A 50,497-nucleotide genomic window follows, 5' to 3' on the forward strand; every position below is an offset into this window, starting at 1 on the left:
TTCGAGGGTGCTTTCGTCAGTGAGAGCAGGAGTTGTAGATAATGAAGATGGGGTAGAGGTCATGGCTAACTTTCAATGCTTCTAGCCTGACCCTATCCTTTTCTTGAGAAATTTTCGCTCTACTGAGCTTAGCCCTGATAGTACTTGCATTACCAATTTCAAGCTTGGTTTGTTCTCCAGCCAAGTTATTTAGAATTAGATAAGCGCCCGCCGAACCAGGAACAATACGTCGGCTGGGTAATTTAGCTCTGTTTGACCAATCGTTAGATGCTTCTTCTATGTGGGTTTTTAGAGCTTCTGCACTCCCTAAAGCATCAATATGGCTTAAGAATACAAAGAGCTTATCTGCGATCGCTCTGCTCGGCTACCGGGAAAGAGATCGTAGAGGCGATGCTTGTCGTGTAAATAGGGAGTAATGCGATCGGAAGCGCTAAGTTGACCAAAGAACAAAAACGGAGGCAAAGAATAAGCTAACTTTTTTCTCAAGTTGCAAGACCTCTCCCCAAACCCTTCTCCAGTGCGGAGAGAGACTTTGAATCTGGCTCCCCTTGCCTGCTAGGGAAGGGGCTGGGGGTTAGGTCTTATATGACTAATGCTCACTAAGCCATTTGTGGATATCCAATCATTGCCCTTGAAAAAAGACTATAAGTGGAATATCCTCTCAGCCATTAGTAACGGAACACAGCCGCTAGTGGAGCTTCCTCAGGCACTTGATCGGGTTCGACTGCATAGACTGTACCCCCATTGAGCAGCGTTTGAATCGCCGCAGAGTCTAGCAAATCTTCATCCCCAGGTTGGGCATCAGTATGCACCTGGATCTGGTTGGCATCGGGGTCAAAGGTGCCCCACTGTTGCACACCCACAGCGACAAACAGTTGCTCCACTCGCCCGTAGTAAGCCGCTGAAACCGCCTCTTTCAGGTCGTGAGAATTCTTGCCAGTGCCATTAAGCTCCCGGTAGTGCTCCACGGCTTGTTGTTGGGCTTGCTGGAAGAGAGGTTCTACAATCTGCCAAGTGGCGGCATGGAGTTCTTCTGGCTGGGAGATTTTTTGGTTGCCAGTAATCCCCTCATCCAGCAAGTGAGGGTAGGTATTGGCTTCGCGATAGAGCGGAAGGAGATATTCCACCCCTGCCAAAACCAAGGGCGCTTTTTGATTCCGCAGCGTTTCATGCAAGCTGGCATCTAAGGCATGGAAAAATTGCAGAATATCATTTTGCTTGGCACCATCATTGCCTTGACCGTGGAAAGAACCCGGTTGCTGGAATGAATTGTTGGTACCGCCGCGAGAAGTTGCGATCCGCTGCTCAATTCCCTGATCTGGCCCATCGTAGTGCAGTGCTGCATTCAGGGTTTTGGGCATATTTCCCACCTCAAGCTCTCGAATGCTGAAACGGCTGCCCTCAAAGAATTTCACTTCATCTTCTTGACTCAGGGTCAACAGATAGAATTTGCCGTCGCCCGTCAAGAGGGGCAGGAGGGGTTTAATGTGGAAGCGATCGCTAACCACAACCAGTTCATCAAAGCTAGTGGGCACACAATAGTAGTGAAACACGCCATTGGCAATAAAAATAGCCAAACCGTCGCTTTGGTGCTGCCAGAAGTCCTCATGATCCAGATCATGGGCGGGCTGCAGCAGTTCTACAGCTTCGGTAGAGCGCATGCCCTGATTAGCCAGTTGTTCTTCCGCTTGCCGAATTAAGTTCTTAAAACGAATTGGGTTTTGCTGAGTTTCAGAACCCAGTCGCACCATCGGCATATAAAGAGATACACAGACTCCTTGAGTTTGGTCTACTAAATTTTTTAGCTCTTCAATGGATAATATGCTCATAGCAAGTTGGCTCCCATATGGTACTTCCGCTAGAGTGCTTAACGTTAGCTCAACGATCGCCCTTAGCTCGTCTCTCTCCTGGTTGATGTCTGCTCTTTCGATAGGATTGGCATGCAAGATTTCGCTAGACCTAACTTTGATGTCATCGTGGTGGGTAGCGGCATTGGTGGCCTCACTGCTGGGGCACTGCTCGCTCGCTATGGCAAACAAGTGCTCGTGTGCGAAAGCCACAACCTACCAGGTGGTGCGGCTCAGAGCTTTACTTATCAGGGCTTTCATTTTGATGCAGGGCCGTCTTTCTATGCAGGCTTAAGCGATCCGCACAGTCTGAATCCATTAAGACAAGTTTTGACTGTGTTGGGAGAAAGCGTAGAGGCGATCGCCTACGATCCGCTGGGTCACTACCACTTCCCCGAAGGCACCTTTCCGGTTTATTGCCAGCTAGAGCGCTACCGAACAGCTGTAGCTCAAGTTTCCCCTCAAGGTGCTCAGGAACTTGTTCAGTTTGAGCAAAGATTATTAGCTCTCTACGAGGCGTTGCGCGGGATTCCTGCGATCGCGCTCCGGGCTGATTGGCAAATCGGGCCAATCTTAGCGACCCGCTATCTACCTGCTTTGATCAAGCTATTGCCCCAACTAGGCATGATTCAAAGCTCAATCGGCAAAATTATGGATCAGACAGTGCGCGATCCTTGGGTGCGACGGTTGATCGATTTGGAATGTTTTTTACTATCAGGACTAAAAGCAGCAGGTACAATCGCTCCCGAAGTCGCATTTATGTTAGGAGAGCGATCGCGCTCGGTCATTGATTATCCAGTCGGAGGCAGCGGGGCGATCGTACAAGCACTAATTCGAGGCTTGGAGCGTTGGGGTGGCAAACTGCGCCTCAAAACTCACGTGGAGCAAATTCTGGTAAAAAACGGCAGAGCAGTAGGTGTACAACTGCGTAACGGCGATCGCGTAACAGCTCCAGTCGTGATCTCTAATGCCACGCTTTGGGATACTTACACCAAACTTCTCAAACCTGAAGATCTACCTGCCCAATATCGAGAAAAGGCGATCGCCACACCAGCGGTAGACAGCTTTATGCACTTACACCTCGGTATCCGAGCGGATGGTCTAGAGGATTTGACTGGACATCATGTGGTAGTGCATAGCTCTGAGCAAGATATCACCACTCCGGGCAACACCTGCATGATCTCCATTCCGTCTGTGTGGGATGCAAATCTGGCTCCAGCAGGTCATCATGTGGTTCATGCCTATACTTTGGAACCTTATGCAGGTTGGCAGCGTGATAAAAACTATGAGGAACGCAAACGAGAGCGATCGCAATCTCTTTTTCGAGCTTTGGAGCGAATTATCCCGGATCTGCACGATCGCATTGTGGTTGAACTCATTGGCACTCCCCTCACTCACGCTCACTATTTGCGCCGCCATCAAGGCACCTATGGCCCTGCGATCGCCGCTGGAGAAGGGATGTTTCCTGGCCCTCAAACTCCGATTGCAGGCTTATATCGGGTAGGAGACAGTACCAGCCCTGGCATTGGTGTGCCTGCTGTAGCAGCCTCAGGGATTTTATGTGCTAATACTCTCGCTTCCCCCGAACAAGTCAAGACATTGCTGGATCAACTGCAACTCTAGGGTTTATGAGAGCAGACCACCGTTCGCCCCTACAGGCATTTACAGCACTCTTTGGGGCCAAGAGGCGATCGCATGACCACCTCCTGACCTGCAAAATTAACCAAACAAGCTAGAACTATCCGTTGGTGCTAGAGGTAGCTCAAAGGTAGACGGTTGGTGCAACTGATTGAACAAGTCACCGGAGGTAGCATTTCCATGAGAACTTTTACTGCCCCCAGGAAGTGCTTTCGCGGTTAGTTGCACATCGTCAAAATCAACCTCAATTCCTGGCCCTTGCAATAAGTTGATCAGGCGAATTTCCAAGGGTTGTCCTACAACTGAATCAGTCGCGGAGCTAGTGTAAGTTATTTTAGAGGTCTTAAATTTCCCTTCCGGAATGTTGAGAGAATTGTCATCTACAGCTAGAACTTGCCCGCCAGCCAGCAGTTCAACTCGGTAGCCTGAAAAGCCTGGAAAGGAAATTCCGGGCACTGGGTCATCCCCTGTCGGATTACCAACCGCCACCGAAAGAGTATAGCGGGTGTTAGGAGCTAGCAGCGTATCCAGGGTTTGACTTAAACCTGCCTCTCCACTGCCAGGGGCTTGTACTAAGAAGCTGTAGCCGACGTTGTTGCCCTCTGGAACTCCACCAGGATAGTTATCAAGGGATGGATTGAATACCCCAGTCGCAGATGAATCTTCAGTCGTGACCTCAGGAATGATGTTGTTGGGGTCGTATACTTGCCAGCCCGGAGGTGGCTCAACAGTAAAGGTAAAGTCTTCCTGAGCGGGGTCTTCAAAGCCAGCGTTTTGGATCGCAATAGAAACCTTAGAGTTAGCCTTCTCTTTGACGTTCAACAAATCAGTGATTTTGTTTAGGTCAACTCCATCACCAACAAAAGACTGAAGTGCGCTTACAATCTCATCCACTTCAAGCTGTCCTGCAAGCGATGCAGTTGCGGCACCCTTCTGATAAATAGCAGCACGTACTAACCGAGAAATGTTGCTGGTGCTAGTGAGCCCAGATGGAAAGGCAATCCCACTAAAGGCGTTGTCAGAATCAATCAGGTTGAAGAACTCATTAGCTTTAGCAGCGATTCCTTGGCTCTCAGTTAAGCCATCAATCGATGAAGTTTTCTCTGGCATGGTTGGAAGTTTCTCCCTATGGGTCTTAAATTGGCGAACCTGACGTAAGGGGGCAACTTAGTGCTACTAAAGTACCCAAACATGCGATTTTTCTTTCACTTACTCCTATATGCGCTCAAATTCTGCGATCGCCTCTGATCCACTAAAACAGGACTTATCCCATTCGCAAGCTCAGCAGTAACTCAGGTTAGATTAAAGTTGCCGCTGCTGTAGTACCAGGCTGCGCTCATGACTATTGACACTTACCATGCTGAATTTTTTACGGTTGTTACTCACCCTAGCCTTACTGGGGGTCGGAATCGGTCGGTTTGGCAAACAAGCGATCGCTCAAGAGCATGAAGGCTGCTGGATGCTGAACTCCGCAGGAGCAGTGGTTGACTTAAATGGCTCAGTTTGTCCGCGATCGTCTGCTGTGCCTAGACTCACACCCCTAGTTTTCTCTAACTTAAAGGTTGAGCCTATCGCCAATGGCAAGGTTGCCGTGTCAGGGAGTGTGGTGAATCGCGACAGTCAACCCATTCCTCTAGTTTTGGTGGAATATAAACTGGTGGATCAGCAAAGTCAGGAGATTCTTTATGAAGGAATTGTGCCCCTAGAAACTCCCGGAGCGCTGCAAGCTGGAGCATCAATCAACTTTAGCCGTGTCTTGAATGCTAATCGATTACCGCAGAAACCATTGAGCGAGATGACAGTCCAAGTTGCTCGTTATCTTTGAGGGACTTTGGAGAAGTAGGCACCTTCTGGGCGATCGCCTTGGCTACTCTACTCACAGCTTGTGGCTATCAAGTTGCATTTTCTCCACTTGGTCAACCCAAACCGAATCCATCATCAACTGTACGTGCAGGAAATGCTTCACTGGTTCAATTGTTGTTGAAGCACTCGTGAAACTTTTGTGGAACCTCATCGGTTGAGATATGGCTATGACTCTGTCCTGGATCACGCGATCGCCACAAACCACCTTGAGATTGCCGCTTTGTTAAAGCAAAAAGACGCTAAACCATATGCACAGAAATAACCTCACGCTGAGGTTCTTAGCATGAGAATTATTTGTTCTTCCAGGATGACAGTAGCTTCAGTTTTTGGCTAACGTGTAGCAGATCTAACAAACTTCAGTTGGGGGATATTTCCCTCACTTGCTGTAAGAAAACTGCTGTTAAGGAAGCTTATGAGTCACTCCCCTCTCTTCAACAATTTGGCGCGGGCTATCCGGGTTGCTTTATTTTGCGAACGGCAGCGAATTTCGACTAGTCAAGGTTTAGAGTGGCTCGCCGCGATTGAGGAAGCTGCCGATCGCCAACGGTTACGCCGTCGGGAGTTGTTAGCGTTAGGCGGTTTGGGAATTGCAGGCGCGATCGCAGGGCATGCCAGAGGGACTAATGCTGCACCCAAACCAAAGGCGAGTGCCAACGTAGGAATTGTGGGAGCAGGGTTTGCAGGGTTAACTTGTGCCTACGAACTCCAGCGTAATGGGATTCTTGCCACCATTCATGAGGCGAGCGATCGCGTCGGGGGCCGTTGCTATTCTTTGGGTAACAACTTCTTTCCCGGACAGGTAGCAGAGCGGGGAGGTGAGTTTATTGATAACTTACACAAAACCCTAATCGGCTATGCTCGCGAGTTTGGTTTAACGCTGGAAGATGTCACCAAACAACCGGGAGAAATCTTTTACTATTTCAATGCTCAGCGCTACCCAGAATCAGTGGTGGTAGATGAGTTTCGGGCTTTGGTGTCAGCCATGCAAGCAGATCTACGCACCCTCTCTGGTGAGCCTAGCGCCAATAGCCACAATGAAGCGGATGTTAGGCTCGATCGCACCAGCTTACAGGAATATTTGGACAGTCGCCGAGCAGGCAATGTGGTCAAGGTAGCCATCAAAGCCGCTTATGAGGCGGAATATGGCCTACCGATCGCTCAACAAAGCTGCTTAAACTTCCTGCTGTTTATCCATGCCGATCGCCGCTCAAAATTTACGCCGTTTGGGGTCTTTAGTGATGAGCGCTATCACGTCGTAGAGGGTAACGACAAAATCACTCAAGGATTGCGCGATCGCCTGCAAGCCCCAGTCAAGCTAGGCATGAAGCTGTTGCGAGTACGACAGACAGGCACCAAGCAAATTGAACTCACTTTTCAGGCTGGCTCCCGCACCACAAGCGCTACCTATGATGCTGTCGTTTTGGCAATTCCCTTTACAACGTTGCGTCAAGTTGAGTTAGATGCCAGCCTGGGTCTGCCTGCCTGGAAGGTTCAAGCGATCCAACAACTCGGCTATGGCAACAATGCCAAGATGATGCTCGGTTTCAAGGGTCGGCCTTGGCTCCCTGGCAGCAATGGCAGCTCTTACTCCGATTTGCCCAACCACCAAACCACCTGGGAAACCAATCCCGCTAAAGCCACCACTACCCAGGCGATTCTGACCGATTACTCTAGTGGCGATCGCGCTCTGCGTCTCAAAGCCAATACTGTACAAACAGAAGCCGATCGCTTTCTCACCGATTTCAATCGGGTGTATCCAGGGTCAAAAGCAGTCGCCACTAAAATCAATGGTCAATACCGCGTTCACTTAGAACCTTGGCCCGCAAACCCTCTAACCAAAGGTAGCTATACCTGCTACACCCCCGGACAATTTACCACCATTGCAGGCAACGAAGGCAAACCAGTTGGCAACCTACATTTCGCCGGAGAACATGCCAACTCTTTCTACGAATGGCAAGGCTTTATGGAAGGAGCCGTTCTTTCTGGCATCCAAGCTGCTAATGAAATTCTCCAAGATCTCAAAGTTGGTAACCTCTAGCCATTAACCATTTAAAGGTCCTACAGGCTGAAGCCTGGGACTATTGGAACTAAGCCTGCCTACGCAGGCTACAACCACCTTGACAGAAGTTAGACCGCGAAGGCGGTCTTCGTTCTTGTAGCTGCGACTTTAGTCGTTAGGCATGCATGTAGGAGCTAGCACCCTTACAGTGGGGTATTGTGCAATCAATCCTCTACTGTTAAATGCTAATTTGGCTCACCCAATTTAAGGGAGAACTAGCCGCGTTAAGTGCGGCATTTTTATGGGCAATCGCGTCCGTGATCTACACTCGCATCGGACAGCGGGTGCCTCCCTTAGTTTTGAACTCGGTTAAAGGCGTGATCGCGATCGCCTTCCTTGTGATTACGCTTTGGCTCCAAGGCAGTGGTCTGCCCAACATTAACGGTACGGCTTTGGGACTGTTGATCCTGAGTGGAGTAGTAGGCATTGGTTTTGGTGATACCTATTACTTTGCCGCGCTCAACTTGCTGGGGCCAAGACGAACTCTACTATTAGAAGCCTTAGCACCACCGCTATCTGCTTTTCTCGCCTTGCTGTTTTTGCAAGAAACTCTAGAGCTGAGCAATTGGCTAGGGATTTTCCTCACTATTATCGGCGTGACCTGGGTTGTAAGTGAGCGAGTGCCTACCGGGGATACCAATGCAGCAACAGAAAAATCAACTCATCCTTTGCAGGGAATGGGCTACGGCTTACTGGCAGCGTTGGGCCAAGCAGGAGGAGCGGTGCTATCGCGTGCCGCTTTAACTCAGAGCACCATTAGCCCTTTGTGGAGCACCTTAGTCCGCCTAGCCGCTGGTGTATTGGTGTTGTTGGTTTGGCTATTAGTACGACGACAAGCGGGATTAGTGGTGAAAACCTTAGACTTCGAGCGCGATCGCCGCCGGAGTTTGTCTTGGTTAGGGGCGATCGCCATTACTTCTTTTTTCAGCACCTATTTAGGCATTTGGCTGCAACAAACTTCGCTCAAATTTACGGCAGTTGGAGTCGCCCAAGCCCTCAGTTCCACCAGTCCCCTGTTCATTCTGCCGATCGCGATCGCCCTAGGAGAGGTGGTCAGTAGACAGGCAATCTTGGGGGTGCTTGTCGCCTGGGCAGGAGTCTGGCTTTTGTTTAGCTAAGGTTTTTCCCTGCACCAGATGTCTGTAGCCTGCGCAGGCAGGCTTAGTTCCGATAGCTTCAGGCTTCAGCCTGCGGGATTTTTACCGTTTCAGAGCCAAGGTTAAACCATCCGCGATCGGCACCAAACTCAGCGTGATGCGTTGGTCTTGATGCAGTTTGGCATTAAAAGCGCGAATCGATTCTGTGCGGTTGTCTTGCACTTGCGGATCTGCCACCCGCCCAGACCAAAGCACATTATCGATCGCGATCAACCCACCCGGGCGCACCAGTTGCAGCGATCGCTCGTAATAATTCCAGTAGTTGCTCTTATCCGCATCAATAAAGGCAAAATCAAAGCTTTCTGCCTCACCAGTAGCTAAAAGCTGGTCTAGAGTGTCTACCGCTGGGCCAATTCGCAAATCTATTTTGTCGGCCACGCCTGCGGTTTGCCAATAGCGGCGGGCGATCGCGGTGTAGTCTTCGCTCACGTCGCAAGCAATCACTTTGCCATCCGCAGGTAAGGCCAGAGCCACCACCAAGGAACTGTAGCCTGTGAATACCCCCACTTCCAGCGTCTTCTTAGCTCCCATTAGCTGCACTAACAGCGCCATAAACTGCCCTTGCTCTGGAGCAATCTGCATCTGGGCCATCGGATGTTGAGCGGTTTCCTGCCGCAGTTGCACTAGAAGCTCAGGTTCCCGCAAGCAGTTAGACAATAGATAGTCATACAGTTGGTTAGTCAGATCAAGTGTTTTATTAGCCATAGGAGTATTTTGCTTAAAAATGCAGCCACAAAATTACTATATTGAGGTATTAAGGAGACTCGCTGTAATTGGGAACGAAGAGGAGAGTAGGTGTTTATGATCCGAGCGATTTTGGCAGTAGTATTGGTGGGACTGTTAACGGCTTGTGGCAACAATATTCCGGGGCTGAGCAATCGGGTGGTGCAGCAGGCGATCGCCCTCCAAGTTGGCCAAACTCAACAAACCCTCGCCACCCAACTCCGCCTGAAGAAGCCACCCAAAGTAGAAGTAAAGCAAGTTGCGATCGCCAACCAAGAGTCGTTAAAAATCCAGGGTTTACCTGCTTACCATCTCCAAGGAACTTACGACCTGACACTGAAGCTACCCAGCCGCCAAGTGACTCAAGAGCAAAATCCGTTTGAAGTCTATTTGCAACAGCAACCCGACCAGAAAACCTGGAAGCTAGCTCAACTCAGCAAATCAGATACAGCAGCAGAACCAGTTTGGGTCACAGAACCTATTCAGTGAACCTCTTGCATACTAGGTAAGGCAAGGGCAAAGCTTACACCTCAACTAATCCAAAGGCCCATGCAAGAAGTCCAAGAATCCCAAAGGGAGATTGATTATGGTTGGGCAAGTTGCGCGACCGCCACTGACCTTTGATCAGTTTGTGGATCAGTACCCAGAAGATGGAGGACGATATGAATTGCGCTGGGGCGAGGTTGTAGAGATGCGCCCGACTGGCCCACACGAAAAGGTAGCAGCTTTAGTAGCCCGCAAACTAGATGTTGAGATCGAACGGTTAGCATTGCCGTGGTTTATTCCTCGCACCTGTTTAGTCAAAGTCGCAGGGTCAGAGATTAACGGCTATCTCCCTGACTTGATTGTGCTAGATGAGGTAGCACTAGAGTCTGATTCTTACTGGCAGCGGCAATCCAGCATCTCTCTAGGTAGTTCGGCCAAGCTTGCAGTTGAAGTGGTGAGTACGAATTGGCAGGATGACTATGCTCACAAACTGGCGGACTATGAGCAGTTAGGCATTCCAGAATATTGGATTGTAGATTATCTGGGTTTGGGAGGTGTGCGCTACATTGGTTCGCCTAAGCAACCCACAATTACGGTGTATACGCTAGTCGATGGGGAATATATCGGCACCCTATTTCGAGCGGGCGATCGCGTTGTCTCCCCGCTCCTTCCAGAGTTAAATTTGCTGACAGATCAAGTATTCGCAGCAGGACAATCGCTGTGATTGCCCAATCAATTTGCGTGGGCGATCGCTGGCTGACGGTTATTAGGCTGTTGGTTCGGCTGCTGAATGGGAATTTCGATCACGAATTCAGTGCCTTCGCCTGGAGCCGAAACACACTGCAATGAGCCGCCATGCTTCTCTACAACAAGTTGATAACTGATCGACATCCCCAGCCCCGTTCCTTTACCGACAGGTTTGGTAGTGAAAAAAGGATCTAGCAAGCGTTGCTGGACTGCCGCAGACATGCCAGGGCCATTATCAGCAATGTGGACTGCAATGCGATCGCGACCCACTCTGAGAGTGCGAATTGTAATCGTCGCTGCGAGTTTCGTGCCTGTGTCTGCTAACTTGGTTTGATGCTCATCCAAGGCATCGAGCGCATTGGTGAGAATGTTCATAAACACCTGGTTGAGTTGGCCGCTATAGCACTCGACCCGGGGCAAGTTGCCGTATGCTTTAACCACCTGAATGGCTGGATGCTCTGGTTTAGCCTTGAGGCGATTTTGCAGAATCATCAGAGTGCTATCGATGCCCTCATGGATGTCCACATCTTTGACCTCTGCTTCGTCCAGGCGTGAAAAGTTCCGCAGAGACTGCACAATATCACGAATGCGATCGGCCCCTACCTTCATAGAACCCAGTAATTTAGGCAAGTCTTCCTGTAAAAATTCCAAGTCAATTTCTTCAGCTTGGGCTTGGAGGTCTGGAGGAGCATCCGGAAACTGCGTTTGGTAGGAGGCCAACAAGTCCAATAAATCCTGGCTGTATTGGCTGGCATGAACCAGATTGCCATGAATGAAATTAACCGGATTATTGATTTCGTGAGCCACTCCAGCCACCAGTTGACCCAAGCTAGACATTTTTTCGCTGTGAACCAGTTGGCTCTGAGCTTGGCGCAACTCAAGCAACGTGGCCTGGAGATGATCATTGTTTTGGTGCAACTCTTCGGTGCGTTGTGCTACCCGAGACTCTAACTCTTCGTTGGTTTTCTCTAGAGCGGCAAACGAATCCCGCAACTGTTGGGCCATTTGGTGAAAGGACAGCGACAGAATAGAGATCTCATCTAAGCCAGCCAGTGGTATGTCAGTCCCCAAAAGATGCAGCGCTTCGCCTGTGGTTTCCTGGCTCCCAGCATCGGTTTTCTCAGCTTCGATCGCCCTAAGCTTATGACATTCTTCTAAAATTGGTCGCAAGCGATCGTTGAGCCGCCGCACAAACAAAGCTACCACCAAGGCCAGGATTGCCCCTGCACCTAGAGCCCCTGAGATCGTGATGCTTAAGACTGGCCCTAAAACTAAGGACTGCGGTACGACTGCTAGCATCAACCAGTTAGTATTAGATACTCTGCGATAAGCCCAAAACTGGCCCTTTGCTTGAATGATTCCAGCCTGTCCGTTTTGCAACTGGGGCCAAATGTCCTTGAGGGTTGGTATCTGTTGGTAGCGAGCTCGAATTTTTGCTTTTTTCGGATCAGGAGGATAAGCTAACAAATTGCCTTGTTCACTCAAAATGACAAAATAGCCCCCCCCACGAGTTACAGGCGCTTTAACTTGTTCACCGAGGGCTGTAACGTTGACATCTTCTCCCACAATGCCAAGCAGCTTGCCACTGTCACTATAAAAGGGACTCGAAAGGCTAGTCATGGTAATACCGTACCAATCAAACGGTTCTAGCCAGACCGTTTTTCCTTTTGCTACAGGTACTTTGTAATATTCTCGATCTGGATAGTTATCATCAGAAAATAACTCTGAGTACCGAATATTACTATAGGGGGGCGGTAACTGTTGGCCTACAGCTCCTGATGCACCTTGGTCTACATAAAAGTAGGGATAGAACCATTGCCGACTTGAGACAATTTGGCCAGAAGCTTGGCCAAAACCAACTCCCATTGTTAGTTTCGGACGCTTTTGGAAAACTTCAAAGACTATTTTCTTATAGGCTTCTGGATCTTTAATCTCAAGAGCCTGCATGGTTTTAACTCCGGCTGCTAAACCAATAATCGATTCCTCAGCCTGGGTAAGCTGCCCTTCAATCGACTTTACCTGAGTGTCAAGTGTGACTTGAATTTGTTCCTTAGCTCTACTTTCAGAAGCTTGATAGAATAAATAAGACATTCCCCCCAAACCCACAAAGGCTCCGGTTAAAACATACAAAAACAAGCGAGAGCCAATAGAACGTGCCCAAATAGACTTGAACCAATAGAAGGGCCTAGAGTGAAAAGTAGCTTTAGACTCGGACAAAGGCTCGTACAGTGGTTGTTGGGATGAAGGGGGCATAGGCTGTTATCTAAAAGGTATCTAAGCCGAACTAAAAGCAACCCTTTGATGTAAAGCTCCAATTCAACCCGCTAGTTGATACCGAGCTATGGCTCCATCGTGAGCCAACTAGAATCAGAACTACAACAGCGATCGCGCTGATTGATCTCCGCCATTCTTACGTTCTTAGCCTTCAACCCTAGGTTTGCCTCTAGCGATCGCGTTGTCTCCCCTCTTGTTTCCGCTTTAAGTACTAGGCTCAGGAATATCCTCAGGTAGAATGGTCATCATCAATTCTTTGCTAACTTTGTCAAGTTTGACCAGTCGGTTTGCTTGTCTTTCAACAGTTTTTTCAAATAGGTTTCTGACCAATCTGGCATTGCCAAAGTTTCTATTTTTATGGGCATACAAATGCATGAGTTTTTGCAGTAAACTCTCTTTAGCTAAATCATTTAATTGAAAATGATGCTGCTGGCAAACTGATTCAAAAATACTGAGCAATTCTTCAGGGATATAATCAGCAAAATAGAGATATTTGTTAAATCTTGAACTTAAGCCAGGATTGGCATCGATAAACCTAGACATTTCATCGCCATAACCAGCCACAATCACGACCAATCTCTCGCGATAGTCTTCCATGCGCTTCAGCAAGGTATCGATCGCTTCTTGACCAAAATCGTTAGTCGCTCCTTCTGGCTTCAGAGTGTAGGCTTCATCAATGAAAAGTACACCATCTAGGGCTGACTCAATCAATTGATCCGTCTTAATGGAAGTTTGGCCAATGTAGCCAGCGACTAGCCCTGCTCTATCGGTTTCAATCAAATGCCCCTTCGCAAGTATCCCTAAGTTTTTATAGATTTCACCTATAAGCCGAGCTACCGTGGTTTTTCCAGTTCCAGGAGGCCCACAGAATACTGAATGAAGGGTCACTGAAATATTGGGCAGTTCCTGTTCTTGACGTAATTTCTGAATTTTTAGAAAGTTAATCAGATTGTTGATTTCATCCTTGACGTTGCTCATGCCTACCAGCTGATGCAGCTGTCTCAGGACAAGCTCTAAATCTGTAGAATCTGCCTTGACTTCAGCACTAGAGCTATTGCCGCCACGACTCAGCTTTGCCTTCATCTATTGCAGTTCAGCTTCGATCTCATAATCCCGCCAATTCATACTTTTCACCTTTCAAGTTCTGGCTATAGCTAGAGAGATATAGAGCCGTTGCTAGCACCCACTCATTGATGCCAGAGCAGAGCCTGAGGTTTGCTACATGCATGGGTCGTCGAGATTACAATAAACCTGCTGTTTCGTAGAGCCGTCTGAGGGTAGCGGTAATCTTAATGCCGTACTGTAAATCTGCTGTCCAGCGACCACTTAGTTGCTCAACTAAAGGTGCGATGCCACGAGTGACAAAGCGGAATCGGGGGTCTACTACATCCTGAACCAAAGGCTCAGTGCTGGCGTAAGCTTTGAGATGCTGAATATGGGCTCGAACCCCAATCCGAGCGCTGGGGAAAGACGCACCCACCTCAGCGCCGCCGACCGTGCCCAAACCTGCAAAGTTGTTTTGCGAAGGCTTGAGATCACCACCAAAACGCAAAAAGCCTGTCTCTACACACATTTGGCAAAAGGCAATATCATAATTCACGCCTTCTATGCTGGCTTCCTCGCGGTAGAGCTTCGGCAAATCGGGGAACTGAGTCAAGGCATTTTCGTTATTAGATTTGAGGAACATCATCAGCTGGACTTCGGAAGTATTGCCGTTGCTGATGATGCGGTCTAGTTGACCCGGGCAAATTGAGAGGATCGATCGCAGGATCACCGTCCGGCTAGCGCTATCCCAACCGACAGAAATGTTCAACTCCCGCAAATCTACGGCTCGGATGTAAACAATATTGCGGTAATTAATCCGGCGAATATTAGGAGCCTTAGTCAGATCCACCCGCAAGCGATCGGCTAGATCAACGGGAATGTAAGCGTTGCCATTTACGACAATCCCCTGCTCACCATAGAGAGAGCCGTTGATATTGATGTTGGCGGGCGTATAGGTGCCAGTCGTCGGTACAGGGGTAGGAGTGGGGGTTGGCGTGGGAGTCGGTGTAGGCGTGGGGATGGATGCATCGACCGCTCGGCTCCAAGCGGCTAAGCCGTCAGCAATGCCTAAGGCAATATCGCGGCGACGGTTTTGAATCAAAAAGCGATCGTCTGGATTGGTTAAGAAGCCCACTTCCATTAACAGGGAAGCAGGAACCACTTGACGGCAGAAAGCTAAGCTGCCCACTCCGGTAGTAGTATCGGGTCTGGCTCCCCGGCTCGGTAGTTGGGGCACTCGGCGCAGCAGGGCCAGCAGCAGCAGCTCTGAGTGAGCTTTGCGCTCGTCGTTGTTGGCAATATAAAGAACGCTGGCTCCTCGGATAGAGGGATCAGAAAAGGCATCGGCATGGATTTCTAAGGCAACGTCACCCACACGCCCGCGACTGTTGATCCAGGAGATGGTCCCCGCTAGGCTAAGGTCATCAGGTACGGCCAAAACTTCAAACCCGCGCGATCGCAGTTCGGTTACAATCAAGTCCCGCAGCAGGATCATTTCTCTGGCTTCTGTGGTGCCACCCGCGATCGAGCCTGGGTCGATTCTGCCGCTCTCGTTCCCACCATGACCTGCCGAAATAAAGATCCGTCCCATCTGCGCTGTTTCCTCTAGAGCTAAAAATTATTGATATTTAGTGGCTGTTTAATAAAACTGCTGTAGCTTGGCTTCTATAACGGCCCTCAATCCATGATTTTTAGTCAGTAAAATTACCCTTAACCAGTTGATTATGCCCAACCCAAAGCCAGAATACAGCGTCCACGCTGGATCACCGTGATAATACTCGAACTTCAGCCATTTGCACCAATGGGTTTAGGCGAATGGCGTCACAGCATGGCTTTCCTCGAAATGCAACGGCTTGGCTGAAACTGAGAGAGCGGTGACAATAGTAAGCGAGTTCTACTTCTCGGCACAGGGTTAATGGACATTCCTCGGCTGCATCCTGACACTATTGAGCAAGTCAAGCAAAAAGCTGACATTGTCGATATAGTTTCTGAGCATGTAGTGCTGCGGAAACAGGGCAAAGACTTTGTCGGGCTGTGCCCGTTCCACGATGACAAGTCTCCGAGCTTCAGCGTCAGTCCCAGCAAGCAGTTTTACTATTGCTTTAGCTGTGGAGCGGGAGGCAACACGATCAAGTTTCTGATGGAGTTGGGCAAAAACTCTTTCAGTGATGTGGTGCTGGATCTGGCTCGGCGCTACCAGGTCAATGTCAAAACTTTGGCTCCAGAACAGCGCCAAGAACTGCAACGGCAGCTTTCGGTGCGGGAGCAGTTGTATGAAATTTTGTCCCTGACGGCCAAGTTTTACGAGCACGCCCTGCGACAACCTCAAGGAAAGGTCGCTTTAGACTACTTACAAAATTCTCGGCACTTGAGCCAAGAAACCATTCAACAGTTTCAACTGGGTTATGCTCCGGCGGGTTGGGAGACGCTGTATGGCTATTTGGTAGACCAGAAGCATTATCCGGTGGAATTGGTTGACCAAGCGGGGTTGATTTTGCCGCGCAAGTCAGGAGGTGGCTACTATGACCGCTTCCGCGATCGCCTAATGATCCCGATTTTAGACATTCAGGGTCGCGTGATTGGTTTTGGCGGGCGAACCCTCAGCGATGAGCAGCCCAAGTACCTCAACTCCCCCGATACCGATTTATTTGACAAAGGCAAAACCCTGTATGGGCTAGACAAAGCGCGGGCCGCGATCGCCAAGCAAGACCAAGCAGTAGTCGTAGAAGGCTATTTTGATGTAATTGCCCTCCATGCAGCAGGAATTACCAATGTGGTCGCATCTTTGGGCACTGCCTTGAGTGTGGCCCAAGTAAAACAACTGCTGCGCTACAGCGAGTCGAAGCAGGTCGTATTCAACTTTGACGCAGATGCAGCGGGGGTGAAAGCGGCAGAGCGGGCGATCGGGGAAGTGGCTGATTTGGCTTATCAAGGCCAAGTGCAGTTGCGAGTGCTGAATATTCCAGAGGGCAAAGACCCCGATGAGTTTCTGCACACTCACTCTCCAGAGCATTACCGCAGCTTGTTGGAAAGAGCACCCCTCTGGTTAGATTGGCAAATTCAGCAGGCACTCCAAGGCCAAGACCTCAGGCAAGCCGATCAGTTTCAGCAGTCGATTCTGGCGATCGTCAAGCTATTGGGCAATTTACCCAATACTCCCCTACGGACTCACTACATCCACCAGTGCGCTGGGTTTTTGAGCCAAGGGGATGCCCGACTGGCGCTGCAACTCGAAGAAAATCTTCGTACCCAGGTGCGGGGGCAGCGTTGGCATGGGCGATCGCAAAAATGGGAAAAACCCACCGACTACACCCTACGCGAAGCCGCCGAAGCCCAACTTCTCCGCATCTACATCCACTGTCCTGCCCATCGCCCAGAAGTTCATGCGGCTCTCAAGCAGCGCGAGTTAGAGTTTAGCTTGTCTCATCACCGCTTTTTGTGGCGGCAGATCCTAGATATTGAAGAACCAACTATTGATGAGGAGACCCGTGACTCACTTACTTTGCGCTTTGATAAGGGCGAAGATAAATGGGTGACTGATTGGGAAGAGAATACGGAAATTGATTTACTCACTGCGCTGCAAGACCGTTGTACAGAGTCTCCAGAGGAAATTAAGCGAGTCTTGCACATTCTGCAACTCGACGAAACCGCAAAGCTAGATATTCTGCGTCCTAGCCTAGCGATTCGCACTGCCACTGCTAGCCTAGAGCGGATCATGTGCGAAAAACGTTGCCGTCATCTGCTAAAAATGTGGGAAGAAGCGACGCAAGCAATTCTTGCCGACCCCAACCAAGTACAAATTTTAGATTCTCTAGAACAAAGCTTAGATGAGGCTTTTGATACGGAGGCATTACGGTTTCAAAAGCTGTTCTACGATGAAAGACGCTATCTGCAAGAACTTGATCGCCAACGCTGTGTTACGCCACTCGACTTATTAGAAGTACCCCAGTTGGGCTAGTCGCAGTAAAGCGTATCGCGGGTATCGCGTCCAGTCACGGGGTTGGTGCCTTTAGCTACCTTGCAGAGCAAAGCTTGAGCGTCTTGACGAAACTCTACATCGGTGAAATCTGCGCCATCAATTACGGCTCGCTCAAACTTGGCATTGAAGGCAAAGGCTCCTTCGAGAATAGCATTGGTTAAATTCGCGTCTGACAGGCGGGCTGTATCTAGAGTGGCGTTGCTGAGGTTTGCCCCTTCTAAGTTGGCAGCTTCCAGATTGGCCCCAAAGAAACTCACGCCTCGCAAATCTGTATGGCTAAGATTAATACCGCGCAGGTTGGCTTTAGTAAAGCTGGAGTCTACTAAAACACGGTCCGAAAAGTCAGCTCCCACCAAGAAAGCCTTGGTATAGTCCTCAGCCAAGGCAGGAGTCGCGATCGCCCCCCAAATCATTACCCCAGCCAAGGCCATCAAGAACAAACTGAAACAAGCAGCGGCTAGGCGTTGATACCAGGCTATTTTCACTTCGTTCTGAACTGGGTTCTGCATCAATGGGAAACTGTACCTTCTGTCCATCTCGCGTACTTTGTACTTTTTTGTACTTTACTGAGTGACTATGACGAATCAGTGAGTCTGGAATCACTATCAATCCGCCAGGTTGATTCTAAGCCCAACCCAGAGCGATCGCAGCGACCCCATCCTTGATCCTACCCGAAGCTGTGAGTCTCCCTAGTGAAAAAGCCTATGAGTCGTAACCTAGGTTAAAGTTTCGCTATAGCTGAACTCGGAGCAAATTGGAGCCAAGGTCATGAATCCTGCACCGCCGCAACCCCCGCGATCGCCCCGTTCGTCTCAGTCTAAGAGCGAAATTGGATTACTCGGAGAAGCCTTGATTGCAGAGTGGTTAAAAGCTCAAGGTTGGGCCGTGCTGCATCAGCGTTGGCATTGCCGTTGGGGCGAAATTGACTTAATTGCCCAACAACCTGCAGCACAGCAACCTGCAACACAGCGACCTGCGGAACCCAGTCAAACGCGATCGCCCTCAGCCACGCTTGTATTCGTGGAAGTTAAAACTCGTAGTGGCAATAATTGGGATGCGGACGGATTGCTCGCCATCACTACCCAAAAGCAGGCCAAGCTCTGGCAGACAGCAGAATTATTTTTGTCCAGTCATCCTGAACTAGCAGAATTACCTTGTCGCTTTGATGTAGCGCTTGTGGCATGTCAAGCTCTATCAAAAGCCCAACCGCAGCCTGAAAATATTAGTAAAGACAAGATTCAGGCTGCAAGATTGGCAATGAGCACTGCAATCAGCAATCGTAGAGAGGCGATCGCCCAAGGGCAACCTATTGCGATCGGTAGTTATCAGCTGAGCTTAAAAGACTATATTCAAGCTGTTTTCACTTAATGTGAATGCCAGCGAGCAAGAGTTGTCAGAGAACTGAAGCTTAGGGCAAGCTTAGGCCAAAGTTTCAGGGCAATAGCCGAGTCCAAGCACAAACTGCTTACGGAATTCTTCAATCTCAGCCCGATCAGGACTGCCATGAGACACCACTGCCACTTGATAGCGTCGCATCACATCAATCGCAGACTGACCCGTCTCCAAACTCCACAAAGCCATTTGAATGCGAATTTCTGGCTCGTAGGGAATGCCTAGCTCGTTTAAGAAAGCTCGGAAATCTCCATCTTCCTGTGGACTCAAGTAGCGATTCATCTTGACCTTGACGACCCAGCCATCAATCTGATGAATTACAGTCATGAATCGAACAGGCATTAGCGTGGTGCCGTGTAGGTGTTCGACGACTCTTAGGGTGAGGCTGGCATTGCCAAGGTAGTAGAGATATTCCATGTTTCTTCGGACCCAGCGAATGCTACATTTCTATTCTTACGGGAATATGCTGAACTCAATAGGGGAAAAGCCCCCGACCTCCTATGGGGGGTTCCACCCAATATTGTCCTAAATGTTGCCTCTCATCGCTTGTCGCAGCCCACTCTGGTATGAACTTCACGACCAAACCTCACGATTTCAGTTCTTCATCTCAGCCCATCACCTCGGCGATCGCTCCTGAGTCTACCTCCGACCAATTACTGAGTGCTTACGACTACGAGCTACCCGAAGAGAGAATTGCCCAGAACCCAGTAGAACCGAGAGATCAAGCTCGTTTGCTCGTCCTCAATTCCTCGACTCAGCATAGCCACCGCATCTTTCGGGACTTGCCAGATCTCCTGCAACCGGGGGATTTACTAGTGCTCAATAATACCCGTGTGATTCCAGCCAGATTGTACGGTCGTAAGCCAGGGGGCGCTGCAATCGAAGTCTTGCTCCTAGAACCCCAACCCCAACCTAACTGCTGGCTGGCCTTAGTCAAACCCGGTCGGCGGCTGAAACCAGGAGCAGAAATTGAGTTTAGCCCAGACCCAACTGCGCCACCTCGCTTGAAAGCCACGGTGTTAGCCACAGATGCCCCGACGGGGGGGAGAATCTTGCAGTTTGAGGTGCCCGATGGAGAGACTTTGCAGACACGGCTTTCCGAACTCGGTCAAGTGCCTCTACCGCCCTACATTACCCAATCTCATGCAGAGCCAGAACGCTACCAAACCGTTTATGCAGCTCAGCCTGGGGCGGTAGCAGCCCCAACCGCAGGATTGCACTTTACCCCTGAGCTATTGGCACGGCTACAAGCTCAAGGCATTGACCAAGCTTTTGTCACCTTACATGTCGGAGTTGGTACATTTCGGCCCGTAGAAGCGGAGGATATTACCCAACACGCCATGCATAGCGAGTGGGTGGAAGTTCCAGCCGATACGGTTGCTAAGATTCAGCAGACCAAAGCCCAAGGAGGGCGCGTGATTGCTGTGGGTACAACGGTCGTTCGCACCTTGGAAGGAGTGGCACAGCAAGCTGAGCAGAATGGCAACCAGCCTGGGGAATTGCAGCCTTACCAAGGCAAAGTGAATTTGTTTATTTATCCTGGCTATCGCTGGCGCGTGGTAGAAGGATTAATTACCAACTTCCATTTACCCTGCTCTAGTTTGCTGATGTTAGTGAGTGCGTTGGTGGGGCGTCCACGCTTGATGGCGTTGTACCAGGAAGCGATCGCGGAACAGTATCGTTTCTACTCGTTTGGAGATGCGATGCTGGTATTGCCAGAGGCCAGAATTCAATTGTAGGTATGGATATGGATATGGGTATGGGGCGATCGCTCGTCTTCAAGTTACTTAGACGCTGGATTGCTTGGCAATACCCCCAAGTCCGTTGGGTCACGACTGTAGAATTGGCTAAATGGCGCAAAAATCCTGCTCGAACCCAACCGCTTTTATTAGATGCCCGAACTGCGGCTGAGTATGAGGTCAGCCACTTGAAAACGGCTCAACGGATCGATCCAGCTACCCCTGATTTGACGGCTCTGAGCCAGATTAATCAGAATAAGCCCGTAGTCGTCTACTGCTCAATTGGGTATCGCAGCGCTAAAGTCGCGGCCCAATTACAACAGGTCGGATTCACGCAGGTTTATGACCTAGAGGGCAGCATTTTTCAGTGGGCCAATGAAGCACGGCCTCTCTTTCAAGCCGAGCAACCTACAACCAAAGTGCATCCCTACAACGCGCAGTGGGGCTTATTGCTCAAACCTGAGTATCGAGCAGAATGCCAAGGAAGCTCATCCCCAGACTCATCGCCAACATCTCCAAATTGAAGGCAAGACCCTAACCTTCGTACTCTTCAACCTGCTGGATCAATTTAGCGATCAAAGCAGTCCAGCCAGTTTGGTGGCTAGCGCCTATCCCAGCCCCATTGTCTCCGTGGAAGTATTCATAGAACAAAATCAGATCTTGCCAATGGGGGTGGGTTTGGAATTTCTCGGTGTCTCCGTAGACGGGGCGACGACCGGAGGCATCTTTGGCAAAAATCCGCATGAGTCGTTGAGAGATCTCGCTGGCGACTTCCCACAAGTTCATCCACTGTCCCGAACCTGTAGGACATTCCACCTTGAAGTCATCGCCCAGGTAGTGGTGAAACTTTTGCAGCGATTCGATTAGCAAGAAATTGATGGGAAACCAAATTGGGCCGCGCCAATTGGAATTTCCCCCAAACAAGGCACTGGTAGATTCAGCAGGCTCATAATCGACACGGTGTTGCTGACCATGCGCCTCAAAAATATAAGGATGCTCCGCATGATAACGGGAGAGCGCCCGAATGCCATAGGGGCTGAGGAATTCATTTTCGTCCAGCATTTTCTCTAGAATCCGCCGCAGTTTATCGCGATAGACGATCGCTAACAGTCTGCGATCGCCGACTCCTTGGCGTTTCATACAGGCAATATTTTGTGTCAGATCGGGACGATTGCGAATAAACCACTCCGTCCGCTTCCAAAAATCAGGAAACTGCTCAAATATCTCAGCTTCGATCGGCTCTACCGCAAACAGAGGAATCAAACCGACAATAGAGCGAACTTTTAAGCGCACTTGATGTCCATCTGGGAAATGGAGCACGTCATAGTAAAAGCCGTCTGCTTCATCCCACAGCGAGGCTCCCTCTTTGCCTAGGCGGTTCATGGCATCCGCAATGTAGAGGAAGTGCTCAAAGAACTTGCTGGCAATATCTTCGTAGATGGGATTGGATTTTGATAGCTCTAAGGCGATCGCTAACATATGCAAGCTATACATGCCCATCCAACTGGTGCCATCGGATTGGTCAATGCGACCCCCTGTAGGTAGTTCGGAGCTGCGATCGAACACGCCAATGTTGTCTAGACCGAGAAAGCCACCTTGGAAAACATTATTGCCCGCTGCATCTTTGCGGTTCACCCACCAAGTGAAATTGAGCAATAGCTTTTGAAAGACCCGCTCTAGGAAACGTGGGTCAGCTCGACCATAGAGTTTTTGTTCAATCTTATAGATCCGCCACGCTGCCCAAGCATGGACGGGTGGATTCACATCGCCAAGCGCCCATTCATACGCAGGGAGTTGGCCGTTGGGATGCATATACCATTCTCGTGTCAGGCGATCCAGTTGGTATTTAGCTAGTTCTGGATCAATCATGGCGATGGGAATCACATGAAAGGCCAGATCCCAAGCCGCAAACCAGGGATACTCCCACTTGTCGGGCATCGAGAGAATGTCATCATTAAATAAATGAATCCACTCAGAGTTTCTCCCTTTCAGCCGCTCTGGAGATGCAGATGGCTCAGCAGGCGCATTTTTCAGCCATTCATCCACCACGTAGTAGTAGAATTGTTTGCTCCACAGTAGGCCCGCAAAAGCTTGGCGTTGAATGTTTTGTAAGTCGGGCGATCGCGTGAAACAGCAGACATGTTGGTAAAATTCATCGGCTTCCTGCTGGCGATCGCCAAAAACCTGCTCAAACTCAGCTCCCAAGGGAGGGGTGGAGACAAACTCTGGAGCCACTTGATTTAGTCTGAGCTGGATGGTTTGTGTCTCGCCAGCAGGAAGCTGCAAGATATAGTGTGCCGCTGCCTTGGTGCCCACTAATTCAGGATTGACAGCAGTTTGCTCGCCCTGAACTACATAGTTGTTGATGCCATCCTTGAGATAAGCAGAGACATTAGGCGTCCCAAAGATACGCTCTGCATTGGTTTCATTTTCAGTAAACAACAGCTCTGTCGGTGAGTCGCAATATAACCAGTACTCACCCAAGCTAGGATGGGAAGCCGCAATGACGCTGTAGTTGCTCTCAGTCTCCGCTTTAGATAGTAAGGGTTTGTCTGAATTGGGAATAGAAGGACAAGCTTGCTCTTGGCTCCAAGACCCCGTATTCCAAGACCCCGTATTCCAAGACCCCGTATTCCAAGACCAAGTGTTGCGAAACCACAAAGTCGGGAGTAAATGTAAGCTTTGAGCTTCTGGCCCACGATTAGTGATAGTGATGCGAATTAGGATGTCTTCTGGAGCCGCTTTGGCATATTCAATCAAGACATCAAAATAGTGCTCTTCGTCAAAGATGCCTGTCTCCAACAACTCGAACTCTAGTTGATCGCGACCCCGACAAGCGTTCTCTGCCACTAATTGTTCGTAAGGAAATGCCTGGTGCGGATATTTATACAGACACTTCATGTAAGAGTGCGTCGGCGTGTTGTCGAGGTAGAAATAGTATTCTTTCACGTCCTCGCCGTGATTGCCTTCTTTCCCAGTCAGGCCAAACAACCGTTCTTTGAGGATTGCATCCTTGCCATTCCAGAGAGCGATCGCAAAACAGAGCCGTTGATGATTGTCCGAAATGCCTGCAATGCCATCTTCTCCCCAGCGGTAAGCCCGCGATCGCGCTTGGTCATGGGTAAAGTAATCCCAGGCTGCCCCGCTAGCGCTGTAGTCTTCCCGGACAGTTCCCCACTGGCGATCGCTGAGATACGGCCCCCATCTGCGCCAATGTGCTTGTCTTTGACGAGTTGCTTCTAGCCGTTGAGCTTCGGCGGTGGTGTTTTCGGTCATGACTCTCTCAAGCGATCGGGTGCAGCAAAGCAAATCTTGGCTAAATCAGACTTCATCTCCAGACTCAAGCCCCAGAGTTGAACCCTAAAGCTGAGTCATTCTAGCGCACCCCACCTCTGTCGAATTGCAGAGTTCAAGGCTGCACTTATCTTTAGTTAGAGCCGCTTTAGCTTAAAGTTTCTTTACATCAACCCGGAGGAGGGCCTATAGTTTCGCACCCTAGGCAGACTGCGACTTAGAAGCAGCTCGATACTATAGAGACATAACAAGTTTGTTGAGGAATGTAAATTATGGAATCTCGTCCTTCTGCTGATCTACCTACCGTTGCTAACGCTTATAACGGAAAAGACCGTAACGCCTTCTTGTTTGGTTGGAATCCCCAAGCCGAGCTATGGAATGGTCGTCTAGCTATGATCGGTTTTTTGGCCTACCTACTGTGGGATTTGAATGGCTACAGCGTCCTACGTGATGTGCTTCACTTCTTGCCCCAGTACATCGCTCGCTAGTCACACGTTCGTTAGTCACTAACCGATTCGTGAGCATCCAACCTTGTAGTTAGACTGGTGGCCTTAACTTAGCCTTACAGCTGCCAGCCTAACCACAAGGTTTTGCTATGGCTAAATTTCTAATCAGCTATTTTATAGTGGCAAGTTGGTGAATCGACACATCCAACTCCACTTTTTTACCTTGGTTCTGCTGGAATCCTTGGTTTAAGGGGCAGACAGGATTAAAGTAAATATTCTTCCTAGAAGTTGTTCACCTGAAGACTGAGGGGCTACTGCTTGGCCTAACTTAGTCTTTTATCTGCCTGCTTAAGTCAATAGTTACCTGGAGCTGAAGATTTGATTTCCTCTGAGCAAGTACCCCCACCGTCTGCCCCACTAGCCCCATTAACAGAAGAAATAACTATTGCTGACTTCACTGCTGACTTCACTAAAGAAGCAAACCGTAGCCTGCTCACTGCAATTGGCATGCTAAGCCTCTGGGCCGCGAGTTTAGCTTGCTTATTAAGCTTAGACATCTCCACTTGGCCCTTGCTCTGGAAGCTGCCACTGATGCTTTGGCAGATGTTTCTCTACACGGGGCTGTTTATCGTCGCGCATGATGCCATGCATGGGGCGGTTCACCCAAAAAATTCCAGAATTAATGATGGGATCGGGGCGATCGCCTTATTTCTATACGCTCTGTTCTCTTTTGAGCAGCTCAAGCAAAAACATTGGCAACATCATCGCCATCCTGTCAGTGAACTAGACCCAGACTCTCATGATGGCAAGCATCAGAACTTTTTTGCCTGGTATTTCCAGTTCATGAAATCCCACTGGAGTTGGCTCAGAATCGTAGGATTAATTGCCCTTTTTCATACCGTTCGCCTGACGCTGTCTTTACCTGCCGAAAACATGACGCTGTTTTGGGTCATCCCATCGATCGCGAGTTCGATGCAACTGTTTTTCTTTGGCACTTACTTGCCACACCGAGAACCAGAAGCAGGTTACAAGAACCAGCACCGAGCGCAAAGTAACCCGCTTCCAGTCTTCTGGTCTTTCATCACCTGTTATCACTTTGGCTACCACGAGGAACACCATCAGTATCCCCAGGCGGCTTGGTGGCAACTACCAGGTGTCGCTAAAGCCCAGGGAACAATCTGAGAGATTTTCTGAGAGGCTTAATGTAATAACAACTCTTGATGTAATAACAACTGTAGGGGCACCTCTTGTGGGTGCCCTTTTTTGCAGCGGACAGGCTATTTGCCAGACTTCTCGGCCTTAGTGTCACTCGCTTTATCACTCGCCTTAGTGTCACTCGCTTTTTCAGCTTTCGTATCCGGTGCCTTGGTATCTGTTGAAGCTTTAGAGTCCGGTGATTGAAGCGCTTGATCGAGTACCGTCCGCGCATCTTCTGCTTGGGTTCTAGCTTCTCGGTAACGGAGGTTGTTCTGAGCAAAGGTTTTCAAGGTTTTGAAGCCTTCTTTGAGATTGGCGATCGCCTCCTCACTCACAGACTCATCTGTAAACAGAATATCGACCTGCTCTCGCACTTTAATCGCTTCAGAACGCAACTCCTGCACCTTGAGCTTGAGGGTTGCTAGGTTGCTCAGGACTTGAACTGCCTGGGTGACAGCGTCTTCGTCGGCGGATACCGTTGAGTTTGGTTCTTTCACTTCAATAAACTGTTGAGGGCCAAATCCTTCTGCCAAATCGGTCGGTAGCTTGCCTGAATCCATCAGCTCCATCAACTGATCCATCGCCTTCTCACGGGCTTTGACAGAATCTTTGCCAGAGACAGTCAGAATAATTTCAGGGCTTTGTGCCAGCGTATACTGAACCATAAATGTACATTTGTACTAAAGTCTTCTCTTCAATCTTAATGTCCAGAAGCCTGAACCGGGAAAGTGGCTAGACAGACTACTGGGGCTGAGTCCGAGCTTGCCTCACCATTGCAATCAAAGTTTGGTGAGCATCTTCTGAATCTTGCAACTCGTGGTCAAACTCAACTCGGAGCGGTGTTGCGGCTCCCTCAACCTGAGCCATCAAGTTCATCCCTTGGGCATCAATTGAAACCATCTCAGCCGCAGTGGCATTTATCGCTCCAGCATAGGCTTTGGCATAAAGCACGATCGCCTCAGCATGGTCTTCGTTCATGTGTTTGCAAATGCGATCGCTGATGCTAGGGGTGAGTGGATCAGCCATAACCAAATCTCCTTAATCAAATCGTGCTAAATCGTGGCAAATCATGGGTACCTGTTGGGAAGTTTAGCAGAGGCTAGGGCTAGGGATGGTAAGCTCACAAAGGTCTTGGTTCATGCTTTGGAGGAACAACTGTGTTTGCTGGTAAACGACCCACCAATCTCGGAGTTCAAAATGGTAGCTTAACACCCTGCCCTAACACCCCTAACTGTGTCAATAGTCAGAGTACCAACCCCACTTGTCAGATTGCCCCTTTAACTTATAACTCCACAGCCACCCAAGCGATCGCCGACCTCAAAACGGTGATCCAAAATCTAGAACGTACAACCATCGTTACGGAAAGGTCTAACTACTTGTACGCAGAATTCAAAAGCGCTCTGATGGGGTATGTGGATGATGTCGAGTTTTACCTGGATGAAGTTCAGCAAGTGATTCACGTGCGATCGGCCTCTCGCCTAGGCAAATCGGATTTAGGCGTAAACCGCAAACGCATTGAAACCATCCGAGCTAAATTGCAAGCTCTCCAAAACCAAAGCTAGAACGAGAACACTCCTGCACTTAATTACTACAATCGGTTTGCTAATAGAGATCAGCCAACTAACTCGTCGCTGTAAGGGCGATCGCTCCTTGCTTGTCTAACCTGCTGCTCTCTACGGCTAAAGCTGCTTAAGGAGCATAGGTAATACACTTGAAAATACGCGGGATAATTGCTAGCTATCCACCCAAAACCGCGTATTATGCGGAGAGTTTCTGCCTATATTACCCAGTTCAAAGTGAGATACAGAAAGTTCCGATCGGGGCCATGTTATCGAAAGGTGATTAGTATTGCTAACTGCCCAATCAATGCTAAGTTGTAGTCGATTTGAAAAACTTGCGATCGCTGATGATTATTTGGCTAAACGGGGCCTTTGGTGTGGGCAAAACCCAGACTGCTTTTGAGCTACACAGTCGCATTCCTGGTAGTTTTGTGTTTGACCCTGAGCAAATTGGCTTTTTCCTCCGCAAAATTATACCGTCAGATGTGCGTGTAGGAGACTTTCAAAATCATCGGATATGGCGTGAATTTACCTGTCAAGGGTTGCGATATGTGGCTGAGAACTTTGCAGGAACGATCATTGTTCCAATGACTGTAGTTGATCCTCTTTACTACGATCAAACTGTGGATGCATTGAGGCGCGAGGGGTTACAGGTGCATCATTTCACTTTGCTGGCTGCTCGCAATACAATCTTGCGGCGATTGCGGCGACGTGGTGATGGCAGCAAGTCTTGGAATGCACGTCAACTGGATCGGTGCTTGAAATCTCTGTTAGACGAGAAGTTTGCAATTCATCTCAATACTGAAGGAAAAGCAATTGAGGTTGTTGCAGAGGAAGTCGCTCATTATGCAGGTCTTGATCTCAAAATTCCAACTTGGCATCCAGTCCTACGTCCTCTCAAACGGATGGTTGTGCAAATACGCCATATTCGGTTGTAGCCAGATGATCGTAGCGATCGCTAACCCACAGTCTATGCGCTTATTCAGAATTTCGACAAACACAAGATGTGGAAACATGCTGAAGGGCGATCGCTAGAAATGGAATCGAAATTTTTACTGGTCCGTTTAGAGCGCTGAAGGATAAGTATCTGGTACTTCGTTATCCTCCACAGGTTCATCTCGATCTAGCGGCTGGACAGCGTGGGTGTCGTCAATGTGGATGATGGCATCAAACTGGCTAGGGAGTTGGGTGTGGAAGTAATGGCTCGATCGCTCCGAGCGAGGACGATAGATGACACCGATCGCTCTTTCTAAACGGGGTTCTTGCAACTGGGCGATCGCTGGATTATCTTGGCGTAGGTTCAACCAAAATCGTGGTAATCCAGTTTCATGAAAGAGAGCTTCGTAGCTACCAGGAAGTGCAGGCCGCACTTGCTTTAGTTCAGCGGGGCCATCCCAATCATTTGCGGCTGTGACGGTGCCAGTGTAGGTGCTGAACCCAACTAGCACCGCATCTTGCCCATAGCGCTCGCGTACCAATTGCCCCACATTCCACTCACCTGCTTCTCCCATATCGGTGGCTCTAGCATCTCCTAAGTGAGAGTTATGCGCCCAAACCACAATCTTGGCGGGTTGGTTTGGTTGGCTCAGATGATCAGAGAGATGCTCCACCGTTTCGGCCATATGGCGATCGCGCAAATTCCAAGAAGAGACTCTCCCTCGGAACATGGAGCGGTAGTATTCTTCAGCATTTTTTACCAAGCGGGCATTCTGCTCGGCATAGAAGAACTCATCCTCAGCCAAAGGGCCATCTCTGTGCGTATACTCACTAGCCTGTTTTTGCAGCTCTAAGAGTTGATTCACTGCACTACCTTCACAGGACTCTGCTATGCCAGAACCAGCGGCATATCCGTAACTCTGCGAATCTTCTTCAAAATGCTCGAAACAGGCATACCGAGAACGGGCACGCCGAGCCGCTTCTGGGTCTACCTGGTCGAGATACTTCAGCACTGCTTCGATGGAACTGTAGAGGCTATACAGATCGAGGCCATAGAACCCTACTTTGGTTCTCCCTGACAGTAAACCATCGTTGTATTGACGCAACCAATTTACGAAATTCAGCACATCTGTATTACGCCACATCCAAATTGGGAAACGGTGAAAGTTTCTCAGCGCTTCGTTACTGGTGGCATCCTCACTCATGCCTTGGACAAAGCGATTCACTCGGTAGGCATCAGGCCAGTCAGCTTCTACTGCTACTGCCGTAAACCCTTTTTCCTGAATCAACCGCTGAGTGATTTCTGCCCGCTGCTCATAAAATTCGTGGGTGCCGTGAGTTGCCTCACCAAGCAAGACAAATCGCGCCTCGCCAATTAGGTTCATTAAAGGGTCATAATCTGTGATGGCACTTGTCAGGGGATGGGCGCACTGACGCACAGCATCAGCTAGTTGGGCGATCGGTTTTTCTAACATAGCTGAAGCCCTCTCCATAGACGAACTACTAGCGATCGCCTCCATCCTAGATAGGGATCAAGTTGCCGACCTCTAGCTAAAGGTAAGGGACGAGTTTCCCCGCCCCCACACAATCACATTAATTCAACACTGTGAATAACCACTAATCAAACCCTTCTATTGAAGAGGAGACTGAGTATTGCCCGTTCTGTTTTGAGCAACGGCACGGTTAGCCATCTGATAGTGATTATTAATGCTAGGAAGTAGCGCTGTGGCATATTGCTTCACGTCAGTCGCTTTCCCTTGCTGCACCTCTGTCCGGTACAAAGCGATCGCTTGCATGTGGAGATTTTCCTGGGTACCCATATAAGCGCGATCAAAACTTGTACCTGAGAGCTGGGCTAGCTGTTGGGCGATCGCCGCATTCAGAGGGCCAGGATCAGTGGGCAGGGTAATGCCATGCTGAGCAGCCACCCCAGAGAGACGCTGGTTCGCCTGGGTATGCTCCTGAATCATCCGTTGAGCATAGCTTCTGACCATCTGATTGGATGACTTTTGCAAAGCAAGTTGGGAAGTTGCAATTTCCGCATTGTTACCACGAGCTGCCATCATGACAAATTCGCGGTCTAGGGCGGTGGGTGCGGTTGCAGTACCCCGCTGTTGATTCATGGTGCCTTGAGCAGGCCGATTATTTGGGGTGTTAGTGCTGGGGGTGCTAGTGTTTGGAGTGGTATTAGAACGAGGAGTTGTCTGAGCTAGTACAGGAACACTGAGTAAGGAAGTCAGAGCAACCGTTCCCAGCAGAGCTGTGGCTTTTTTTAGATAATTTGATCCTGTCATGGCGCTTAAACCTAGATGTGAAGAGTGAATTAAACCAGCTTGATCGTTTGAATGTATGAGCTATTAAAAACCGCTCAAGTAAGCAGCGTACCGATTGCTATCTCGGTCATCCTCTGCCTAAAGAGCGGGGATAAAAATTATGTGATGACAGGTTAAAAGATCTAATTTTGTACTGTGTTGGCAGACTGATTAAACAATAGATCTCGCGATCGCTCTATATTGAGTGCTTGGTCTTTGAAGGCTTCCGCTTTTTCATAAGCTCGAATCGTTGCTGGGCGGGCTTTGATCGCTTCAAACCAGCGTTTGATATTAGGGAAATCTTCTAACTTTTGACCTTGGACTTCGTAGGGCACAATCCAGGGATAAATCGCCATATCCGCGATCGAATATTCTCCTGCCACAAATTCGCGATCGCTTAATTGCTTATTGAGTACCGCATAGAGACGAGCCGTTTCATTCACATAGCGGTTAATCGCATAAGGAATTTTCTCTGGAGCATATTGACTAAAGTGGTGATTTTGCCCTGCCATTGGCCCTAGTCCGCCCATTTGCCAAAACAACCACTGCAGCGTTTCGACGCGATCGCGCAGATCGGCAGGAATAAATCGGCCCGTTTTCTCTGCGAGGTACAGCAGAATTGCTCCCGACTCAAACACAGAAATTGGCTCACCACCACCCGCAGGTTCACGATCGACGATCGCGGGAATCCGGTTATTGGGCGCAATCTGGAGAAATCCAGGCTTGAACTGGTCGCCTGTGCCAATGTTAATCGGCACCAACTCATAGGGCAGACCTGCTTCCTCCAGAAACAACGTGATTTTATGTCCGTTGGGGGTCGTCCAATAATAAAGCTCAATCATGATGCTGTCTCCTAATATTCTCCGAAAAAACTACACTCCATGTTGCTCAAACCAAGCCTGAAGGCGCTTCCAGCCATCTTTCGCTGCTTTTTCTCGATAAGAAGGACGATAATCCGCAAAAAAAGCATGAGGAGCATCAGGATAGACAACGATTTGGGATTTGCTACGGCCCGAATTCAGGCGATCGCCCATCTCTTCTGCTGTCTTCAAAGGAATTCCGGTATCTTCTCCGCCATAGAGACCCAACACTGGTATCCTCAACTGGGCTGCAATATCAACCGGATGTTTGGGGGTCAGGGTGCTGCGATCGCCGACCAACCGTCCATACCAAGCCACGCCTGCTTTGACTTGCGGATTATGCGCGGCATAGAGCCAAGTGATGCGCCCGCCCCAACAAAAGCCTGTCACTCCCAAACGCTGAGCATTACCCTTAGCTGACTTCACTGCCCAGCTTATGGTGGCATCCAGATCAGATAGCACTTGGGCATCTGGCACTTTTGTCACTACCTTACGGATCTCGTCCACGCTGCTCAGTTTCAGCACATCGCCTTGGCGCACAAATAATTCAGGAGCGATCGCCACATATCCCAACTGCGCAAAGCGGCGGCAAACATCCTGCATATGCTCATGCACGCCAAAAATTTCTTGAATTACCAAGACAATCGGAAAATTCTGGCCTGTGGCAGGCATAGCTCTATAAGCAGGGATATTGCCATCTTTAACCGGGATGGTCACGGCACCTGCAACCAGACCATCGGCATCTGTACGGATAACTTGGGCCGAAATAGGCTCTACGGCTAGGGCAAATCCAGTTGCCAAGGCAGCGGTAGTAATAAACTTACGGCGCGTAATTTTTTTCACAACCGAGCCTAAATCCCCTCACTGAATACTCATTCCTAGTGTAGAGGGTCAAAAATTTTTGTGATTTAGCCAAGCCAGTACAACACCGGATGCCTGAGGCGCAGAAGAAATATATATAATAACTACCTATCCTAATGCTGTAATGCTGCACTCAGCACCCATGTCAGAACATCCTACTCCAACAACCAAACCCAACGTTCCCTATTTTTCCTCCGGGCCTTGTACCAAGCGCCCCGGCTGGAGTGCGACAAACTTACAAAATGCCTGCGTGGGTCGTTCCCATCGCTCTGCTGACGGCAAGGCTAAACTCGCAGAAGTGATTGAGCGCTCTAAGAAAATCTTGGGTGTCCCAGCGGATTATCGGTTGGGCATTGTGCCTGCGTCCGATACAGGGGCAGTCGAAATGGCCCTGTGGTCACTGCTTGGGCCACGCCCCGTTGACATCTTAGCCTGGGAAAGTTTTGGGCAGGAATGGGTAAAAGATGTTTTAGATGAGCTGAAGTTGCCAGATGTCAATCTGATCAAAGCTCCCTACGGCAGTTTGCCAGACTTAGGCCAAGTTGACTTTAGCCACGATGTCGTGTTCCTCTGGAACGGCACCACCTCAGGCGTGAGAGTCCCTAATGGTGATTGGATTGCTAGCGATCGCCAAGGCTTAACCATTTGTGATGCCACCTCTGCGGTATTCGCAATGGATATCCCGTGGGACAAAATCGATGTTTTAACTTACTCCTGGCAAAAAGTCTTGGGTGGTGAAGCTCAACATGGCGTGATTGTGCTCTCTCCTCGCGCTGTCGAGCGCCTGGAAAGCTATCAACCCGCCTGGCCGATCCCCAAAATCTTCCGCCTTAGCCAAAAAGGTAAGTTGATCGAAGGCATTTTCAAAGGTGACACCATCAACACACCTTCTATGTTGTGTGTAGAAGATGCGATCGACAGCTTAAATTGGGTCGAGAGCGTGGGTGGCTTACCTGGTTTGATTCAGCGCAGTGAAGCCAACCTCAGCGCGATCGCTCGTTGGGTGGAGCAACGCGATTGGGTAGACTTCTTGGCAGAAAAGCCAGAAACTCGCTCCTGCACCTCGATCTGCTTGAAGGTAGCTGACCCTTGGTTCACAGATCTCAGTTCGGATGACCAGGCCACTTTTGCCAAGAAATTAGCGAAACTTCTAGAAAAGCAAGAAGTTGCTTATGATGTCGCTCCCTATCGCGCTGCTCCTCCAGGACTGCGAATCTGGGGCGGCGCAACCGTGGAAACCTCTGATATGGAGGCGCTACTGCCCTGGCTTGACTGGGCTTATGCCACTGTAAAAGCTGAATTTGCTGCCGTAGCATAACTCATTTCACATGGCCCCATACGCCGTTGCTCACTTCAACCAACTGTATGGGGCTTTTTCTTGAGCTAATTGGTGCTTCTGCTCATCGGGCGCAGAATCTCTAGATTCAGGTCTAGCTTATTACCTAGCCACATAGCATGGTCTGTGTGATCTACCAGATCATCTCCTGTCTCAGGATGCACAAGAATATCTAACCCCTCTCGATGCAGCATCAGCCAAGGAACGACCTTAGCGAACTGATCCGGTAAGAAAGCGACTTGATACATCGCTTGAGAATGAGGGCCAATCGGGCGATCGTGCCACCGTCCCAAACGCACCTCGAAAGCAGCCAATTCTTCGCGTATCCGCGCTGCTACATCACGAGTGTCAGCAGCATAGTAGATGTGAGCATGGAATCCAGTGATTGTGCTTGTCGCCTCTACCATCGTTCTCAGCCCTACTGTGTAATCTTTATCCGTCCACTAGTATTTCATCACGCTTAAGCTTGGACTGACATCTTGGACTGACATAATATGAACCCCCTAAACCTTTCTAATTCAGAAAGACTTAAGGGGATACGGCTCTGGCAAATTTAAAGCTCTGTATTTAAAGCTTTATTTGAAGCTTACTGTAACAGTTCAAATTGTTGCTGAATCCAGTTAAATCCTCTACCAATACAACTTGAGCAAACCTGACCATGACTCTTGCCTTGCTCATTGCAGACAAGCACTTGGGCATCCTTCATGGCAAAGGATTGGCCACAGAGCTGACAGAGGCTGCTTTTGGAGGGAAACTTATTCGGTTCAATTTGGAGCTGCATAATCTTTTACCAACTTATTTATGTTTGAGTTCTGAATACGTACTAAAAAATCTGATCAAAACGTTGATTCTAACAATCTGGGTTGGCAATTATCCATAGGCTCTCATCAGTAATACACCTCACACCACGAATGCTGTTGTTGTTCAGTATGCAGTACTATTTTCCAAATTTCGTCTAGATAAAGACAGGATCTCCTTTACGGGAGGCTGTATTGGGTATCACACTATCTTCCTTAAAAAAAGCCCTTGTACTATTCTTAATGCAATAATTGAGAGTGATCCAGGGCTATGGAACTAAAACACGGCCTATCTGTTCTGTGCGGTTATACTGTTCCAAAGCTTGTTGCGCGATCGCTCCAGCTTTTCCTGCCGCCGTTAATGCAACACAAGCTCCACCAAACCCCGCGCCCGTCAGCCTTGCACCGAATACACCAAGGGTTTCCTGTAGGATCGCAACTAGCTGATCTAAGCCTGCGATGGAGACTTCATAATCATCCCGCAAGCTAGCATGAGAATCGTTCATAAGTTCGCCAAACCGCTCAGCCGACACACCCTGTCGAGCTTCTAGCACTCGATTATCTTCTGTAATCACATGACGGGCTCGACGCTGGAGCAGTTCAGGGAGATGGGCGATCGCCTCTACATCGCTAATATCCCTTAAGGCTTTAACTCCCAATTGTTTCGCCGCTTCTTCGCATTCTTCGCGTCGTTGGTTATAGCCACTTCCTGCCAAAGTGCGAGGGATTCCACTATCCATCACTAAAATCTCTGCGCCTGACGGAAAAGGGAGAAGTTGGCGATCGAGTGTCCGCGTATCCAGAAACAGAAGATGAGCGGTATCCGCGAGACTAGAAGCCATCTGATCCATGATGCCGCACTGTACGCCTGCATACTGTCGCTCGGCTTCCTGGCCTAGTTGAGCAATGCGAACATCGTCAAGATCGAGATTTAAAAGCGATCGCAAGCCCCGCAACATTGCTACTTCCAAAGCAGCACTACTCGACAGTCCCGACCCCATTGGCACAGAAGAGGTCACGTAGACATTAAGCGGTGGCACTGAAATTCCCTGTTTTTCCAGCACACCAATGCAGCCGAAGATATAGCTAGCAAAGCTCTCCGGGATGGAGTCAGAGGTTTTGACATCGATCTGTTGTTCTAGCTCCTGTGAATAGAAATGATGTTGATCATTTGGACTCAGACCGAGATAGACAGTAGTTTTTTGAGGGATAGCAGTAGGCAATACAAAGCCATCGTTATAGTCGGTATGTTCACCCAGCAAATTGACTCGTCCTGGCGCACTGGCTTCAACTTTGGGTGCAGTATTAAAGATCTGTAGAAAGTCCATATGGAAGGCTATAGTTGAGAATTCAATAAAGATGATCTACTGCTGAAACTCTTCCCCTTCCCTACAAGAGAAGGGGGTTGGGGGGTTAGGTTTCTTTATTTAAGTAATTTCTAAGGGGATAGGCCGCGATCGCCCTGCTACCTCTACACTGGGCCAGTTGGGATCAAACGTGAGGTTTTCTAAACTGCCATCCGGTTGCAGCACAAAAGTATCCTCAATTTTGGCTCCAGGGAGACTGGGATTCCAAGCGATCGCCATAGTTGCCTGGAGCTGATCAGTCGTTGTGGGATTGGCTACCACCTCGCGAGCCAGATAGCCTGTGGTGCCGCCTTGATGATGTTCGTAAATGGCTTTAGGATAGCCTTGCTGCTCGTAGGTTTGTTTCAAAGTGTCATAAATCTGAACCAAAGGCACATTTGCCTGACACTGATTTAAGGCGGCAGCTTCAATCTCACGCACTCGACGGTGTAGCTCATTCTGCTCCGGGGTTAGTGAACCAAAGCAGACAAAGCGAGTGAGGTTGGCATACAGCCCGAAGCCACGGGCACAAAACACCATCATGGCAACTCGTCCCAGCGGTTCATGCATCGCAGTGGGGTGGCGGTAGATGGGTAAACGGCGTTCTCCTGCCGCCAAAGTGAGAGCAGGATGTAACCCTCGATTCCACAGAGCTGCGGCTCCTGCGCCTGCTAATTGATGTTCCGTCCAATCAGGCTGGGCTTGAGCTAGCACCTCCGTCATCGCCTCACTGGCTAAGCGACCGACGTGACAGTAGCGATCGCTTTCACTGGGTAAAAGCGTGCGTTTGTGTTGAATTAAAGCAGCAGGTAAAGGCAATTCAGGGCGATCGTGAGAACCGGATGGTTTATCGCTTAGAACCTTGCCGTCGGCGGTCACTTCTTGTACAAACGATTCTCGCTGGGTGGGTTCGGCCCAAGGGCTTACGGCAAGATCATAAACCTCTTGGGCGAGATCCCCCTTGGATGGCAACTCCTCATCCTGTAACCGTTGTGCTTCGATCGTATCTGTTAAGACCCAAGCTCCCTGCGCTGTCACCAAGAGTTCGGCAACACCAGTCTCAGCGGTTAGTAGTACTGTATTCGAGCCACCTGCTGTTGCCCAAGCAAACCAGTCTGTACCGCGTAAACGAATGCCTGCGGCTCCCGTCTCCTGGAGACAAGTTCGCATCCACTCTAGCTTTTGCTGACATTCCTGTTGCCGCTCTCGTTGTTTTTGAGGTAGCTCAAATCCTGAATTATTCATACGTTTGCTGGCACTCCGAGATCGATCGCAACGGCTTGGAGGTCTTTGGCCTTCTCCTCAGGCAAAGCGTCATTGGCAAACATCCCAGCCGCAAGTTCTGTGCCTGCGAGATATTTCAGCCGATCTGCGGTGCGGTAGGGAGGGTAAAACTCCGCGTGCAAGTGGGATTCTGGATGAGGTTGACCATCGGTGGGAGCTTGATACCAAGCCATTAAGTAGGGAAAGGGCCGATTCCACAAACCGTCAAATTTTAAGGTGACAGTCTTCAACGCCTTCGCTAAACTCCTCCGTTGCTCCTGAGTCAGCTCACCCAAGGTGGGCACAGGTTGAATTGGAGCTACCCACACTTCATAGGGATAACGCGCACAAATGGGTACAAAAGCGATCGCCCACTCATCTCGATAGAGAATCCGCTGATCGTCGGCAATTTCTTGCTGAATTAAATCTTGCAGGAGTCCCCGCTGATGCTGCTGGTAATAAGCTTGCTGCTGCTCTAGCATCCGAGCAGGCACGGGGGGCACAAAAGGATAAGCGTAGATCTGCCCGTGGGGGTGGTGCAACGTCACACCGACCTCAACCCCTTTATTCTCGAAGGGGAGCACGTATTGAATTTGGGGATGATTGCCTAAAGCTTGCGTGCGATCGCCCCACACTTGCAGCAGCAGATCGAGGTGATCTAATTCTAAATTAGAGAGCGATTTACTGGGATCTTGAGTAAAGACCACCACTTCACAAGCCCCATTAGCAGGCAGGGTATCCACGATCAAATGTGGGGGATCGTGGGCCTGCACTGCCATTGAGGGAAAACGATTTTCAAACACCGCAATATCGTACTGGCCTTGCGGGAGTTCCGTCGGAAACTGGGGGTTTGTGGTGGGAGCAAGTGGGTTGTATTCAGGAGGCGGCATAAAGGTACGCCCCTGACGATGGCTGGCATAGGCCACCCACTCACCCCGCAACGGGTGCCAACGGAGATGAGGATTTGCCTGAATCGGTTCGTTACCAGGACTGGGAGCCTGGATGCCCGCTGCAATGGGGCATCTGCTGTACAGCGTGAGCTTCCGACCATCCGGCTTGAGGAGTTCCTGGAAGTACATTTTCTGCACTGGGCCACGGGGTTGCAACTGATGGCGTCAGTATAGATCCATCTGCTCCTACAGCATCCCTACCTAGGGTTGCAGATGCGATCGCCTCTAGCGGAAACTTCGGCGTGCGATCGGCATAAAGTAACCCGTTGGCTTCCTGGAATGTATCGGTCAACTGCGTATAGCAAAAACCACTAAACATCTGCACCTGATTCACAGTCGTGAGTAGAGCACTATATTGTTGTTGCAGCTCACAAGTGTCCGAAGAGCGAGCATAACCCCAAGCTTTGTAAGCTTCCGTATCAGTGGGACGGGTGTAGGCAATGCCACCAAACTCGGTCAGCATAATCGGCTGGCCCTGGTGCGGATAGCAATCTAGGGTTAAAACTCGTCCACCAGGCCGCTGATTGTTGAGCAAATCAGAAAGCTTCATGTCAGGACCATAACGCTTAGCCAATCGTGGCGGGCGGTTGTCGTAGTCGTGAATGGCCAAAATGTCGGTGGTGGTACTTTCCCAGCCATCGTTGCCAATCACCGGACGAGTCGGATCGAGGGTTTTGGTCAGGTAGTACAGGGCTTGGACATAATGGCGGTGGGCTGGAGTCTCAGTCAGGTTAGGGACACCCCAAGATTCATTGAAAGGGACCCAGGCGACAATACAAGGGTGGCTAGCGTCTCGCTCGATGATCTCTGTCCACTCTTTGGTGATCCGCTCTACAGCTTTGGGAGTGAAGCGATAGGCGCTAGGCATTTCTTCCCATACCAGCAAGCCCATTGCATCGGCCCAGTAGAGGAAGCGAGGATCTTCAACTTTTTGGTGTTTACGGACGCCGTTAAAGCCCATGCGCTTGGTCAGCTCAATGTCTTGACGCAGCGCTTCGTCAGAGGGGGGTGTCATTAGAGTGTCAGTCCAGTAGCCCTGATCTAACACCAAGCGGAGGTAGTAGGGGTGCCCATTGAGCATGAAGCGATCGCGCTGGATCGAAACAGTTCGCATCGCCGTGTAAGACTTAACTTCATCTAATAGCTCACCGTGACGCCAGAGCTGCACCTGCGCGTCGATTAAGGTTGGCTTTTCAGGGCTCCAGAGTAAAGCGTTCCGGTAGTCATCAATGCCAGGGTCAGACAATGCAATCCGACGATGGATTTCACCATTGATCACTTCGTAAACGTCATTCACCAATAAGCGACTATCTACCGTCAACCGGACGCTGAGGCGGAGATCATCGCAGGTTCTACCCGCAATCAGGGCTTCAAAGCCAATTTCCCAGCGCTCAAAGTGGGGCGTCCAGCGAATCTTCTCTAAGTAGGTTTCTGGCACCGTCTCAGCCCAAACGGCTTGCCAAATGCCACTGGTACGGGGATACCAAATGCTATGAGCTTCTAGCAGCCAATCTTGCTTGCCTCTAGGCTTCGCTAGGTCTTGGGGATCATCTTGTGCCCAAACGGTGACTCGCTGAGGTCCTTCTGGACGCAGAGCGGTGGTGATGTCAAAACTGAAGGAACTATGCCCCCCTTCATGTTCTCCGATGAACTGACCGTTTACCCAAATGCGAGCCTGGTAATCAACCGCACCAAAATGCAGCAATACCCGAGAAGCATGAGGACTTTGAGTGGGGTTTAATTCAAAGTCGCGCTCATACCAGCAGTTGGGGTGAAACCCGGTGTCACCGATACCACTGCGTTGCGACTCTGGAGCAAAGGGAACTTCAATCGTGTGGGCCCACTCACTAACATCGGTGGGCTGGGTCCAGTTGCCTTGATCATTGAAGGCAAACTTCCAAGCTCCATTGAGGTTGAGCCAGTTAGCCCGCTGTAACTGTGGACGAGGATACCCCGTTTCAAGCTGGCGAAACATCGCGATCGCGCTGGAATCAGAGGGGGCATTGATTTCGAGGCTTCTGCCGAGTAATTTCATCAAACTTGAACCTTAGCTACTAACGAAAGAATGCCCGTTGCTACCCCTGATTTATCATTTATCAGCTGCGAAACCAAAAATTCTTTGAGCTTTTATTTGCTTAGAAAAGAATTTTTAGTTGGAGGAACTTAAAGGCAATCAAAATCAGCCAACAGTACCCCTACTCTTGTGTCTGAGTAAAATACTGCATCTCCTGACATTCACCCCTTTTATCAAGGTCTGCTCAGGCTATCTATTTAAATCATACCTAATCCCAATCATTCCTGAGATAGAAGCCTGAATTCAGGTTCAAAACTATCTTTGATTATCAAAGGAAAATTCCTTCAGTAATAAATTAAGAATACTTATAGAACTATTTGCTGAATTGTAAAGTTAATAAAAAGTGTAATTATCATTACCTGTTACCATTACAAAACTTGGTGGCTCTCAGGGCAGTAACCTTCCAACTTATTAATAAGATTTCGAACAGAAATGAGTAGTCAAGCACAAATTATTGTTGGGAATAGCCATACGGAAGGGAAAGCCCGACGCGGTTGGTTTATGGGCTATTTTGTCACACCCGACGACGACCCCCGCTCCACCTCGGCTCTAGAAGTGAAGTGGGGAACTCACGCCGCCGGGGACAGTAGGCAAGAATGGGGGGTCAACCACCAAGCCACGACGCTTTCAATTTTGATCAGTGGCCGCTTTCGCTTACAGTTTCCCGATCGCGAGGTAGTGCTGGCTCAGGAAGGGGATTATGCTCTCTGGCCACCTGGTCTTTCTCACGGTTGGCTGGCCGAAGAAGCTTCCACTGTATTGACCGTGAGGTATCCTTCGGTGCCTGAAACCTAACCCCCAGCCCCTTCCCTGCTAGGGAAGGGGAGCCAGAGTTGCTTGATGAAACAAATAACCAAAATTACTGTGGCAGTGGCGTCGGTTGGCCATGCCGTTGTTGGTGCCATTGCCAAGCGTGGGTCAAGATTTGTTTCAAGTCAGCGTATTGGGGTTGCCAACCTAGAACCTTTCTAGCTTTGTCACTACTACCTACCAAGACAGGTGGGTCTCCCGGACGGCGATCGCGCTCTACGACAGGAATCTCTCGTCCCGTGACTTCACGAGCGGCTTCAATCACCTCGCGCACAGAAAATCCTAAGCCATTACCCAAATTGAAGACATCACTGGCCCCAGCATTTTCTAGATACTGCAATCCCTGCACGTGAGCTTGAGCCAAGTCGCTGACATGAATGTAATCACGGACGCAAGTACCATCCGGCGTAGGGTAATCGGTTCCCAAAATTTGAATAGCAGGTAGCTTGCCTAGAGCAGCCATCAGAACCAGAGGAATTAGATGCGTTTCAGGCTCGTGATCCTCTCCCAGCTGGCCGTTAGAATGGGCTCCGGCTGCGTTGAAGTAGCGAAAGCGAACCGACTTTAAGCCGTAAGCCGTATCGAAATCAGAGAGAATATGCTCTACTGCCTGTTTCGTGGTGGCGTAGGGGCTGATCGGATCTTGGGGATGCTCTTCTGTAATCGGCACAAATTTGGGAATGCCATACAGCGCACAGGTCGAGGAAAACACAAATTGCTTCACAGAGGCTGCGATCATGGCTTCTAAGAGCGTAAGAGTCCCTGTAACGTTGTTGCGGTAGTACTTAGCAGGATCTGTAACAGACTCACCCACGGCAATATAGGCCGCAAAGTGCATGACTGCGGTGATGGAATAGGTAGAGAATAGATGATCGAGGAGGGCGCGATCGCTAATATCTCCTACCACCAGTTTGACTTGTAAAACTTCTTCAACAATCTCTCGATGACCATAAGAGAGGTTGTCCAAAACAATAACTTCGTAGCCTGCCTGTTGCAATTCCATAACGGCATGGGAACCAATATATCCTGCGCCCCCAGTTACTAAAATCATAAGATTGGTGTGCCTTGATATATAAAAGGTGGACTCTTCCTAATATTTCTTTACTAGAAATACTTCAGAATCAAAAGCTCAGCTTGGCTTTAATTCTAAAACAGAACTTTTATTTTTTATATTAAATTAGCAGCTTTTCAATGGTTAGGCTAAGGATAAGCTGAGACAAAGCTCAGAGTTAAGTTTCAAACTTACTTTGATTGCTTACATCACAACTAATGGCATCAATTTAGCAATTAATAATTAATCAGATTTCGCAAGACCCTCGTATCTGACCAACGACATAAGTTGGATTGCTTACATTTCTAGATCTTGTCACAGAACCAATTAAAACACCAAAAACACGGCTATTAAATCAGTTTGACGGCTAAAAAGCTTCTAAATCACAAGTTATTTTAATATTTATCTCCCTCTGAAGATAGATTTCACATCTACCGTTGAATAGAAGCTTTTCGAAGTGATAAGGAATTATTGTGAATTAAGATCAGAGCTTTCCACCTAAATAAAACTAGGTTGATCATGACTCCACCTGACCAAGCATCAATCAGTCATAGTACTAAGATGAGACCTATAAGAAAGTTATCTTCACAGGATACATCAACAGCAGAATTGCAAGCTTCTAGCTTGTCTCTTTCAGATGTTGAATGGTTCTTCCCAGGTACATCTGATTTGGTTTGTTTGTCCCACTTACGGTGGGATTTTGTTTATCAGCGACCGCAACACCTTTTAAGTCGTTGTGCTCAAGGACGTAGAGTTTTTTTGATTGAAGAACCTGTCTTTGAAACAGGAGATGACTGGTGGCTGGAAGTCGGTAGACGCGATTGTGGGGTGTCAGTAGTTGTGCCCCACCTACCGAGTGGCTTGCGGGCGGAAATGGTCACAGCCATGCAACAGAGCTTGATAGATGATCTGTTTGCTGAGTATGCGATCGCCAATCCGATTCTGTGGTACTACACCCCGATGGCCTTGGCTTTTACCAGTCATTTGCAGGCTGCCGCAGTCGTTTATGACTGCATGGACGAACTAGCCGCCTTTAGGGGGGCACCTCCGGCATTACGAGAGTTTGAAGACCAACTCTTTCAACGAGCTGACCTAGTATTTACAGGTGGCCAAAGCCTGTACGAAGCGAAACGCCATCAGCATCCTCATGCTTATGCCTTTCCTAGCAGTATTGAGGCAGAACACTTTGCCCAAGCCAGAACGATCCCCGCAGATCCAGCCGATCAAGTAGACATTCCTCATCCTCGCCTAGGTTTCTATGGGGTTGTGGACGAGCGCATGAACCTGGATCTACTAGATGGTATTGCTCAAGCTAGACCTGATTGGCATTTGGTCATTATTGGGCCTGTGGTCAAAATTGATCCCGAAGCTTTGCCACGTCACCCTAACATTCACTATCTAGGTGGCAAATCCTATCAAGAGTTGCCGCAGTATCTAGCGGGATGGGATGTGGCTTTGTTGCCTTTTGCCCTCAATGAATCGACACGCTTTATCAGCCCTACCAAAACACCAGAATATCTGGCTGCTGGCAAGCCTGTGGTTTCCACCTCAATTCGAGATGTGGTGCGGCCTTATGGAGAGCAGAACCTAGTGCATATCGCTGATACAGTTTCTGGATTTGTGACAGCAGCAGAAGCAGCGATGCAGCAGGCTCAACAGGATACAGAGTGGCGACAGCAAGTAGATGCATTCTTGGCTCAGATCTCTTGGGATAAAACTTGGGCGGCAATGCTGCAATTGATTGAGGCGGCGATCGCTAGCAAACAAGTCGAATCTACGCCCAAACCAACCGCCATTTTATCTAAATCTGTTTCGGGTGCTTAACAAACCCAGTGTATAACTAGTCTTCTTATAGAGGACTATACGACAGCGATTTAAGACATAAGACAAATACAGACATTTACAAACCTGCGGTGATGAGTCATAGGTGCTAGGACATCTAGTGAAGATCAATGACTCAGGTGCCGAGACTAGAGCTTTCAGCCATGAAAACAATGAAAGCTTTCAAACCATTTACTAAAAGCGAGGTACTTCAACAATGTTCGACTACCTAATTGTGGGTGCAGGATTTTCAGGTAGCGTTCTGGCGGAGCGCTTAGCGAGTCAACTAGGCAAAAAGGTATTAGTTTGCGATCGCCGCAATCATATTGGCGGCAATGCTTACGACCATTACAACGACGCGGGCATTCTAGTACACAAGTATGGCCCTCATATCTTTCACACCAACTCTCGTGATGTCTTTGAATATTTATCCAATTTCACGGAGTGGCGGCGTTATGAACACCGGGTACTAGCCAGTGTCGATGGTCAATTGGTGCCCATGCCCATCAACTTAGACACTATCAACAAGCTGTATGGCTTAAATCTCACTTCTTTTGAACTAAATGATTTCTTTGCCTCGGTAGCAGAGCCTAAAGAATATATCCGCACTTCCGAAGATGTGGTGGTTAGCAAAGTTGGACGTGAGCTATACGAAAAGTTCTTCCGGAACTATACTCTCAAGCAGTGGGGCATCGATCCTTCGGAACTCGACAAGTCGGTCACAGCTCGCGTTCCGACTCGCACTAACAGAGACGATCGCTACTTTACCGATACCTATCAAGCGATGCCTTTGCACGGCTTCACTCGCATGTTTGAAAACATGTTGTCCCACCCCAATATCAAAGTGATGTTGAATGTGGACTACCGAGAAATTCAAAAGATGATTCCTTACAAGGAAATGATCTACTCTGGCCCCGTAGATGAGTTCTTCGATTATCGCTATGGTAAGCTACCTTACCGATCGCTCGACTTCAAGCATGAAACGCTGAATGAATCTGTGCATCAGCCCGCAGCGGTGGTCAATTATCCTAACGAACATCTCTACACTCGTGTCACCGAGTTTAAATATCTCACGGGTCAAGAGCATACCAAGACCAGCCTAGTCTACGAGTATCCCAAGGCCGAGGGAGATCCTTACTATCCAGTGCCTCGCCCGGAAAATGCAGAACTCTACAAGCAATACAAAGCGCTAGCCGATTCTACGCCTGGAGTACATTTTGTCGGGCGCTTGGCTACCTACAAGTACTACAACATGGATCAAGTGGTCGCTCAAGCTCTATCTGTCTATGCCAAAATAACAGAGCGACCCAGTTGGCACCCCGAAGAGGAAAGCGTTGCCGCTCGTGTATCGGCTAAAACGCCTAGCAGCGATCGCCGCTCTGAAGTCAACTTAGACCAAACCTCCCTCACCCATGCTGCTGCCAATTCATCTCCTGCTAAAAGCGTCGAGAAAAATGGCTCCAGCAAATCCTTATCTACTAAAGTAGACTAGCGCCTGTTTTAGAAGTGGATCTTTCATGAGCAAATCCTTCCATGAGCAAATCCATGAAAGATCCACTTTCTAGTTGACCTTCAAAGCATTTTTTAGGATGGGTCAGAATCAATAAGCATGATACTGAATATGAGGAGTGAAGAACCATCTTCTCGATATAATGTTGCGTCTAGCAATTCCGTAGCCAATGATCCGGATGCGGCTATGAAACTGGAACTGTGGGCTGGGATCGAATGTACTGTGAATCGCATTGGCGATCAATATTTTGACCAATTAGAGCGCAACGGTCACGTCGATCGGATTGAAGATTTAGACTTATTTGATTCCTTGGGAATTACAGCCATCCGCTATCCTGCCCTCTGGGAAAGGATTGCCCCCAATGGACTAGCACAAGCAGATTGGTCCTGGCTGGATCAGCGACTAGAACGCTTGGATGATTTGGGCATTCGGCCTATTCTGGGGTTGGTGCATCATGGTAGTGGTCCTAGGAATACCAATTTGCTTGATCCCGCTTTCCCGGAAAAGTTAGCGGAATTTGCCCAGGCGGTGGCAACTCGTTATCCCTGGATTAGTCATTACACCCCAGTTAACGAACCACTGACCACTGCTCGCTTTAGCGGACTTTATGGTCACTGGTATCCTCACCAACAAAGTGGACTGGCTTTTATCCAGGCATTGCTAAACCAATGCCGTGCCGTGGCGCTCTCGATGCAAGCAATTCGGCAAGTGAATCCCCAGGCTCAACTGGTACAGACAGAAGACTTAGGGAAGATCTTCAGCACTCCCTTACTGGCTTATCAGGCAGAGTTCGAGAACCATCGGCGCTGGCTCAGCCTTGATTTGCTCTGTGGTCGCGTCGATCACAATCATCCCCTTTGGGAGTATCTCCGGGAGATTGTGGGGATTGCTGAAGCAGAACTCACCTGGTTTCTCGATCATCCTTGCCCACCCAATATCATGGGCATTAACCGCTACCTCACCAGCGATCGCTTTTTGGATGAGCGGCTAGAACGCTATCCTGCCCATACTCATGGTGGCAACGGTAAGCATCAATATGCCGATGTAGAAGCTGTCCGGGTTTGTGTAGAAGGGATTTGCGATCCTCATACCTTGCTTAAGGAGGTTTGGGAACGCTACTACTTACCGATCGCAGTGACAGAGGTACATTTAGGCTGCACCAGAGAAGAACAATTGCGCTGGCTCCAGGAGATCTGGAATGCTGCCCAGCAACTACGAACAGATGGTGCCGATATTCGAGCCATTACTGCTTGGTCGCTGCTAGGCGCTTACGACTGGAACAGCTTGCTGACGCGATCGGACGGCTTCTATGAGCCAGGAGTGTTCGATCTCAGATCACCTCAGCCTCGTCCTACTGCTTTGGCTCAGATGTTACGCCAGCTAGCTACAGGCACTCAATACCATCATCCCTTACTAGCAGTTCCGGGTTGGTGGCAACGACCAGAACGGTTGCTTTATCCACCTGTCAGTTATACCGGAGAGCCAGGAGATCAGCAGCTAGAGGTGGGGAGTCAGGAACCAGGAACCAGAAGTCAGGAGTCAGGAGTCAGGAGTCAGGAGTCAGAAGTCAGGAGTCAGAAGTTAAGAGGGGCGCAAACTGCGGCTAGCCCGACTCTACCACTTTTGATCACGGGGGCGACTGGGACGCTAGGACGTGCCTTTGCCCGTCTCTGTGAAGTACGCGGGATTCCTTACCGCTTGCTATCTCGTCAGGATATGGACATTACCAATCCAGATTCTGTCGATCGCGTCATTGCAGAGCTAAAACCTTGGGCGGTGGTCAATACGGCAGGCTATGTCCGAGTGGATGACGCTGAGCGAGAACCAGAGCTATGTCGGTTCATCAATACAGATGGCGCGGCAATCGTAGCGGAGACTTGTGCAAATCATGAGGCCGCCTTTGTCACCTTTTCTTCGGATTTAGTGTTCGACGGTAATCGGGCCGAACCCTATGTCGAAAGCTGTGAAGTGGCACCCCTGAATGTGTATGGCCACAGTAAAGCGATCGCCGAGCAGCGGGTACTTGCCAGCCATCCTTGCTCCTTAGTCATTCGCACCAGTGCCTTTTTTGGGCCTTGGGATGAATACAACTTCCTAGCGATCGCCCTCCGCACTCTAGCTTCTGGTCAACCCTTTATTGCGGCAGAAGATGCAGTGGTATCTCCCACCTATGTTCCAGATCTGGTGAATGGCACCTTAGATCTACTGATTGATGGGGAATGCGGCATCTGGCACCTTGCCAATTCCGGCGCGATCGGTTGGGCTGAACTAGCGCAGACAGTGGCAAATTTGGCTGGCCTAGATACAGCAGGAATCGAAGCTCGTCCAACTAAGGATTTGGGCTGGGCCGCTCCCCGTCCTGTTTACAGCGCCCTTAGTAGTGAACGGGGTATCTTGTTGCCATCTTTAGATGACGCGATCGATCGGTATCTTTGCCAGAGAGCGTAGACCTAACCCCTAGCCCCTTCCCTGCGAGAGAAGGGGAACAAGTACAACAAGAATTTGGGGCGATCGCTGATTTGGCGCGTATGTAAAGCTCGTATGTAAAAAAACTCTAGAAAAGACTGTTATTTCTGAGGCTAGGGGCAGTTAATAGAGCCAATGCTGCCACTCCTACCGCTGCGATCGCGCCCCATTTGGCGGCGGGGTGAGTTGCCAGCCAGGTAGAGTAGCTAGTACGGGCTTGCTTCGTGAAGTCTCCCTTAACGGTGTCATAACCAGAGATCGGCTCAAACAAGTTGTCAGGTGCATCTTCAGATTTAGGTTCTTTAGTTTGCTGCAACTGAAAGCCAACTTGGCTAACCAAAGCATCCATCAGTCCGGGTGATAGGCTTTGTAAGAGCAACATGGCTCGACCCGCACCCCCAACAACCAAATCACGGGTGGGATGCTCTGCCGCATACAGGATGGCATCTGCTGCGATCTCTGGCTCATAGAACGGTGGTAGACCCTGAGGTTTAACCCCAATCTTGGTTCGAGCTTTGTTGAACAAAGGCGTATTGATCGAGGCAGGCATAAGGTTGGTGACGCTAATGGGCACTTTTTCGTGCATCAGTTCCACCCGCATTGCCTCTAGAAAGCCATCAATTCCATGCTTACCAGCAGCATAAGCGCTGTGGTAAGGGAAAGCACGCTTGGCTTCTACGGAAGAGACGTGAATTAGCGCACCTCGGCCTTCGTGTCTGAGGTGAGGTAAAGCAACCATTGCTCCATGTACCTGTCCCATCAAATTCACATCTACGACACGCTTAAACTCTTCGGGTGTGGTCTGCTCAAAGGTAGCGTAGAGGTTGACAGCCGCCACATGCACCCAAGTGTCCAGTCGCCCATATAGTTGAATCGCTTTGTCCGCGATCGCCTGTACCTGCTCAAACACAGTGACATCTGCTGTCACGTGGCTAGCGGTGCCACCCAGATAAGCAATTTCTTGGATCAGCGTTCCCAATCCCTCTTCACTTCGAGCTGCAATGATCAGCTTTGCTCCGCGTTTGGCAAACTTGAGGGCGGTTTCTCGACCAATGCCACTTGATGCACCAACAATGACAACCACTTGTTGGTCAATTGGTTTCAGTTGCATGATTCTTCTCCTGATAATCTCCTCGCCGTTCCACCTCCTCCTGATGGCAACAAGATGACCCAGCGTATTTGCCATTTAAAGACAGCCTCAAAATCCGAACGTCATCCTTTAAGCTAGTGTTGATGCTGCTGGTAGAGGAATCATGATGAATTAAGGTTGTAACGCGCAACACAATACCACTCAGCGCATAATGGCACCTTTTCTCCCCTGCTTAGGAAAAGGCAAACTGAGTTGTTGGTCCCCTCTAAAAGGTTGGGAGAGGGGCTGGGGTGAGGGCAAAAATTTGAGAATTACTTAATGAATGTCTTCAGGCGTTGGGCATCGTGGATGGCGTGGCCTTCCGGATCATTGTTGAAGTAGACATAGACATCAATGTTCTGTGCTAAGAACGAGTCCACTTGATCCGACCAAGTTAACAACTCAGCATCGCTGTACCCTATACCTGCCTGACCAGAGTGCATCCGAATGTAGGTCCAGGGAGCCGTGAGGCAAATGTCTAAGGGGACAGTGGGGCTGACCGGGAGACAGAGTGCTACTCCCGCTTTCTCCAGGCGTCGGTAAACTTCTGGGATCAACCAGCTAGAATGGCGAAACTCTAATGTATATTGCTGCTGCGAATAAGTTTGCAGCAAATCTAGAAATGGTTGCAGGCGATCGAGATTGAGATGCCAGGTGTGAGGAAACTGAAACAAAATTGGCCCCAGCTTTTCTTGTAGACCACTGGCTCGTTCCATCAAGCGTTCCAGAGGTTCCTCTGGATCTTTCAGCTTCTTCATGTGGGTAAGATAGCGACTCCCTTTAACGGCAAAGAGAAATGTATCTGGAGTTTGTATCCGCCAATGCTCAAACACCGATCGCTCTGGTAAGCGGTAAAAGGAGAAATTGATTTCTACGCTGGGAAATTGCTCGGCAAAGAAGGGCAACTGTTGTTCACCGGGCATCTGGGGTGGGTAGAACAATCCCATCCAATGCTTATAGACCCAACCGCTGGTGCCAATTAACAACATGAATTTACGCTTATCTTACTAACCTGGTGCTAGCGATCGCCATCTTGCTTATTTCCTCCTATTAGACACCTCCAACCAGCGAACTATCTCTAGCGCGAGTGGTACAGATCCAATCGATTCTTGAACATGGAGGGCATTCGTCTCCCTCACACATTACTGAGAATTAGAGAATTACCTGTTATGGACCCCAAACAACTAAGCCACGAGTTGCGTGAAGGCCAAAGCCCTGACCTCGATCGCCGTCGGCAAATCATGGGCTTGTCGATGGTCGGCGCAACGATGGCACAACTCGTCTCCCTCTATCAAACCGGAGGGATTGACCATTTGCCCGATCCACCTGTGCCCATCTTTGATGCTGATCGAGTTGATGCCTCTAACTACGCCTACAGCCGCTTCAATAGCCCCGATGGGCCGATTATAGAAATCGCCGTAAAACCCACATGCTGTCTTCGGTGGGATATAAGGCGGTGAGTCGAAGACGAACAGCTAGGTAGGCTACTTCTCCAACGACCTAATGAACTCTCGAATCACATCTGTCTTGG

The 50,497-nt window shown here is 49.3% G+C and carries 44 protein-coding genes and 1 pseudogene; 20 read left to right on the forward strand and 25 right to left on the reverse strand.

The genetic code is table 11. The features are described 5' to 3' along the window. Positions 1 to 324: 324 nt before the first annotated feature. Positions 325 to 486, reverse strand: a complete 162-nt coding sequence (locus KME12_21445; protein ID MBW4490352.1) for a hypothetical protein — start codon at positions 484 to 486, stop codon at positions 325 to 327. A 182-nt stretch (positions 487 to 668) separates the two neighbouring features. Further along, entirely contained in the window at positions 669 to 1,829 is a 1,161-nt protein-coding gene (locus tag KME12_21450; GenBank protein ID MBW4490353.1) for a hypothetical protein, read from the reverse strand. A gap of 111 nt (positions 1,830 to 1,940) precedes the next feature. Between KME12_21450 and KME12_21455 the strand changes: the two genes are divergently transcribed. Continuing rightward, positions 1,941 to 3,470 carry an NAD(P)/FAD-dependent oxidoreductase gene (locus tag KME12_21455; protein MBW4490354.1) on the forward strand — a complete coding sequence of 510 codons (1,530 nt, stop codon included), beginning with the start codon at positions 1,941 to 1,943 and terminating at the stop codon, positions 3,468 to 3,470. Positions 3,471 to 3,566: 96 nt separating this feature from the next. Here the strand turns inward: KME12_21455 and KME12_21460 are convergent, their stop codons facing one another. Beyond that, a complete protein-coding gene (locus KME12_21460; GenBank protein ID MBW4490355.1) occupies positions 3,567 to 4,595 on the reverse strand; it encodes a hypothetical protein in 1,029 nt (342 codons plus the stop codon). Positions 4,596 to 4,842: 247 nt separating this feature from the next. On the opposite strand from KME12_21460, the gene KME12_21465 reads away from it, so the two are divergent. From KME12_21465 to KME12_21475, 3 genes are all read left to right on the forward strand, one after another. After that, the gene (locus tag KME12_21465; GenBank protein MBW4490356.1) at positions 4,843 to 5,310 is read left to right on the forward strand and encodes a hypothetical protein; all 468 of its coding nucleotides are present in this window, start codon (positions 4,843 to 4,845) and stop codon (positions 5,308 to 5,310) included. 450 nt (positions 5,311 to 5,760) lie between these two features. Continuing rightward, entirely contained in the window at positions 5,761 to 7,386 is a 1,626-nt protein-coding gene (locus KME12_21470) for an FAD-dependent oxidoreductase (protein MBW4490357.1), read from the forward strand. 203 nt (positions 7,387 to 7,589) lie between these two features. Then, positions 7,590 to 8,525, forward strand: a complete 936-nt coding sequence (locus KME12_21475) for a DMT family transporter (protein MBW4490358.1) — start codon at positions 7,590 to 7,592, stop codon at positions 8,523 to 8,525. Between the two features lie 81 nt (positions 8,526 to 8,606). On the opposite strand, the gene KME12_21480 is transcribed toward KME12_21475, so the two are convergent. Continuing rightward, the gene (locus tag KME12_21480) at positions 8,607 to 9,269 is read right to left on the reverse strand and encodes a class I SAM-dependent methyltransferase (GenBank protein MBW4490359.1); all 663 of its coding nucleotides are present in this window, start codon (positions 9,267 to 9,269) and stop codon (positions 8,607 to 8,609) included. 96 nt (positions 9,270 to 9,365) lie between these two features. Between KME12_21480 and KME12_21485 the strand changes: the two genes are divergently transcribed. After that, positions 9,366 to 9,776 (forward strand): hypothetical protein, encoded by a 411-nt coding sequence (locus tag KME12_21485; protein ID MBW4490360.1) that lies wholly within the window; start codon positions 9,366 to 9,368, stop codon positions 9,774 to 9,776. Between the two features lie 97 nt (positions 9,777 to 9,873). Then, complete coding sequence (locus KME12_21490; GenBank protein ID MBW4490361.1) at positions 9,874 to 10,497, forward strand: Uma2 family endonuclease; 624 nt, start codon at positions 9,874 to 9,876, stop codon at positions 10,495 to 10,497. A gap of 8 nt (positions 10,498 to 10,505) precedes the next feature. Here the strand turns inward: KME12_21490 and KME12_21495 are convergent, their stop codons facing one another. From KME12_21495 to KME12_21505, 3 genes are all read right to left on the reverse strand, one after another. After that, positions 10,506 to 12,773 carry a hypothetical protein gene (locus KME12_21495; protein MBW4490362.1) on the reverse strand — a complete coding sequence of 756 codons (2,268 nt, stop codon included), beginning with the start codon at positions 12,771 to 12,773 and terminating at the stop codon, positions 10,506 to 10,508. A gap of 225 nt (positions 12,774 to 12,998) precedes the next feature. Continuing rightward, positions 12,999 to 13,772 (reverse strand): AAA family ATPase, encoded by a 774-nt coding sequence (locus KME12_21500; GenBank protein ID MBW4490363.1) that lies wholly within the window; start codon positions 13,770 to 13,772, stop codon positions 12,999 to 13,001. 262 nt (positions 13,773 to 14,034) lie between these two features. After that, the gene (locus KME12_21505) at positions 14,035 to 15,429 is read right to left on the reverse strand and encodes an N-acetylmuramoyl-L-alanine amidase (protein MBW4490364.1); all 1,395 of its coding nucleotides are present in this window, start codon (positions 15,427 to 15,429) and stop codon (positions 14,035 to 14,037) included. A 324-nt stretch (positions 15,430 to 15,753) separates the two neighbouring features. Here KME12_21505 and dnaG point away from each other — a divergent pair, with 324 nt between their 5' ends. Further along, on the forward strand, positions 15,754 to 17,796 hold the full coding sequence (gene dnaG, locus KME12_21510) for a DNA primase (protein ID MBW4490365.1): 2,043 nt from the start codon (positions 15,754 to 15,756) through the stop codon (positions 17,794 to 17,796). Here the strand turns inward: dnaG and KME12_21515 are convergent. Next, entirely contained in the window at positions 17,793 to 18,326 is a 534-nt protein-coding gene (locus KME12_21515) for a pentapeptide repeat-containing protein (protein ID MBW4490366.1), read from the reverse strand. The two genes, dnaG and KME12_21515, sit on opposite strands and share 4 nt — an antisense overlap. A gap of 259 nt (positions 18,327 to 18,585) precedes the next feature. On the opposite strand from KME12_21515, the gene KME12_21520 reads away from it, so the two are divergent. Then, the gene (locus KME12_21520) at positions 18,586 to 19,185 is read left to right on the forward strand and encodes a YraN family protein (GenBank protein MBW4490367.1); all 600 of its coding nucleotides are present in this window, start codon (positions 18,586 to 18,588) and stop codon (positions 19,183 to 19,185) included. A gap of 51 nt (positions 19,186 to 19,236) precedes the next feature. Here KME12_21520 and KME12_21525 read toward each other — a convergent pair whose 3' ends face one another. Next, positions 19,237 to 19,626: a hypothetical protein gene (locus tag KME12_21525; protein MBW4490368.1), complete on the reverse strand. Its 390-nt coding sequence runs from the start codon at positions 19,624 to 19,626 to the stop codon at positions 19,237 to 19,239. Between the two features lie 149 nt (positions 19,627 to 19,775). On the opposite strand from KME12_21525, the gene queA reads away from it, so the two are divergent. Next, entirely contained in the window at positions 19,776 to 20,948 is a 1,173-nt protein-coding gene (gene queA, locus KME12_21530) for a tRNA preQ1(34) S-adenosylmethionine ribosyltransferase-isomerase QueA (protein MBW4490369.1), read from the forward strand. Positions 20,949 to 20,950: 2 nt separating this feature from the next. Continuing rightward, positions 20,951 to 21,472 (forward strand): rhodanese-like domain-containing protein, encoded by a 522-nt coding sequence (locus KME12_21535; protein ID MBW4490370.1) that lies wholly within the window; start codon positions 20,951 to 20,953, stop codon positions 21,470 to 21,472. Positions 21,473 to 21,482: 10 nt separating this feature from the next. Here KME12_21535 and KME12_21540 read toward each other — a convergent pair whose 3' ends face one another. After that, on the reverse strand, positions 21,483 to 24,224 hold the full coding sequence (locus KME12_21540) for a glucosidase (GenBank protein ID MBW4490371.1): 2,742 nt from the start codon (positions 24,222 to 24,224) through the stop codon (positions 21,483 to 21,485). Positions 24,225 to 24,514: 290 nt separating this feature from the next. Here KME12_21540 and KME12_21545 point away from each other — a divergent pair, with 290 nt between their 5' ends. Both KME12_21545 and KME12_21550 read left to right on the forward strand, forming a co-directional pair. Then, positions 24,515 to 24,730 (forward strand): high light inducible protein, encoded by a 216-nt coding sequence (locus KME12_21545; GenBank protein ID MBW4490372.1) that lies wholly within the window; start codon positions 24,515 to 24,517, stop codon positions 24,728 to 24,730. A gap of 465 nt (positions 24,731 to 25,195) precedes the next feature. Continuing rightward, positions 25,196 to 25,870: a fatty acid desaturase gene (locus KME12_21550; protein ID MBW4490373.1), complete on the forward strand. Its 675-nt coding sequence runs from the start codon at positions 25,196 to 25,198 to the stop codon at positions 25,868 to 25,870. A gap of 203 nt (positions 25,871 to 26,073) precedes the next feature. Here the strand turns inward: KME12_21550 and KME12_21555 are convergent. Beyond that, positions 26,074 to 26,550 (reverse strand): annotated as a pseudogene (locus KME12_21555) (hypothetical protein). A 76-nt stretch (positions 26,551 to 26,626) separates the two neighbouring features. Next, a complete protein-coding gene (locus KME12_21560; protein MBW4490374.1) occupies positions 26,627 to 26,911 on the reverse strand; it encodes a DUF2470 domain-containing protein in 285 nt (94 codons plus the stop codon). 131 nt (positions 26,912 to 27,042) lie between these two features. On the opposite strand from KME12_21560, the gene KME12_21565 reads away from it, so the two are divergent. Then, the gene (locus KME12_21565) at positions 27,043 to 27,447 is read left to right on the forward strand and encodes a DUF1499 domain-containing protein (GenBank protein MBW4490375.1); all 405 of its coding nucleotides are present in this window, start codon (positions 27,043 to 27,045) and stop codon (positions 27,445 to 27,447) included. A 344-nt stretch (positions 27,448 to 27,791) separates the two neighbouring features. After that, positions 27,792 to 28,382 carry an AAA family ATPase gene (locus KME12_21570; protein ID MBW4490376.1) on the forward strand — a complete coding sequence of 197 codons (591 nt, stop codon included), beginning with the start codon at positions 27,792 to 27,794 and terminating at the stop codon, positions 28,380 to 28,382. A gap of 126 nt (positions 28,383 to 28,508) precedes the next feature. Here KME12_21570 and KME12_21575 read toward each other — a convergent pair whose 3' ends face one another. The 4 genes from KME12_21575 to KME12_21590 all read right to left on the reverse strand — a co-directional run bounded on the left by KME12_21575 (position 28,509) and on the right by KME12_21590 (position 32,395). Further along, positions 28,509 to 29,855 (reverse strand): erythromycin esterase family protein, encoded by a 1,347-nt coding sequence (locus tag KME12_21575; GenBank protein ID MBW4490377.1) that lies wholly within the window; start codon positions 29,853 to 29,855, stop codon positions 28,509 to 28,511. 156 nt (positions 29,856 to 30,011) lie between these two features. Further along, positions 30,012 to 30,674 carry a DUF4142 domain-containing protein gene (locus tag KME12_21580; GenBank protein MBW4490378.1) on the reverse strand — a complete coding sequence of 221 codons (663 nt, stop codon included), beginning with the start codon at positions 30,672 to 30,674 and terminating at the stop codon, positions 30,012 to 30,014. A 161-nt stretch (positions 30,675 to 30,835) separates the two neighbouring features. After that, positions 30,836 to 31,534, reverse strand: a complete 699-nt coding sequence (locus KME12_21585) for a glutathione S-transferase N-terminal domain-containing protein (GenBank protein ID MBW4490379.1) — start codon at positions 31,532 to 31,534, stop codon at positions 30,836 to 30,838. 30 nt (positions 31,535 to 31,564) lie between these two features. Further along, positions 31,565 to 32,395 (reverse strand): dienelactone hydrolase family protein, encoded by an 831-nt coding sequence (locus tag KME12_21590; GenBank protein MBW4490380.1) that lies wholly within the window; start codon positions 32,393 to 32,395, stop codon positions 31,565 to 31,567. Between the two features lie 160 nt (positions 32,396 to 32,555). Between KME12_21590 and KME12_21595 the strand changes: the two genes are divergently transcribed. Further along, positions 32,556 to 33,731 (forward strand): phosphoserine transaminase, encoded by a 1,176-nt coding sequence (locus KME12_21595; protein MBW4490381.1) that lies wholly within the window; start codon positions 32,556 to 32,558, stop codon positions 33,729 to 33,731. Positions 33,732 to 33,796: 65 nt separating this feature from the next. Here KME12_21595 and KME12_21600 read toward each other — a convergent pair whose 3' ends face one another. The 6 genes from KME12_21600 to KME12_21625 all read right to left on the reverse strand — a co-directional run bounded on the left by KME12_21600 (position 33,797) and on the right by KME12_21625 (position 40,140). Continuing rightward, the gene (locus KME12_21600; GenBank protein MBW4490382.1) at positions 33,797 to 34,156 is read right to left on the reverse strand and encodes a DOPA 4,5-dioxygenase family protein; all 360 of its coding nucleotides are present in this window, start codon (positions 34,154 to 34,156) and stop codon (positions 33,797 to 33,799) included. A 179-nt stretch (positions 34,157 to 34,335) separates the two neighbouring features. Beyond that, entirely contained in the window at positions 34,336 to 34,530 is a 195-nt protein-coding gene (locus tag KME12_21605; GenBank protein ID MBW4490383.1) for a hypothetical protein, read from the reverse strand. A 285-nt stretch (positions 34,531 to 34,815) separates the two neighbouring features. After that, positions 34,816 to 35,874, reverse strand: coding sequence for a galactokinase (gene galK, locus KME12_21610; protein ID MBW4490384.1), 1,059 nt, complete (start codon positions 35,872 to 35,874; stop codon positions 34,816 to 34,818). Positions 35,875 to 35,973: 99 nt separating this feature from the next. Further along, a complete protein-coding gene (locus KME12_21615) occupies positions 35,974 to 37,137 on the reverse strand; it encodes a M24 family metallopeptidase (GenBank protein MBW4490385.1) in 1,164 nt (387 codons plus the stop codon). Then, complete coding sequence (galT, locus tag KME12_21620; protein MBW4490386.1) at positions 37,134 to 38,234, reverse strand: galactose-1-phosphate uridylyltransferase; 1,101 nt, start codon at positions 38,232 to 38,234, stop codon at positions 37,134 to 37,136. The genes KME12_21615 and galT overlap by 4 nt, the downstream gene beginning before the upstream one ends. Next, positions 38,137 to 40,140, reverse strand: coding sequence for a beta galactosidase jelly roll domain-containing protein (locus KME12_21625; GenBank protein MBW4490387.1), 2,004 nt, complete (start codon positions 40,138 to 40,140; stop codon positions 38,137 to 38,139). The genes galT and KME12_21625 overlap by 98 nt, the downstream gene beginning before the upstream one ends. Positions 40,141 to 40,611: 471 nt before the next feature. Here KME12_21625 and KME12_21630 point away from each other — a divergent pair, with 471 nt between their 5' ends. After that, positions 40,612 to 40,974, forward strand: coding sequence for a hypothetical protein (locus KME12_21630; GenBank protein ID MBW4490388.1), 363 nt, complete (start codon positions 40,612 to 40,614; stop codon positions 40,972 to 40,974). A gap of 64 nt (positions 40,975 to 41,038) precedes the next feature. Here KME12_21630 and galE read toward each other — a convergent pair whose 3' ends face one another. Beyond that, positions 41,039 to 42,040, reverse strand: coding sequence for a UDP-glucose 4-epimerase GalE (gene galE, locus KME12_21635; GenBank protein ID MBW4490389.1), 1,002 nt, complete (start codon positions 42,038 to 42,040; stop codon positions 41,039 to 41,041). Between the two features lie 561 nt (positions 42,041 to 42,601). On the opposite strand from galE, the gene KME12_21640 reads away from it, so the two are divergent. From KME12_21640 to KME12_21650, 3 genes are all read left to right on the forward strand, one after another. Further along, complete coding sequence (locus tag KME12_21640) at positions 42,602 to 43,864, forward strand: glycosyltransferase family 1 protein (GenBank protein MBW4490390.1); 1,263 nt, start codon at positions 42,602 to 42,604, stop codon at positions 43,862 to 43,864. Between the two features lie 214 nt (positions 43,865 to 44,078). Beyond that, positions 44,079 to 45,353, forward strand: coding sequence for a UDP-galactopyranose mutase (gene glf / locus KME12_21645; GenBank protein MBW4490391.1), 1,275 nt, complete (start codon positions 44,079 to 44,081; stop codon positions 45,351 to 45,353). A gap of 204 nt (positions 45,354 to 45,557) precedes the next feature. Continuing rightward, positions 45,558 to 47,819: a sugar nucleotide-binding protein gene (locus KME12_21650; GenBank protein ID MBW4490392.1), complete on the forward strand. Its 2,262-nt coding sequence runs from the start codon at positions 45,558 to 45,560 to the stop codon at positions 47,817 to 47,819. Positions 47,820 to 47,925: 106 nt separating this feature from the next. Here KME12_21650 and KME12_21655 read toward each other — a convergent pair whose 3' ends face one another. Continuing rightward, on the reverse strand, positions 47,926 to 48,948 hold the full coding sequence (locus KME12_21655; protein MBW4490393.1) for an SDR family oxidoreductase: 1,023 nt from the start codon (positions 48,946 to 48,948) through the stop codon (positions 47,926 to 47,928). A gap of 290 nt (positions 48,949 to 49,238) precedes the next feature. Next, on the reverse strand, positions 49,239 to 49,955 hold the full coding sequence (locus tag KME12_21660) for a DUF72 domain-containing protein (protein MBW4490394.1): 717 nt from the start codon (positions 49,953 to 49,955) through the stop codon (positions 49,239 to 49,241). 180 nt (positions 49,956 to 50,135) lie between these two features. On the opposite strand from KME12_21660, the gene KME12_21665 reads away from it, so the two are divergent. Further along, positions 50,136 to 50,426 (forward strand): hypothetical protein, encoded by a 291-nt coding sequence (locus tag KME12_21665; GenBank protein MBW4490395.1) that lies wholly within the window; start codon positions 50,136 to 50,138, stop codon positions 50,424 to 50,426. Positions 50,427 to 50,497: the final 71 nt, after the last annotated feature.

The organism is Trichocoleus desertorum ATA4-8-CV12 (assembly GCA_019358975.1).
Classification (GTDB): domain Bacteria; phylum Cyanobacteriota; class Cyanobacteriia; order FACHB-46; family FACHB-46; genus Trichocoleus; species Trichocoleus desertorum_A.

Bases quoted from the DNA above. Each gene is read 5' to 3' on its own strand.
- KME12_21505 (MBW4490364.1), bottom strand. From the start codon at position 15,429: ATGGGACGGATCTTTATTTCGGCAGGTCATGGTGGGAACGAGAGCGGC.
- dnaG (MBW4490365.1), top strand. From the start codon at position 15,754: ATGGACATTCCTCGGCTGCATCCTGACACTATTGAGCAAGTCAAGCAA.
- KME12_21630 (MBW4490388.1), top strand. From the start codon at position 40,612: ATGAGTAGTCAAGCACAAATTATTGTTGGGAATAGCCATACGGAAGGG.
- KME12_21660 (MBW4490394.1), bottom strand. From the start codon at position 49,955: ATGTTGTTAATTGGCACCAGCGGTTGGGTCTATAAGCATTGGATGGGA.
- queA (MBW4490369.1), top strand. From the start codon at position 19,776: ATGAACTTCACGACCAAACCTCACGATTTCAGTTCTTCATCTCAGCCC.
- galT (MBW4490386.1), bottom strand. From the start codon at position 38,234: ATGTACTTCCAGGAACTCCTCAAGCCGGATGGTCGGAAGCTCACGCTG.
- KME12_21465 (MBW4490356.1), top strand. From the start codon at position 4,843: ATGCTGAATTTTTTACGGTTGTTACTCACCCTAGCCTTACTGGGGGTC.
- KME12_21470 (MBW4490357.1), top strand. From the start codon at position 5,761: ATGAGTCACTCCCCTCTCTTCAACAATTTGGCGCGGGCTATCCGGGTT.
- KME12_21545 (MBW4490372.1), top strand. From the start codon at position 24,515: ATGGAATCTCGTCCTTCTGCTGATCTACCTACCGTTGCTAACGCTTAT.
- KME12_21600 (MBW4490382.1), bottom strand. From the start codon at position 34,156: ATGGTAGAGGCGACAAGCACAATCACTGGATTCCATGCTCACATCTAC.
- KME12_21515 (MBW4490366.1), bottom strand. From the start codon at position 18,326: ATGCAGAACCCAGTTCAGAACGAAGTGAAAATAGCCTGGTATCAACGC.
- KME12_21460 (MBW4490355.1), bottom strand. From the start codon at position 4,595: ATGCCAGAGAAAACTTCATCGATTGATGGCTTAACTGAGAGCCAAGGA.
- KME12_21500 (MBW4490363.1), bottom strand. From the start codon at position 13,772: ATGAGCAACGTCAAGGATGAAATCAACAATCTGATTAACTTTCTAAAA.
- KME12_21485 (MBW4490360.1), top strand. From the start codon at position 9,366: ATGATCCGAGCGATTTTGGCAGTAGTATTGGTGGGACTGTTAACGGCT.
- KME12_21520 (MBW4490367.1), top strand. From the start codon at position 18,586: ATGAATCCTGCACCGCCGCAACCCCCGCGATCGCCCCGTTCGTCTCAG.
- galK (MBW4490384.1), bottom strand. From the start codon at position 35,874: ATGGACTTTCTACAGATCTTTAATACTGCACCCAAAGTTGAAGCCAGT.
- KME12_21560 (MBW4490374.1), bottom strand. From the start codon at position 26,911: ATGGCTGATCCACTCACCCCTAGCATCAGCGATCGCATTTGCAAACAC.
- KME12_21625 (MBW4490387.1), bottom strand. From the start codon at position 40,140: ATGAAATTACTCGGCAGAAGCCTCGAAATCAATGCCCCCTCTGATTCC.
- KME12_21580 (MBW4490378.1), bottom strand. From the start codon at position 30,674: ATGACAGGATCAAATTATCTAAAAAAAGCCACAGCTCTGCTGGGAACG.
- KME12_21535 (MBW4490370.1), top strand. From the start codon at position 20,951: ATGGATATGGATATGGGTATGGGGCGATCGCTCGTCTTCAAGTTACTT.
- KME12_21455 (MBW4490354.1), top strand. From the start codon at position 1,941: ATGCAAGATTTCGCTAGACCTAACTTTGATGTCATCGTGGTGGGTAGC.
- KME12_21655 (MBW4490393.1), bottom strand. From the start codon at position 48,948: ATGCAACTGAAACCAATTGACCAACAAGTGGTTGTCATTGTTGGTGCA.
- KME12_21450 (MBW4490353.1), bottom strand. From the start codon at position 1,829: ATGAGCATATTATCCATTGAAGAGCTAAAAAATTTAGTAGACCAAACT.
- KME12_21585 (MBW4490379.1), bottom strand. From the start codon at position 31,534: ATGATTGAGCTTTATTATTGGACGACCCCCAACGGACATAAAATCACG.
- KME12_21540 (MBW4490371.1), bottom strand. From the start codon at position 24,224: ATGACCGAAAACACCACCGCCGAAGCTCAACGGCTAGAAGCAACTCGT.
- KME12_21480 (MBW4490359.1), bottom strand. From the start codon at position 9,269: ATGGCTAATAAAACACTTGATCTGACTAACCAACTGTATGACTATCTA.
- KME12_21615 (MBW4490385.1), bottom strand. From the start codon at position 37,137: ATGAATAATTCAGGATTTGAGCTACCTCAAAAACAACGAGAGCGGCAA.
- KME12_21550 (MBW4490373.1), top strand. From the start codon at position 25,196: ATGCTAAGCCTCTGGGCCGCGAGTTTAGCTTGCTTATTAAGCTTAGAC.
- KME12_21650 (MBW4490392.1), top strand. From the start codon at position 45,558: ATGAAACTGGAACTGTGGGCTGGGATCGAATGTACTGTGAATCGCATT.
- KME12_21605 (MBW4490383.1), bottom strand. From the start codon at position 34,530: ATGCAGCTCCAAATTGAACCGAATAAGTTTCCCTCCAAAAGCAGCCTC.
- KME12_21595 (MBW4490381.1), top strand. From the start codon at position 32,556: ATGTCAGAACATCCTACTCCAACAACCAAACCCAACGTTCCCTATTTT.
- KME12_21490 (MBW4490361.1), top strand. From the start codon at position 9,874: ATGGTTGGGCAAGTTGCGCGACCGCCACTGACCTTTGATCAGTTTGTG.
- KME12_21570 (MBW4490376.1), top strand. From the start codon at position 27,792: ATGATTATTTGGCTAAACGGGGCCTTTGGTGTGGGCAAAACCCAGACT.
- KME12_21640 (MBW4490390.1), top strand. From the start codon at position 42,602: ATGAGACCTATAAGAAAGTTATCTTCACAGGATACATCAACAGCAGAA.
- KME12_21575 (MBW4490377.1), bottom strand. From the start codon at position 29,855: ATGTTAGAAAAACCGATCGCCCAACTAGCTGATGCTGTGCGTCAGTGC.
- KME12_21665 (MBW4490395.1), top strand. From the start codon at position 50,136: ATGGACCCCAAACAACTAAGCCACGAGTTGCGTGAAGGCCAAAGCCCT.
- KME12_21495 (MBW4490362.1), bottom strand. From the start codon at position 12,773: ATGCCCCCTTCATCCCAACAACCACTGTACGAGCCTTTGTCCGAGTCT.
- KME12_21525 (MBW4490368.1), bottom strand. From the start codon at position 19,626: ATGGAATATCTCTACTACCTTGGCAATGCCAGCCTCACCCTAAGAGTC.
- KME12_21475 (MBW4490358.1), top strand. From the start codon at position 7,590: ATGCTAATTTGGCTCACCCAATTTAAGGGAGAACTAGCCGCGTTAAGT.
- galE (MBW4490389.1), bottom strand. From the start codon at position 42,040: ATGATTTTAGTAACTGGGGGCGCAGGATATATTGGTTCCCATGCCGTT.
- glf (MBW4490391.1), top strand. From the start codon at position 44,079: ATGTTCGACTACCTAATTGTGGGTGCAGGATTTTCAGGTAGCGTTCTG.